Origin of the sequence: Streptococcus saliviloxodontae (assembly GCF_016908655.1) — a bacterium.
GTDB classification, from domain to species: Bacteria; Bacillota; Bacilli; order Lactobacillales; family Streptococcaceae; genus Streptococcus; species Streptococcus saliviloxodontae.
Genome location: NZ_JAFBEI010000020.1, coordinates 1 through 44,835, shown reverse-complemented (window position 1 = coordinate 44,835; position 44,835 = coordinate 1). Strand labels below are relative to the sequence as shown.

The 44,835-nt window shown below is 40.9% G+C and carries 38 protein-coding genes and 1 tRNA gene; 18 read left to right on the top strand and 21 right to left on the bottom strand.

Going from position 1 to position 44,835, the window contains the following annotated elements:
* Positions 1 to 329: 329 nt before the first annotated feature.
* Both JOC31_RS05645 and JOC31_RS05640 read left to right on the top strand, forming a co-directional pair.
* On the top strand, positions 330 to 1,199 hold the full coding sequence (locus tag JOC31_RS05645; protein ID WP_205017188.1) for an ABC transporter ATP-binding protein: 870 nt from the start codon (positions 330 to 332) through the stop codon (positions 1,197 to 1,199).
* A gap of 2 nt (positions 1,200 to 1,201) precedes the next feature.
* A complete protein-coding gene (locus tag JOC31_RS05640; protein ID WP_205017187.1) occupies positions 1,202 to 1,975 on the top strand; it encodes a hypothetical protein in 774 nt (257 codons plus the stop codon).
* A 76-nt stretch (positions 1,976 to 2,051) separates the two neighbouring features.
* Here the strand turns inward: JOC31_RS05640 and JOC31_RS05635 are convergent, their stop codons facing one another.
* Both JOC31_RS05635 and JOC31_RS05630 read right to left on the bottom strand, forming a co-directional pair.
* The gene (locus tag JOC31_RS05635) at positions 2,052 to 3,314 is read right to left on the bottom strand and encodes a sensor histidine kinase (RefSeq protein ID WP_205017186.1); all 1,263 of its coding nucleotides are present in this window, start codon (positions 3,312 to 3,314) and stop codon (positions 2,052 to 2,054) included.
* 64 nt (positions 3,315 to 3,378) lie between these two features.
* The gene (locus JOC31_RS05630; RefSeq protein ID WP_205017185.1) at positions 3,379 to 4,113 is read right to left on the bottom strand and encodes a response regulator transcription factor; all 735 of its coding nucleotides are present in this window, start codon (positions 4,111 to 4,113) and stop codon (positions 3,379 to 3,381) included.
* Between the two features lie 49 nt (positions 4,114 to 4,162).
* On the opposite strand from JOC31_RS05630, the gene JOC31_RS05625 reads away from it, so the two are divergent.
* From JOC31_RS05625 to dusB, 7 genes are all read left to right on the top strand, one after another.
* Complete coding sequence (locus tag JOC31_RS05625; RefSeq protein WP_205017184.1) at positions 4,163 to 4,516, top strand: hypothetical protein; 354 nt, start codon at positions 4,163 to 4,165, stop codon at positions 4,514 to 4,516.
* Between the two features lie 213 nt (positions 4,517 to 4,729).
* Positions 4,730 to 5,560 carry a hypothetical protein gene (locus JOC31_RS05620; protein ID WP_205017183.1) on the top strand — a complete coding sequence of 277 codons (831 nt, stop codon included), beginning with the start codon at positions 4,730 to 4,732 and terminating at the stop codon, positions 5,558 to 5,560.
* Between the two features lie 15 nt (positions 5,561 to 5,575).
* Positions 5,576 to 6,832: a toxic anion resistance protein gene (locus JOC31_RS05615; protein WP_205017182.1), complete on the top strand. Its 1,257-nt coding sequence runs from the start codon at positions 5,576 to 5,578 to the stop codon at positions 6,830 to 6,832.
* A gap of 120 nt (positions 6,833 to 6,952) precedes the next feature.
* Entirely contained in the window at positions 6,953 to 8,185 is a 1,233-nt protein-coding gene (locus JOC31_RS05610) for a peptidoglycan bridge formation glycyltransferase FemA/FemB family protein (RefSeq protein ID WP_205017181.1), read from the top strand.
* Between the two features lie 194 nt (positions 8,186 to 8,379).
* Complete coding sequence (locus tag JOC31_RS05605; RefSeq protein WP_205017180.1) at positions 8,380 to 9,609, top strand: peptidoglycan bridge formation glycyltransferase FemA/FemB family protein; 1,230 nt, start codon at positions 8,380 to 8,382, stop codon at positions 9,607 to 9,609.
* A gap of 69 nt (positions 9,610 to 9,678) precedes the next feature.
* On the top strand, positions 9,679 to 10,545 hold the full coding sequence (hslO, locus tag JOC31_RS05600) for an Hsp33 family molecular chaperone HslO (RefSeq protein WP_205017179.1): 867 nt from the start codon (positions 9,679 to 9,681) through the stop codon (positions 10,543 to 10,545).
* Positions 10,538 to 11,515 (top strand): tRNA dihydrouridine synthase DusB, encoded by a 978-nt coding sequence (gene dusB, locus JOC31_RS05595; protein ID WP_205017178.1) that lies wholly within the window; start codon positions 10,538 to 10,540, stop codon positions 11,513 to 11,515. The genes hslO and dusB overlap by 8 nt, the downstream gene beginning before the upstream one ends.
* A gap of 95 nt (positions 11,516 to 11,610) precedes the next feature.
* On the opposite strand, the gene JOC31_RS05590 is transcribed toward dusB, so the two are convergent.
* Positions 11,611 to 12,177, bottom strand: coding sequence for a TetR/AcrR family transcriptional regulator (locus tag JOC31_RS05590; protein WP_205017177.1), 567 nt, complete (start codon positions 12,175 to 12,177; stop codon positions 11,611 to 11,613).
* Between the two features lie 169 nt (positions 12,178 to 12,346).
* Between JOC31_RS05590 and JOC31_RS05585 the strand changes: the two genes are divergently transcribed.
* Positions 12,347 to 13,297 carry a TDT family transporter gene (locus JOC31_RS05585; protein ID WP_205017176.1) on the top strand — a complete coding sequence of 317 codons (951 nt, stop codon included), beginning with the start codon at positions 12,347 to 12,349 and terminating at the stop codon, positions 13,295 to 13,297.
* Between the two features lie 74 nt (positions 13,298 to 13,371).
* On the opposite strand, the gene JOC31_RS05580 is transcribed toward JOC31_RS05585, so the two are convergent.
* A complete protein-coding gene (locus JOC31_RS05580) occupies positions 13,372 to 15,816 on the bottom strand; it encodes an ATP-dependent Clp protease ATP-binding subunit (RefSeq protein WP_205017175.1) in 2,445 nt (814 codons plus the stop codon).
* A gap of 3 nt (positions 15,817 to 15,819) precedes the next feature.
* Positions 15,820 to 16,275, bottom strand: coding sequence for a CtsR family transcriptional regulator (locus JOC31_RS05575; RefSeq protein WP_205017174.1), 456 nt, complete (start codon positions 16,273 to 16,275; stop codon positions 15,820 to 15,822).
* A 176-nt stretch (positions 16,276 to 16,451) separates the two neighbouring features.
* On the opposite strand from JOC31_RS05575, the gene JOC31_RS05570 reads away from it, so the two are divergent.
* Together JOC31_RS05570 and JOC31_RS05565 are read left to right on the top strand one after the other, a co-directional pair.
* Positions 16,452 to 16,919 carry a COG2426 family protein gene (locus JOC31_RS05570; RefSeq protein ID WP_205017173.1) on the top strand — a complete coding sequence of 156 codons (468 nt, stop codon included), beginning with the start codon at positions 16,452 to 16,454 and terminating at the stop codon, positions 16,917 to 16,919.
* A 246-nt stretch (positions 16,920 to 17,165) separates the two neighbouring features.
* Positions 17,166 to 21,116 (top strand): pullulanase, encoded by a 3,951-nt coding sequence (locus JOC31_RS05565; RefSeq protein WP_205017172.1) that lies wholly within the window; start codon positions 17,166 to 17,168, stop codon positions 21,114 to 21,116.
* Between the two features lie 375 nt (positions 21,117 to 21,491).
* Here JOC31_RS05565 and tsf read toward each other — a convergent pair whose 3' ends face one another.
* The 4 genes from tsf to ahpC all read right to left on the bottom strand — a co-directional run bounded on the left by tsf (position 21,492) and on the right by ahpC (position 25,860).
* Positions 21,492 to 22,532, bottom strand: a complete 1,041-nt coding sequence (gene tsf / locus JOC31_RS05560) for a translation elongation factor Ts (RefSeq protein WP_205017171.1) — start codon at positions 22,530 to 22,532, stop codon at positions 21,492 to 21,494.
* A 112-nt stretch (positions 22,533 to 22,644) separates the two neighbouring features.
* A complete protein-coding gene (rpsB, locus tag JOC31_RS05555) occupies positions 22,645 to 23,412 on the bottom strand; it encodes a 30S ribosomal protein S2 (RefSeq protein WP_205017170.1) in 768 nt (255 codons plus the stop codon).
* Positions 23,413 to 23,739: 327 nt separating this feature from the next.
* Complete coding sequence (gene ahpF, locus JOC31_RS05550) at positions 23,740 to 25,272, bottom strand: alkyl hydroperoxide reductase subunit F (RefSeq protein ID WP_205017169.1); 1,533 nt, start codon at positions 25,270 to 25,272, stop codon at positions 23,740 to 23,742.
* A 27-nt stretch (positions 25,273 to 25,299) separates the two neighbouring features.
* Positions 25,300 to 25,860, bottom strand: a complete 561-nt coding sequence (gene ahpC, locus JOC31_RS05545) for an alkyl hydroperoxide reductase subunit C (RefSeq protein WP_205017168.1) — start codon at positions 25,858 to 25,860, stop codon at positions 25,300 to 25,302.
* Positions 25,861 to 26,073: 213 nt separating this feature from the next.
* Between ahpC and JOC31_RS05540 the strand changes: the two genes are divergently transcribed.
* A tRNA-Cys gene (locus tag JOC31_RS05540) sits at positions 26,074 to 26,144 on the top strand.
* Between the two features lie 107 nt (positions 26,145 to 26,251).
* On the opposite strand, the gene JOC31_RS05535 is transcribed toward JOC31_RS05540, so the two are convergent.
* From JOC31_RS05535 to JOC31_RS05480, 12 genes are all read right to left on the bottom strand, one after another.
* Positions 26,252 to 28,111 carry a proline--tRNA ligase gene (locus tag JOC31_RS05535; RefSeq protein ID WP_205017167.1) on the bottom strand — a complete coding sequence of 620 codons (1,860 nt, stop codon included), beginning with the start codon at positions 28,109 to 28,111 and terminating at the stop codon, positions 26,252 to 26,254.
* Positions 28,112 to 28,157: 46 nt separating this feature from the next.
* A complete protein-coding gene (gene rseP, locus JOC31_RS05530) occupies positions 28,158 to 29,423 on the bottom strand; it encodes an RIP metalloprotease RseP (RefSeq protein WP_205017166.1) in 1,266 nt (421 codons plus the stop codon).
* A gap of 9 nt (positions 29,424 to 29,432) precedes the next feature.
* Positions 29,433 to 30,227 carry a phosphatidate cytidylyltransferase gene (locus JOC31_RS05525; protein ID WP_205017190.1) on the bottom strand — a complete coding sequence of 265 codons (795 nt, stop codon included), beginning with the start codon at positions 30,225 to 30,227 and terminating at the stop codon, positions 29,433 to 29,435.
* An 11-nt stretch (positions 30,228 to 30,238) separates the two neighbouring features.
* Positions 30,239 to 30,994: an isoprenyl transferase gene (locus tag JOC31_RS05520; protein WP_205017165.1), complete on the bottom strand. Its 756-nt coding sequence runs from the start codon at positions 30,992 to 30,994 to the stop codon at positions 30,239 to 30,241.
* A gap of 246 nt (positions 30,995 to 31,240) precedes the next feature.
* Positions 31,241 to 31,609, bottom strand: coding sequence for a preprotein translocase subunit YajC (gene yajC, locus JOC31_RS05515; protein ID WP_205017189.1), 369 nt, complete (start codon positions 31,607 to 31,609; stop codon positions 31,241 to 31,243).
* Positions 31,610 to 31,743: 134 nt separating this feature from the next.
* Positions 31,744 to 32,088, bottom strand: coding sequence for a DUF6568 family protein (locus JOC31_RS05510; RefSeq protein ID WP_205017164.1), 345 nt, complete (start codon positions 32,086 to 32,088; stop codon positions 31,744 to 31,746).
* Between the two features lie 75 nt (positions 32,089 to 32,163).
* A complete protein-coding gene (gene aguB / locus JOC31_RS05505) occupies positions 32,164 to 33,039 on the bottom strand; it encodes an N-carbamoylputrescine amidase (protein ID WP_205017163.1) in 876 nt (291 codons plus the stop codon).
* A gap of 8 nt (positions 33,040 to 33,047) precedes the next feature.
* The gene (gene aguA, locus JOC31_RS05500; RefSeq protein ID WP_205017162.1) at positions 33,048 to 34,133 is read right to left on the bottom strand and encodes an agmatine deiminase; all 1,086 of its coding nucleotides are present in this window, start codon (positions 34,131 to 34,133) and stop codon (positions 33,048 to 33,050) included.
* The gene (nspC, locus tag JOC31_RS05495) at positions 34,130 to 35,257 is read right to left on the bottom strand and encodes a carboxynorspermidine decarboxylase (protein ID WP_205017161.1); all 1,128 of its coding nucleotides are present in this window, start codon (positions 35,255 to 35,257) and stop codon (positions 34,130 to 34,132) included. Before nspC ends, aguA begins: the two co-directional genes overlap by 4 nt.
* Positions 35,257 to 36,516, bottom strand: coding sequence for a saccharopine dehydrogenase family protein (locus JOC31_RS05490; RefSeq protein ID WP_205017160.1), 1,260 nt, complete (start codon positions 36,514 to 36,516; stop codon positions 35,257 to 35,259). Before JOC31_RS05490 ends, nspC begins: the two co-directional genes overlap by 1 nt.
* Positions 36,513 to 37,373 carry a polyamine aminopropyltransferase gene (speE, locus tag JOC31_RS05485; RefSeq protein WP_205017159.1) on the bottom strand — a complete coding sequence of 287 codons (861 nt, stop codon included), beginning with the start codon at positions 37,371 to 37,373 and terminating at the stop codon, positions 36,513 to 36,515. Before speE ends, JOC31_RS05490 begins: the two co-directional genes overlap by 4 nt.
* Positions 37,373 to 38,830, bottom strand: coding sequence for an aminotransferase class I/II-fold pyridoxal phosphate-dependent enzyme (locus tag JOC31_RS05480; RefSeq protein ID WP_205017158.1), 1,458 nt, complete (start codon positions 38,828 to 38,830; stop codon positions 37,373 to 37,375). Before JOC31_RS05480 ends, speE begins: the two co-directional genes overlap by 1 nt.
* A gap of 560 nt (positions 38,831 to 39,390) precedes the next feature.
* Here JOC31_RS05480 and JOC31_RS05475 point away from each other — a divergent pair.
* The 5 genes from JOC31_RS05475 (at position 39,391) to JOC31_RS05455 (ending at position 44,702) form a co-directional block, all read left to right on the top strand.
* The gene (locus JOC31_RS05475) at positions 39,391 to 39,819 is read left to right on the top strand and encodes a MarR family winged helix-turn-helix transcriptional regulator (protein WP_205017157.1); all 429 of its coding nucleotides are present in this window, start codon (positions 39,391 to 39,393) and stop codon (positions 39,817 to 39,819) included.
* Positions 39,809 to 41,164, top strand: a complete 1,356-nt coding sequence (locus JOC31_RS05470) for an MFS transporter (protein ID WP_205017156.1) — start codon at positions 39,809 to 39,811, stop codon at positions 41,162 to 41,164. The genes JOC31_RS05475 and JOC31_RS05470 overlap by 11 nt, the downstream gene beginning before the upstream one ends.
* 201 nt (positions 41,165 to 41,365) lie before the next feature.
* Positions 41,366 to 42,262, top strand: a complete 897-nt coding sequence (locus tag JOC31_RS05465) for a DNA glycosylase family protein (RefSeq protein ID WP_205017155.1) — start codon at positions 41,366 to 41,368, stop codon at positions 42,260 to 42,262.
* Positions 42,263 to 42,379: 117 nt separating this feature from the next.
* Positions 42,380 to 43,468, top strand: coding sequence for a YncE family protein (locus JOC31_RS05460; RefSeq protein WP_205017154.1), 1,089 nt, complete (start codon positions 42,380 to 42,382; stop codon positions 43,466 to 43,468).
* An 88-nt stretch (positions 43,469 to 43,556) separates the two neighbouring features.
* The gene (locus JOC31_RS05455) at positions 43,557 to 44,702 is read left to right on the top strand and encodes a low temperature requirement protein A (protein WP_205017153.1); all 1,146 of its coding nucleotides are present in this window, start codon (positions 43,557 to 43,559) and stop codon (positions 44,700 to 44,702) included.
* Positions 44,703 to 44,835: the final 133 nt, after the last annotated feature.

Here is a 44,835-nt window from a genome sequence, read left to right as displayed (position 1 = left end):
TAACAACGACCTCCACTACTATTATACCGGAGGTCGTTTATCTAGTTTATGAAATTAATTTCTGAAAACGATATTTTCTTCATGCGTTTGTCGTGGCTGTCTTGACTGGCGTTCTCTTTACCCTTATCTCTATGACGGCACCTATGCTCAATGGCTTTCGCTATACTTTTCCAAATACGTATCCAAAATTCATCACAACACTAGGCTTTTTCCCTTGCCTATTCATTAGCCTAGCTTTATCAATCCTCTACCTTGGTCTAGCTTACAACAGCGCTAGACGTCACTTTAACAAAATCGAATACTAATCCAAAAATAGAAAAGAGAAACACATGCTTAAAATCGAAAATCTTTCAAAACAATTTGCAGGAAATGACTTCTATTCCCTCAAGGATGTTAACCTTGAGATTCAAAAAGGTGAAATCGTTGGACTCATCGGAAAAAACGGTGCCGGAAAGTCAACCCTCATGAAACTCATGGCAAAATCTCTCAAGCCAACCAACGGAACTATTACTTATAAAGGCGTTGACATTCACACAGCCGACAATCTCCTTGCAGACTTCGGTATCATGATTGATCCTGTCTTTTATCCTGAGATGTCTGTTATGGACAATCTTAAATTCTACCTCAAATTGCATGGCAAAACAGAGCTTTTCGCTAATATCGAGCCAACTTTGAAATTGCTAGAACTCTGGAATGCCCGTAATCGTAAGCCTAAAGGCTTCTCATTTGGGATGAAACAGCGTACAGCACTAGCTATCGCTATGGTAGCAGAACCTGATTTCCTTATCTTGGATGAACCTTTCGTAGGACTCGACCCTATCGGCGTTCAAAAACTCATCGACATTCTCAAAAAGTGGTCAAGTGAACGCCAAATCTCAATGCTTATCTCAAGCCACCAACTGGGTGAGCTCGAAGCACTTTGCCAACGTTATGTCTATATCGAAGCTGGACAGCTAGCTGACGAATTTGACAATCAAGGGGCACCAAGTGTCCTCGTCACACTGAAATCAACAGCCAACATCAACATCTTAGACCAATACTTGAGCGATGACATTCAACTTCAAGACTTGACGCTTGAAATCTCTACTGATAGTAGCAACAACCTCAATCCTCTCTTTGCCACTCTTGGTCAACATCATATGATCGAAACGCTAGCTATCAAAGAAAACCACCTCAAAGACATCTTCACAGGAGAGTAATCATGACCTTATTTAGACCTATTTTTGAAACCGTCTGGAAACGGCTCGAGACGAAAGTTTTTCTCAGTATCGCTGTTTTGTTTCCCCTCATTTTTTTAGCTTCAACCTTTTTGCCAGAGGAGTCCAACTTTATGAAACCAGGTGTGGAAGGTGACTATTTATTCAGTTACGTTGACATGTTTCAAGCTATACTAAACACTACCACAAACCTTATCTTGCCTATGCTTACCCTCTTTTACATTGCCTTTAACGTTTTTCGTAGCGAGGCTGACAGTCATATCCTATGTCTCTACAAAGACCTCAAACGTCGCGATATCTTCCTCGCTAAGCTAGCTAGTCTTGTTGTCCTTGCCTTGGTTTTCTTGGGACTCTATACCTTGACCATAACCTTGGTCTACTATGGTCGAATTATCCACATGCCCTACGCTTCACCTGCTTTCTTTTCGACCGACTCTGGCAACAATGCAGCTTTTATCATGGAAATCTGGACCTTCCTCCTCAATAACCTGATTGGTATCCTCTTAGCAGCTTGTCTGTCACTTTATAGTGGTAAGGGAGCAACTCTGTCAGCAGCCTTTGCTTACAGCCTTCTCTCCATGCTTTTTCCTATCTTTGGAGGATTGGTAGCCAAACTAACTCCCACTGGCTACTTCAATTATGATACCTATCACCACAATCTCCTCCAAAGTATGGCTGGTGCCGGCTTTATTAGCTTGGTCTACATTCTTCCTCTAGCCTACTTCACTTACAAACGATTCAAAAACATGGAATACTAAAAAGCGAGGCTAGGACAAAAGTCCTATGCCTCTCACTTTTTTATTAGATTTTACCAACCCACTCTCGTTTTCGTCTCTAACATCTCAGCTCTTGCCTAAAAACATGTTGATGACTGCTGGTCGTCAGATGGACAGTCGGATACTTGGCTAGAATATCTCTGACATTTGCCAGACCAATACCGCGTTCGTCTCCTTTACTAGACTTACCATAGTCAAAAATCGTCTTGGTGTTGATCTTGGCTTCTTGGGTCGTATTTTCGATAATTAGAATTTTTTGTTGATTCTCTTCAAAATACGCAAATGATAAGCTAGGATGCTCTGCTTTTTCCGCTGCTTCGATAGCATTATCCAAAAAGATGGACAAAATCGTGACTACATCCAACAAGTCCATGTTAGGAGCTAGTATTGGCTCTGCCACCTCTACTGTCAAATCCAAACCCTTAGCATTAGCCTCCATAAGTTTGGCAGAACAAATGGATTTCATGGCAGGATTATTCAAATTGGTCAGGTTGGCAATATCGTATTTGCTATCATAAAATTGACGGTCTGATTGAGCTACAACATCTTGATAAATACCCTTTGCCATAGCCAAATCATCACGCTGAAAAGCTTCATTGAAACTCGTCAAGACATTGGTGTAATCGTGACGAAATGATCGCAATTCCTTGTAAAGGGATTCAACATGACTAACATAAGAGGATAAGGAAGACAGTTGCTGATCTTTACTGCGTTCCAACTCTTGGTTCAAATACTCCTTAGATTTATAATTAAAGTAAATCAAACTACCTACAAAAAGATAAACAGAGGTCAGGAATAAATCTAAAGACAGCTCAGAATTTCCTATGCCAAAGATTAGCTTAAAACTATCCTCCTTACCACTAGCTACAAAAAGAGGGTTTAAAACCAAGGTATATAAAAGTAGCGATCCATTGATGGCTATCCTAGCTCGCTTACCAAATGAATAGCGAAAGATAGCTGATACATTCTTAAATTCTAAACGGAAAATAGTCTTCACTAAATAGCCCACCAAAAGAAAGAAGAGAGTAAAAGCAACGTAGAATAAGGTCAACTCCCAAGTCATTTCTCCCTTCACCAAAATCCAATACTTCGCCTCATAAACATTGGTCAGACGCTGGTACAAATCTAAAAGAACAAAAGGGCTAAAACTGTAAAAGATATACTGAGCCTTTGTCCAGTTGGGCTTGAGGAAAAAAATCACCAAAGGCAATAGAAAAAAAGGAAAAAGATAGGTTACTAGCCAAGGTAACCCTACACTCAAAGCCGTGCACAAAAATACAAATAAGGTAGACTGTTTCCAAGTTACTCTAATTTGACTCATCTGACGAAAGGTTAGTAAAAGTACCAAATTATCGACAAAAAGAGAATTGATAGATGTAGGATTGTCATTTCATTATCCTCTCAATCAGCCCCTTCAACTTCATCCGAGACACGAAACAAGATTCATCATTTTCAAAATGTACCAAGTACTCCTTACGGTCAATACTGGTCACATTTTCTGGATTAACAACATAAGCTCGGTGGCTCTGATAAAGCCTATCATCTGATTTGGCAATCTCAGAAACCTTTCCATAAAATTCCATACTGCCTGTCTTAGTAGTCAAAATAACCTTATGCACTATTGATGACGTTTCAAAATAAAGAATATCTGCAAAAGGAACTTGGACATGCGAATGTTCATTTTTGTAAACGAAAGCATCTTGACTGACTGTCTGTTTCATCTGACTATTTGCGTAATCCAAAACAGACATGATAGCATCACGATAGTCCTCCTCTGACAGACCCTTATCAATAAAATCCAAGGCTGATACTCGATATTTGTAAGTCAAAGGCATAAACTCTGAATGCGTTGTGACAAAAACAATAAGGGCATTAGGGTCACGCAAGCGTATTTCTCTGGCAATCTCCATTCCTTTTTTCTCTTCTTCCTTGATTTCAATATCCAAAAAGAAGAGCTGATGATTACCTGTTTCCTTAATAGCATCTAGTAGTTGTTGTGGCTTTCCAAAAAGAGATACACTTTTATAAGTTATCCCCTTGGCCTTAGCCGTTTCCTTGATAACTGTCTCAATACGCGTCTGCTGCACAAAGTCATCTTCTAAAACAAAAATACTTAACATACCAATCGTTCTTTCTTATTCTAAAAATCAATCATACACAGGAGATCCTATGATTTACTTAATACAACCACCAGCTTATCCTAAGCATATCTATCACCTGTTAAAAGAAAATATGGAGGATTTGACCATACATCAAGAACTACAACTTATTCATCAGCCACCCTTCATATCGCAGGAAAACCTTAACACTTATTTTATCATAAATGATATTGAGAGAAAAGATTGGCTAGCCCTAGCAACTGCTCGGCTAATGCGACAAAATGACCCTAAAAGTCATATTGTTCTCCTCACCAATGAGTTTGATTACACACGATTCTTTCGTAGTCATGCTGCTTTCCTTGCCATTATTGATTTGAATCATCCGACCGAAGAACTAAAAAAACTCCTGACTTTTCTATCTTGAGGATAAAAGAGATAAGAAGAAGTAATGTTCTTTCCGTTAAATATTGTCTTTTCCAGATATTTTAAGGTAAAATGATAACTAATACTCAAAGAAAATCAAAATCAGACTAGGCAACAAGACGCAGACAGTACTGGAGTACGGCAAGGCGAAGTTAACGACGTATTATTTGGTTTTCAAAGAGTCTAAGATTAAGTAGAAAGTATAGGTCGCTCTATGGGTCGAAAACCTTATCGTAAACATTCTAGTCTTGGTAGCATTACTGGTATCGCTGTTTTGGTACTGGTCGCCATAGCCCTTTTTATTCAATACATTTTACCTTTACTTCTCCTCGGTGGGGCAGGTTACGGGATTTACAAACTAGCAACACGCAAATCTAGTCTCCAAAAGGTCAATACCACTGCTCGCCTACAAGAGCTTAAGGAAAGTATTGGGAGATGTGATCGACAGCTAAAGCTACTGGCTAACTACTTAGATGAGAAAGATTATACCCAGTATGCTGTCTTAGCCAATCAGGTTCTTCCGCAACTAGATAGCATTGATAAAGAAGCCAAAGATCTCAAAAATGATATGGATTTTACCATCTATAAGCGGATTATCAAAAAAACACAAGATGAAACCAACGACATCACCGCTCAGTTACATAAGCTCCATGTCACACCAAACAGCTTACCAAAGGACAGGAAAGAAAAAGACATCTACCAGCTAGCTCCAGAGATTTTAGAAACCTACCAGAATATCCAGACGGATCACCAGTTGATTTTAGAAAAGCTGAAAGAGGCAGAAAACAAAGCCGAACTAGAAGCTATTCATGACATCAATATGAAGCGTTTCGATGATATTTTACAAGGGTATTTACAGATCAAACAGTCTCCGAAAGACTACTACAATGCTGATGAGAGGTTGGCGCAAGCCAAGGCAGCCCTTGAAAAATTTGACGAGGACCTAGATGAGACGCTACGTCAACTCAATGAGAGTCAGCTCAGCGATTTTGACATCAGCCTACGGATGATGGAACAACGAAATGCTAAAAACAATGATATTTAGAAAAGAGGAGAACACATGACAGACACTTTTAACTTTGACATCGATCAAATCGCCAATAACGCTATCACGACAAAAGACAAGACAACTGAAATCATCGAAACCTCAGCTACAACAACAGGTCAAATGGCTTTTTTGGAAAAGCTGACGCCTGAGCAAAAAGAGGCTATCCAAGCCAAAGCGCCAGCTATCGTTGATAGCTTTGTCAGCGATCAAAATGCTCTCTTGGACTTCGGGACAGCAGCTGTTGAAAATGTCAACCAAACCGTCAATCACATCCTGACAGAGCAAAAGAAACTCGAAATTCCCCAAGTGGATGAGCTCCTACTCAATGCCAACCGTGAACTCAATGGCTTTGTTGCCAAATACAAGGATGCTAAACCAGCTGATCTTGAGAAAAAGGAAAATTTCTTCTCAAAATTCTTCAAGCAGAGCAAAAATACCCTGCAAGAATTCTATTTTGATTCCAAGACTGTCGAAGAAAAATTGGACGGTATGGCTGTGACGGTTATCAAGCAAGAGGACACCCTTGCTCGTAACATCGTCTCTGCTGAAAAATTGATTGAAGACAACACCAAGTCTATCGAAAATCTCGTGGGTGTTATCGCCTTTATCGAAGCAACTCAAGCAGAATCAGCCCAGCGTGCTGGAAACTTACAAAAAGAACTCTCAAGTCTTGATAGCTCAACACCAGATTATCAGGTCAAATCAAACGAGCTCGCTCGCATGACCGAGGTTGTCAACACCCTAGAACAACAACACACCGAGTATGTCAGCCGTCTCTATGTGGCTTGGGCGACAACACCTCAAATGCGCAATCTGGTCAAAGTTTCCTCAGATATGCGTCAAAAATTAGGCATGCTTCGCCGCAACACCATTCCAACCATGAAACTCTCTATCGCTCAACTAGGGATGCTCCAACAATCTATCAAGTCTGGTGCCACTGCGGATGCCATTGTCAATGCTAATAACGCCGCCCTTCAAATGCTGGCTGAAACTAGTAAGGAAGCCATCCCTGCCCTTGAACGTGCTGCTCAAAGCCCAACGGTTACCGTCGAGTCTGTCACTGCCTTAGCAGAAAGCCTTGTCGCACAAAATAACGGCATCATCGAAGCCATCGATAAAGGACGTCAACAAAGAGCTCAACTAGAAACAGCCATCATCAAGTCAGCTGAAACCATCAACGACTCTGTCAAATTGCGTGATGAAAAAATCGTCCAAGCTCTCCTCAACGAAGGACGCGATGCGCAAGCTGAGGTGGAGACAACACCTTAATAACACTTAAAACCAACCGTCATCAACTTTAGATTGTAGGATGTCTTCTTAGATACGGTTCCTCACCTTGCTAAATCAGCAAGAAACAAGATTTATAAAAAAGAATAATAAGATTAGGATATGAAATTAAATACACTCACACGCGAAACTTATGAACAAGCTTTAGCCGAAATGACACAGTTTTCCTTCATGCAGATGATCGAGGTATCAGACCTTCTTGAGAAACAAGGAAATCGTACTCATCTTATCGGATTGGAAGATAAAGGAGAGCTACAAGTCATTGCTAGCCTCTTCTCAAAACCTATGTTTGGTGGGCAACGCATGGAACTAAACCTAGGGCCTGTTTGTCGAAACACTGATTACCTAGGAGATTTCTATAGCCTTCTCAAGGATTACGCTAAAAAACAAAATGTTCTAGAATTGATCGTAAAGCCCTATACTAATTTTCAAAGCTTTGATAAAAATGGAGAGCCACTATATCAAAGTGCTGATCAAGCAATCGAGGAACTCGTTTCTCTGGGCTTCCATCATGATGGACTGACGGTCGGTTACCCTAATGGCGAATCCAGTTGGCACTTTATCAAGGATTTAAGTCAACTTGACGAACATCAATTGCTTAAATCATTCAATAAAAATGGGCAACGACTGATCCAAAAGGCCATTAAATCCGGTGTCAAAATCCGAAAACTTGAGCGAGATGAACTAATAATTTTCAAAAATATCCAGGATAGTACTGCTCAAAGACAGGACTTTGTATCAAAGCCTCTTAGTTACTATGAAAATCTCTACGACAGCTTTGGTAATAAGGTTGAATTTTTGACAGCTTTCATCTCTTTCCAAGACTATCGACAAAAATTAAGCACAGAAATTGTAGAACTCAAAAAACAATTAGATAAACTAGCTAGTGATCTTCAACAAAACTCCACACCAAAACTAGAAAACAGATACAAAGCTCAACTTTCCTTAGTTGAGAAAAAGCAAAGAGAGCTTAATCAAATTGATCCGTATGTCTCTAAATATGGTGACCAAGATGTTCCCATAGCTTCCAATCTCATTATTTACAATCCTACAGAGACTACCTATCTCTTTGGTGGATTTTATTGTGAGTATGACTTTCTAGCAGCTCCTGCCCTTCTACAAGATATAGCGATGAGAGAAAGTATCAAGCGTGGTATTCCTGTCTATAACTTCCTCGGTATCCAAGGCAAGTTTGACGGTTCTGACGGCGTTCTGAGATTCAAACAAAATTTCAATGGGTATATCGTACGAAAAATGGGAACTTTTCGTTACTATCCAAAACCATTAACCTTTAGAGCTATCAAACTCTTGAAAAAATTATTATCTAGACAATAGCCAACTTAGAATGGTGGCCTCCTCTACCTCTAAGGAGGCTTTTTTCTATTTACCAAAATAACCCCCTCAAACATAACAACGTCTTCCACTCATCGTCTTACCCATAAATATGATTAAACTTTTTTGATTTTTTGTCATTCTTTTACGAATAGATATAATGACAAGATAAAAAACTAGATAAGTAGGACTGGCTAATGAAATTACAAGAATTAACACGTCAAACGTACCAAGAAGAATTAAAAAAGTTAACTCAATTTTCCTTTATGCAGACAAAGGAAATGAGTGATTTCCTTGATAAACAAGGCTATCAAACCTATCACATTGGACTTTGCGTTAATGGGAAATTTCCAGTAATCGCTAGCCTCTACTCACGCCAAATGTTTGGTGGCTTGCGTATGGAACTCTATGCAGGACCTATCTATAAAGACCCTAGGTACCTCAATACCTTTTACAAACAACTGCAGCAGTTTGCCAAAGAAAACAACGTTTTAGAACTTCTCGTAAGACCCTATGACCATTTTCAAACCTTTGATAAAAACGGACTACCAACCTCAACCCCTAAACACGGTCATATCAAAAAACTCATCAATCTCGGATTTTCTCACGATGGCTTATCAGTAGGCTATGGCAACGATGAAGCAACTTGGCATTTTCTAAAAGATTTAAGCCAATTAAACGAACAAGATCTCTTTAAGTCATACAATAAAAATGGACAACGGTTAGTGAAAAAAGCACGTCAAGCAGGGGTTAAGATAAAAAAACTTGAACGTCATGAACTCACTATCTTTAAAGAAATACAAGATAGTACTGCCAAACGTCAAAACTACGATGCTAAGTCATTACGTTATTATGAAAATCTCTACGATACTTTTGGTGATCAGATTGACTTCTTGACGGCTACGATTTGTTTCAAAGATTACTTAGCCCAACTCATCGACGAACAAAAAGAGCTTCAAAGTCAATATCAACATCTTGAAGAACTCTGCTATCACAAATCTAGTCCTAAGTTGTTAAACAAACGCCAACAACTTCTAAAAGCATTAGAGAAAAAAACAGTGGAACAAGAAAAAATTGCTTCCTACATTGAACAATTTGGTGACGAGGAAGTCGCTCTAGCCTCAAATATCGTTCTATACAGTACTGCTGAAATCACTTACCTCTGCGGAGGCTTCTATACTGAGTATGACTTTCTAGCAGCTCCCTCTTTATTGCAAGATGTCACGATGAGAGAAGGTCTCAAACGTGGTATTCCTATCTATAATTTCCTCGGTATCCAAGGCAAGTTTGACGGTTCTGACGGTGTCCTACGCTTCAAGCAAAACTTTAATGGTTATATCGTTCGCAAAATGGGAACTTTCCGCTACTACCCAAAACCAATCACTTTCAAAACCATTCAATATATCAAAAAAGTCCTTGTTCGTTAACGATCGGAAGCTACAAGATTAGTCTCTTCTTCATACAAAATCAAGGCTTTGTGTTATAATAGAAACACTATGGATAAACTTATTAAATCAATTTCGCGTTCTGGTTCTTTCCGTGCTTACGTCCTCGATAGTACAGAGACAGTCAGAACTGCTCAAGAAAAACATAATACCTTATCGTCATCAACAGTTGCCCTTGGTCGCACCTTGATTGCCAATCAGATTCTTGCTGCCAACCAAAAAGGTGATAGTAAGATTACGGTCAAAGTCATTGGCGATAGCTCATTTGGGCATATCATCTCCGTAGCTGATACCAAAGGACATGTCAAAGGCTACATCCAAAACACTGGCGTTGACATCAAAAAAACAGCCACCGGTGAGGTTCTAGTCGGTCCTTTCATGGGGAACGGTCACTTCGTCACTATCATCGACTACGGTACTGGCAATCCTTATACCTCAACAACACCTTTGATTTCTGGTGAAATCGGTGAAGACTTCGCCTACTACCTCACAGAGTCTGAGCAAACACCGTCTGCAGTAGGGTTAAATGTCTTACTAGATGAAAACGACAAAGTCAAAGTTGCTGGCGGCTTCATGCTCCAAGTCTTACCTGGAGCAAGCGAGGAAGAAATCGCTCGCTACGAAAAACGCATTCAAGAAATGCCAGCCATTTCAACCCTTCTAGAATCTGATGATCATATCGATGCCCTTTTATCAGCCATCTATGGGGATGAAGACTACAAGGTACTCTCAGAAGAAGAAATCGGATTTGTTTGCGACTGCTCTCGTGAACGTTTCGAAGCTGCTTTGATAACACTCGGAAAAGCTGAGCTGACTGCCATGAAAGAAGAAGACAAAGGAGCTGAAATCATCTGCCAATTCTGTCAGACGAAGTATGAATTTTCAGAAGAAGATTTGGAGGACCTCATCAATGACTAAACTCAACTCTTCTTTCATGATTGGAAATGTGGAAATTCCACACCGTACAGTTCTTGCTCCTATGGCAGGCGTCACTAACTCTGCCTTTCGTACCATCGCTAAAGAATTCGGCGCTGGTCTCGTTGTTATGGAAATGATTTCCGAGAAAGGTCTCCTCTACAATAACGAAAAGACCCTCCACATGCTCCATATCGATGAGAATGAACATCCCATGTCCATCCAACTCTTTGGTGGCGATGCTGAAGGTCTCAAACGTGCAGCTGACTTTATTCAAACCAATACCAAGGCTGATATCGTAGACATTAATATGGGTTGCCCTGTTAATAAAGTCGTCAAAAATGAAGCTGGGGCAAAATGGCTCAGAGATCCTGACAAAATTTACCATATTGTCAAGGAAGTAACTTCTGTCCTAGATATTCCTTTAACAGTTAAGATGCGTACAGGCTGGTCTGACAGCTCTCTCGCTGTCGAAAATGCCCTAGCTGCTGAGTCTGCTGGTGTTTCTGCTCTTGCTATGCACGGACGTACCCGTGAGCAAATGTACACAGGAACTTGCGACCACGAGACACTTGCTCGCGTGTCAAAAGCTATTACAAAAATTCCTTTCATCGGTAACGGAGATATCAAAACTGTTCAAGATGCTAAGTTTATGATTGAAGAGCTAGGTGTAGATGCTGTCATGATCGGACGCGCAGCCCTCAACAATCCCCATCTCTTCACTCAAATCAATCACTTCTTTGAAACAGGTGAGGAATTACCTGACCTTCCATTCGTTGAAAAACTGGATATCGCAGAAGAGCACCTTCGTCGCCTCGTTAACCTCAAAGGTGAAACTATCGCTGTTCGAGAATTCCGTGGATTGGCTCCTTACTACCTCCGTGGAACTGCTGGCGCTGCCAAAGTTCGCTCTGCTGTTGCCAAGGCAGAGACCTTTGCAGAAGTCCAAGAACACTTTAACACCTTACGATAATAAAAGTTCAAGTCCTGAGTATCGGAAAATATCCTAAATACCGTTTAACAGATAAAAGCGATGAAACACCTTAGTTTCATCGCTTTTATCTTAATTTATAAATACTTATCCTTCAACTCTTCAACTGTCTTTGTTAAAACAGAAATGTCCTGAGTGACTTTCAAAAGTAAGATAGACCCTTGAATCATAGCAATCACATTACGAGCTTCTTGAAGGGATTTTTCATCAGACCATTCGGGATGACGTTCTGATAGTAGTTTTGCTATTCCTTCCATCCACTGATCGATGAACTGTTTTAACAACTGTCGAAACTCTTCATCCTGAGCTGAGAGCTCTACGATAAGATTTCCCAGAGGACAACCAAAGTGAACATTACCCTCATCAGCAGCATGAGATTGATAAACCCAGTCTAGCATAGCAATTAATTTTTCTGAAGCTGACAATTCACTCTCAAAAATATCTGTAAATAGCTCTCGTTTCCAACGATCTATCAAAAACTGCGTCACTTCCAACCCAATCTGCTTTTTCGATGAAAAGTAGTGATAAAGCTGTCCTTTACCAACATTGGCTGCTGCCATAATATCACTAATTGATGTCGCTACATAGCCTTGATGATACATCAATTCTTGTGTTTGACGAATAATTTCTTCTCTAACGGTCATTACTTTCACTCCCCCTCTAAAAGGTCTGTCTCCATTATATCAATTTCTAAGAACAAATCCACTCTTTCTAAAACTTTCTCGCCCTTTATAATCAACAGTTGGTTAAGTTGTCATAACCTCTATCTATAACTAGCAATAACAATTCCTTAATGTACAAGTGCTTTTAATCATGGTATTATCATATCAATCACACTATGAGGTCTTATCCATGCTCTATCATATCAAACTATTAACAAAGAGGCTTCCTCTGGCAAGTTCTGGACTTATCTTAGGAATCATCGCCTTAGCAAACTTACTCAATCAATTGCAGTCTAGACTTGGCTATCCTGTTCTAGGTATTGCTATCTGTCTTCTAGTCTGGTTTTTATTACATTTAGCTAGCAATTACAAGCAAGTTCGAAACGAACTGAGCCAAACCATCCCCTTATCCAGCTTTGGAACCCTCTCTATGTCCATACTTCTTCTATCAGGACAAGATGTTATGCCTCTTCTTTTTCGACAAATGCTATGGTGGTTAGGCTTAGCCTTACACCTCGCTATCATCCTCATTTTTTCCAAAAAAATCAGTCAAAAATGGGACTTTAATCTGGTCTATCCTAGCTGGTTCATTGTTTATGTCGGTATTGCTGCCGCTAGCATTACAGCCCCAGCTGTCAGCTTTATAGCTGTTGGTCGCATAGCCTTCATTTTTGCTTTGATTAGCTACCTCATTTTGCTACCAGTGCTTCTTTATCGCATCTTTAGATTTGGAAAAATAGCAGAGCCTCTAAGAGCAAATATAGCCATTTTAGCGGCGCCATCTTCACTCTTATTACTGGCTTGCCTTGCTTTACAATTATCAACCAATTGGGTCATCTGTCTTCTAACACTATCTCAGACACTTTATCTAATAACCTTTTTCTTACTCAGACCACTAAAACGGTCTCGCTTCACGCCCACTTGGTCCGCCTTGACCTTTCCTTCTGTCTCAACAGCCCTAGCTCTGAAACTCAGTCTGCATAAACTAGGGATTACCTCCTTGGTAATTCATGGACTTCTCTACGTCGAAATAACTCTAGCTATCCTTATCATCTGCTACATCACCATAAAAATAAGTCAAAACATTCTAACCAGTCAATGAGCATCTAAAAAGTCATTTTAACGAATGGCTGTCATATCCAATAAACTAAAACAGTTGGGACAAGCCCAACTGTTTTAGTTTATTGTGAACTGTAGTTTACCTTGTTTAATACCGATCTTAAGCTCTGATCCTGCTGATAAATCGCCTGATAAGATCAACTCAGATAGTTTGTCTTCAACTTCTGTTTGTAGCGTGCGACGCAATGGTCGTGCTCCCATCTCAATGTCATAGCCGTCTTTAGCCAAGTGCTTGAGAGCTGTTGGTTGGAATTTTAGAGTAATTCCTTTTTCAGCTAAAATAGCAATCAAGGGTTTCACCATGATTTTAACGATCTCTAGCATATTTTCTTCTGTTAAGCTATGGAAAACAACCTTCTCATCAATACGGTTAATAAACTCTGGACGATAAGATTTCTTCAATTCTTCCATGATACGACTTTCCATGGCTGAATGATTGTGAGACAAGGCTTGAGCACCAAATCCAACTGTCTTATCATCTCGAAGGGCAGTTGCACCAAGGTTTGACGTCATGATAATAATGGTATTTGAAAAATCAACCTTACGTCCACGACTATCAGTCAAGACACCATCATCCAAAACCTGAAGTAAGAGATTAAAGATATCTGGATGAGCTTTTTCAACCTCATCAAAAAGAAGAACTGAGTAAGGTTTTTGACGAACTTTTTCTGTCAACTCGCCACCTTCATCGTAACCCACGTAACCCGGAGGAGCTCCATTTAAACGACTAGCCGCAAATTTTTCCATGTATTCAGACATGTCAAAGCGGATAAGAGCTGATTCATCATCAAAGAGGAGCTCTGCCAAGGCCTTAGCTAGCTCTGTCTTACCGACACCTGTTGGTCCCAAGAACATGAAAGAACCGATTGGGCGTTTACCTGTACGAATTCCTGACTGGTTACGACGAATAGCACGGCTAATAGCCGAAACAGCCAAGTCTTGACCAACCACGCGCTTGTGTAATTCTTTCTCGAGGGTCAGGTACTTCTTATTATCAGATTGTGTCATCTTTTCAACGGGAATACCCGATAAACGACTCAAGGTCGCAAGAATGTGGTCTTCTGTAACCTGGATAGGTTTAACTTGCTTAGCAGATGTTGCTTTCTTGAGTAAGCGGGATGCGGCCTTCATATCACCATCCATGATAGCTTTATCGACTGGGGTCAACACTTCCTCTTTTTCTTTTTTTACCATTATTTGGACCGTAGCACTGGCTTCATCCAATAGATCAATCGCTGAATCAGGAAGGTTCTTGCTAGTCAAGTAGCGATGAGCTGACTTAACGGCTGTCATTACAGCAGCATCACTGATTGTCACATGATGATAATCTTCAAAACTAGATCGAAGCCCCAACAAAATCTTATAAGCATCCTCTAAGCTTGGTTCTTCAATTGTAATTTTAGCAAAGCGACGCGATAAGGCAGCATCTTTTTCAATATGCTTTTGGTATTCTTCTTGTGTTGTTGCCCCAACCATATGAAGCGTTCCACGTGCAAGAGCTGGTTTGAGGATATTAGCGGCATCAAGCGTGCTATCAATCCCTGAACCAGATCCCATGATGGTGTGCAATTCGTCGATAAAGAGGATAATACGTCCGTCTTCCTCAATATCTGCGATAATCTGGTTCATACGTTCTTCAAAATCTCCACGAAAACGTGTTCCAGCAACAACACTCATCATGTCAAGCTCCAACACACGCATATCTTGCAATTCGTATGGAATCTCTCCATTTACGATACGTTGTGCTAAGCCCAACGCCAAGGCTGTTTTACCAACTCCTGCATCTCCAACCAGAACTGGATTATTCTTGGTTTTACGGCTCAATACCTGAACCATACGAGTGATTTCTTTGTCACGCCCAATAACAGGATCAAGCTTTCCTTGACTCGCCAAAGCTGTCAAATCACGTGTAAAGTCAGACAAATCTCCTGCAGTGCTAGGTGGTTTCATCATATCAGAGAAATTACCACCCGATGATTTTGCTTTCTTAGGACGCTTCAACTCGTGGATAGCTTTCATATCCTCTTTGCTAAAACCAGCATGACGCTCCACAGATTTACGCAAATCAATCAAACGCACTGCATTTCCGTCGTCTTTCGTTTTAAAACCAGCAGCCTCTAACAAACGAACTGGCATACCATTTGGAGTCAATAACATAGCCAACAAGACATGCTCTGTACCCACTTCTTCACTGCGACTAACGCGTGCGATACTCTCAGCAAAGGTTAACAAAGTCTCCAATCCACGAGATTGAGGCAAAAATCGTACCTGAACACGATTCGTATCGTAAGTCTTTTCTGTAGCTAAAATAGCTGCCGCCATATACTCCTCATGACGAATCTTATCTTCATACTCTCTAAAAACAAGACCTGCAATCGTTTCATCGCTATCAACCAAAGCCAAGAGAACATGCCAAGACTCTAAATAAATACACGAAAAAGCTTGTGCATGATACTGAGCAAGACGAAAGACATCTTGCATCTTACTTGAATAAACTGTCATTTACTATCCTTTTCTATCTAAACGCTGCAATAATCGACATAGGATTCTTGCTCTGATATAAGGTCCTTCTTCTCCTAAAACCTCATCTGTTGCTGTCACCAGCATAAGGTTTCCTTCACGCTCTGTAATAACCTTATCTTCAAATAATTGCTGAATAATATCAGTGAATACCTGCTCACTGATACACTCCCCAACAGAGCCCAGTAGATTCCTTAATAATTGATGCTGATCCGAAAAGTGGACTTTGACAATACGAATATAGCCTCCGCCACCACGCTTACTTTCAACAAGATAGCCTCGACTCTCTGTGAAACGCGTTTTGATAACATAATTAATTTGACTAGGAACAACTTGAAAGGCATCCGCTAAGTGAGAACGTTTAATTTCTGCACTACCTGACTGGTTGAGCAACTGCTTAATATACTCTTCAATATTATCCGATGTATTTCGCGATGCCATAATCTCTCCTTGCTAGTTCTTGACTATAACTGACTATTATTATATCAAAAAGAGAAAGCATTTTAAAGAGAAGACCCCCTACTTAATCAATTCGCAATAACAGCATAAAAGTTGAGTTCAATCACAATATAATATAAAATAGAAGGGTCTATCAACGACAGAAAGGTTTCTATTTTATGAATTATATCATTACCTTCCTCATCGGAATGGTTCCACTAGTCGAGCTACGTGGTGCTGTTCCATATGCTATCGCAACGGGGATTCCCATGTGGCAAGCTATTGTCATTGGGGTTATTGCTAATATGCTGCCAGTTCCAATTATCTTTTTCTTTGCTCGTCGTGTCCTTGAATGGGGGGCTGATAAACCAGTTATCGGCAGTTTCTTCAGTTGGTGCTTGAAAAAAGGACACCGAGGAGGCGAAAAGCTCAAAAAAGCAGCTGGAGATAAAGGACTTTTTTGGGCCCTACTCATTTTCGTAGGGATTCCTCTTCCTGGAACAGGGGCTTGGACAGGAACTCTAGCTGCCTCTATCCTGGATTGGAATTTCAAAAATAGCGTCATTGCAGTCATGCTAGGAGTTATTTTAGCAGGTATCATCATGGGAACATTGACAGTTCTAGGATTAGGTGCCTTTTTCGCCTAAACACTAGAATTGCTCTCATTACTCTGTAGCACCCGCTACCAATAAAAATGCCTTTAAAAACTTAAGGAAAACAATCGTAGAGAGACACCAAGCTCATACGATTGTTTTTTTAGGTAGGTTGGCTTCGGAGCAATGAATATACTAGTCACTGCCATAAGCATTGCATAAAGAAAACGCTTGCATAAATATTTTTTAAAGGTTATACTATCTCTGTAAGGTAGCATTTTTTGAAAAGGAGATTTTAGGATGACATACAAAAAGTCTAACAAATTAGTCCAATCAGACAAAAAAGTCCACTACGCTATTCGAACACTGAAAGTTGGCGTTACCTCCGTAGCCATCTCTTCCTCTGTTCTTTTTTTATCACCTTTTCTGCAATCGGTTGCAAACGCTGAAGAAACAACTGTTGATAACACTAATAACGAAAGCTTAGTTGTCGCCACTACTACCGAACTAAGTACATCTATCGAACCTGGTGATACCCTCGATCAAACAAGTCTAGTAACTGAATCTACTGAGACTCCAATTGAAATATCAACCCCAACAGATACCCTATCTCTGGGCTCTTCGGAAATAGAAACTTCAGCAACCTCAGTCACCGACAGCTCAGAATCAGATGGACAAGATAATACTGAACCAGTTACTGAACCTCAAAAGGAGCTCAATAGCCAAGGGCAAGAAGATCCAATCAAAGAAAACAATCTACGTCTACATTTTGAAGAGCTACCTACTGATGATATCTCAACACTAGGACTCTGGACATGGAAAGATGTTGCAGAGCCTTCTCAAAATTGGCCAACAGGCGCAACATCATTCAGTACTGCCAAAAAGGATTCCTATGGTTACTACCTAGATGTACCTTTAAATGAAAGTAAACACGATCAGATTGGATTTCTAATCAATAATACTAAAGGAGATAACCTATCGCAAGACCGTTCTGTCGATATCCTCAGCCCTAAAATGACTGAAGCATGGATTGATAAGTCCTACGGCGTCCACTCTTATGAACCCTTAGCTGAAGGAACTCTTCGGATTAATTACTATCGTACCGACGGACAGTACGATAAAAAATCTCTATGGACTTGGGGAGACGTTACTCAACCTAGTTCGGGAACATTTCCAGATGGAACTGATTTTGTCACAAAAGGACAGTACGGTTACTATATCGATGTACCATTAACAAAAGACGCAAAAAGTATCGGATTTCTTCTCCTAGATGAAAATAAAACTGGAGATGATGCTAAAATTCGACAAGAAAACTATAACTTTACTGACCTCACACACCATAGTCAACTATTCTTAAAAGATGATGACCCTAATATTTATACTAATCCGTACTACATTAACACAATTCGTATGCTTGGAGCGCAGCACATTAGTCAAAAAGCTATCCAAGCACGTTTTACTAACCTAGATGGTGCGGATAAAGACTACATTATTACTAATACTAAAATAGCAGATGCTCAAGGACAGGCTATTATCCCAACTGATTTGGATATTGACAATAACACTAAGACTGTAACCTACTATGGTGATTTTAGACCAGAAACGAGCCCCTACCAAATCACTTATAATGGTGAAACCTTTGAAACAACTATGAATTGGCAACTTAAAGACGAACTCTATCACTATGATGGTCCTTTAGGAGCTACTCTAAGCTCCAATGGCAATACTGTTGACCTAACTCTTTGGTCACCTAGCGCTGAACAAGTCAATGTCATCATTTACGACAAATATCAACAAGATACTGTCGTGGGAAAAATTCCAATGAGTAAAGGACAGTCCGGCACTTGGCAAACCCGACTCACCCCAAAATCTGGATTGTCTATAACTGACTACCGAGGCTATTTTTACCACTACGAAATTATTAGAAATAATCAAAGCTATTTGGTTCTAGACCCTTACGCCAAATCATTAGCAGCATGGAATAGTGATACTGCAAATCAAGATGCTAGTCATAAGGTGGCTAAGGCAGCTTTTGTATCACCAGAAGAGTATGGTCCAAAGGGACTCACATTTGCTAATATTCCTGGATTCACATCTCGTGAAAAGGCTATTATCTACGAAGCACATGTTCGTGACTTCACCTCAGATCCTGCCATAGCTAATGATCTAGACAACCCTTTCGGAACCTTCTCGGCCTTTGCCGAAAAACTCGATTACCTCAAAGACTTAGGAGTTACTCATATCCAACTGCTACCTACCATGAGCTACTATAATGGCAACGAGTACATTGCTAAAGAACGGCTATCGACCTATACCTCTAGCAATAGCAACTATAACTGGGGTTATGACCCCCAAAGTTACTTCGCTCTATCTGGTATGTATTCAAGTGACCCTAGTGACCCTAGTAAGCGTATTGAAGAGTTCAAACAATTAGTTAATGAGATTCACAAACGAGGTATGGGGGTTATTTTAGATGTCGTTTACAATCACACTGCCCTACTTGACATTTTTGAAGATATAGAACCAAACTACTATCACTTTATGGATGCCGACGGCAGCCCACGTACCAGTTTTGGTGGGGGACGATTAGGAACTACCCACTACATGTCACGCCGTGTTCTTGTCGACTCTATTAACTACCTAGTGGATACTTATAAGGTTGATGGTTTTCGTTTTGACATGATGGGAGACCATGATGCCACTTCTATTGAGATGGCCTACGAGTCCGCTAAACAACGTAATCCTAACATTATTATGCTAGGTGAGGGATGGATAACCTATGCTGGTGATGAAAATCTTCCTCAGCAACCTGCCGATCAAACATGGATGGCTAAAACAAATACTGTCGCTGTATTCTCTGATGACATCAGAAATAGCCTAAAATCAGGTTATCCAAGCGAAGGAACTCCTGCCTTCATTACAGGAGGTGCTAAAAATAGCAGTTTAATTTTCAACGATATTAAAGCACAACCAAATAATTTTACTGCAGACGATCCAGGAGATGTTATCCAATATATTGCTGCTCACGACAATCTAACACTCTTTGATGTTATTGCCCAATCTATCAAAAAGGACCCTAGTGTAGCCCAGAACACGACTGAAATCCAGAAACGTCTAAGACTAGGGAACCTTCTGATACTAACTGCTCAAGGCACTCCGTTTCTTCATTCTGGTCAAGAATATGGGCGTACAAAACAATTTCTTGATCCTGCTTATGAAACCATCGTCAGTGATGATAAAGTCCCTAACAAATCACACCTTTTGGTAGATCAAGATGGCAAACCATTTAAATATCCTTACTTTATCCATGACTCTTATGACTCTAGTGATAGTATCAACCGTTTTGATTGGACAAAAGCAACTGATCGTTCTGCCTATCCAGAACACACTAAATCCCATGACTTCACTAAAGGTCTTATCGCTTTACGCCGTTCGACAGATGCCTTTAGCCTTGAAACACTCGCAGATGTTACCAAAAATGTCTCACTCCTCACACCAGAAAATACAACCGATCTCATCATCGCTTATCAAACGATCGCTAGCAATGGCGATAGTTACGCAGTATTTGTAAATGCGGATACCAAGGAACGTTTCTTCAACTTCGACGAGAAACATCGCCAGTTAGCTAAAGCTCAAATCTTAGTAGATAGCAATTATGCAGGAACCAGTCCAATCTTACAACCACAGGGGGTCACACTAACAGAAGAGGGAGTTAGTCTAGCACCATTAACAGCCACTATTCTTAGACTAACAAAAACGGTTACACTTATTCCACAGGATGCTCCTCTACAGGAAGAAAAACCACAAGCCATCATCAGTTTCAAACGCTACTTAGAGAAAGAACAACTGCTCCCTGAAACAAAATGGCAGTACGATGAAACTCTCCCTAAAGGCGAGGAACACTTACTACAAATTGGTAAATCAGGGCTATTAACTCTAACTTACGAGGATCACTACATCAATAACCAATTAGTCGAGCATAAGCTAATATCCAGTGAAATGATTGAATCCAGCCCTCATATCTGGTTGGTTGGAACAAAGGTAGAGGAAGCTAGTGAAACACTGCATCACCAGAGCAACTCCGAATCAGCTAGTGATGACATAATTTCTATTAACAACCTCTACAATACTGAAAAACATGAAGAACTACCACATACAGGAGACCAAAAACAAAATCTGTGGAGTTTAGCAGGATTCAACCTCCTCGCTTCATTAAGCTTCCTTCGTAAGCGACGTACAAAAAAAGATTAACTACTAGAAGGTTGGGCCTTGTCCAACCTTTTTATATCGGATTTATGTTGTTTCTTCGTGTAGAGTCTAAAAACTATATAAAAATCCGAAGTTCTCAGATGGCTAAAACATAGCTACATAAACGACTGATAGCATTTTTCTCATGTTTAATCTCCCTTGCCACACTCTTTATTTGGGGATAAGTCTTCTCAGGTATCCTATCTGTTAGGACACTTATTCACATCTTAAAGAGATTATCCACAAGTTTTATCCACATCTCCAAGAAAATGAGGATAACGTTACACGATAAAATCTCTATACAAGATACTTATCCACATTCTAGAACTGCAAAGGCAAGAAAAAAGACCACTAACGTGATCTTTTTTCTTTTAACTCTTAGTTGTTAAGGGCTGCTGCCATTGTAGCTGCAACTTCTGATTCGAAGTCGTTAGCTGCTTTTTCGATACCTTCACCAACTTCAAAACGTGCAAATTCAATTGCTTTAGCGTTTACTGAGTCAAGGTAAGCTTCAACTGTTTTGCTGTCATCCATGATATAAACTTGAGCAAGAAGTGTGTAAGCTTGGTCAACTTTAGTGTTGTCAAGCAAGAAGCGGTCCATTTTTCCTGGGATGATTTTATCCCAGATTTTTTCTGGTTTACCTTCTGCTGCAAGCTCAGCTTTGATGTCTTCTTCTGCTTGTGCAATAACATCTGCTGACAATTGTGCTTTAGAACCAAATTTAAGGAATGGAAGAGCTGGTTTATTAACCATAGCACGTGATTCGTTATCTTGTTCAATAGCGTGATTCAATTGAGCCAATTCATCTTTAATAAATTGTTCATCAAGTTCAGTGTATGAAAGTACTGTTGGTTTCATCGCTGCGATGTGCATTGAAACTTGTTTTGCAAGGGCATCATCGCCACCTTCGATAACTGAGATAACACCGATACGTCCACCGTTATGTTGGTAAGCTCCAAAGTGTTGTTCATCAGTTTTTTCAACAAGCGCGAAACGACGGAATGAGATTTTTTCACCGATAGTAGCTGTAGCGTTAACATAAGCTTCCTCAAGAGTTTCACCTGAAGAAAGTGTTACTTTAAGAGCTTCTTCGTTGTTAGCTGGTTTTTGCTCAGCGATTGCCTTAGCAGTTTCGTTGACCAATTCAACGAATTGAGCGTTTTTAGCAACGAAGTCAGTTTCAGCATTTACTTCAACAACAGCTGCAACGTTACCATCAACATAAACACCTGTCAAACCTTCAGCGGCAACACGGTCAGCTTTTTTAGCTGCTTTAGCCATACCTTTTTCACGAAGCAATTCGATTGCTTTTTCGATATCACCTTCAGTTTCTACCAAGGCTTTTTTAGCGTCCATAACGCCGGCACCTGATTTTTCACGCAATTCTTTAACGAGTTTTGCAGTAATTTCTGCCATTTTATTTCTCCTTTATGCTACAGGAAAACCTGTTTCTTGTGCTTCTAAAATAAAAATGAGACCGAGCAGAACAACTGCCCTGCCTCATTCTATGAGATTGGTAAGGTCAATCTTATTCGTTTGATCCTTCTACAACTTCAACGATTTCTTCGATTGAATCTGCTTGTGCTTCTGATGCAAAATCAACATCTGCATCTTCACCTTGGCGACCTTCGATAACAGCGTCAGCCAATTTAGCAGTGATCAATTTAACAGCGCGGATAGCGTCATCGTTAGCTGGGATGATAACATCGATATCATCTGGATCTGCGTTTGTGTCAACCATCGCTACAACTGGAATACCAAGTTTTTTAGCTTCTTTAACAGCGATTTGTTCTTTATGTGGGTCAACAATGTACATTACGTCTGGAATACGTGGCATATCTTCGATACCGCCCAAGAATTTTTCAAGACGAGCACGTTGTTTGTTAAGAAGAGCAACTTCTTTCTTAGGAAGAACTTCAAAAGTTCCTTCTTCTTCCATACGTTTAATTTCTTTCAAACGAGCGATACGTTTTTGGATTGTACCCCAGTTTGTAAGAGTTCCACCCAACCAACGATGGTTGATGTAGTATTGACCTGCACGTTCTGCTTCTTCTTTAACAGCGTCAGCAGCTTGTTTTTTAGTACCTACGAAAAGGATAACTGCATCGTTAGCTGCTGCATCACGAACGAAATCGTAAGCTTGGTCAGCCAATTTTACAGTTTGTTGCAAGTCAATAACGTGGATACCGTTACGCTCTGTGAAGATGTATTTAGCCATCTTAGGGTTCCAGCGACGAGTTTGGTGACCAAAGTGAACACCAGCCTCAAGAAGTTGTTTCATTGAAATTACTGCCATGAGTAGTTTCTCCTTTTAAAATGTTTTTTACCTCTCTCAGACTTCAGCTTGCCCACCGACCTTTACGGCAACAGGCAGACAATTCATCTAAAATGAGTATTTGTCGCTAACACGACTCTACTATTTTATCAGAAAAAAATAGTAAAATCAAGCTTTTTAAAGCCTTTCCTAGTAAAAGAGATGTGAGCTACTAGATTAATTAAAGCTAGCAGAGTATCTCGGAAATGAGATGCTAAAAAGGAGCTAAAGACGTTTGTCCCAGCTTCCTTTAAATGATTATTCGAAACAAAATAGCGTAAGTAGTTTCAAAAATAATCCAACAATTGCTTAATTTCTAATAAGATAATCAAATGCACCAATAGCTGCAGTTGCACCAGAACCCATGGAAATAATAATTTGCTTATAAGCAGCATCTGTACAATCTCCTGCTGCAAAAATACCAGGAACTGAAGTCATACCATGCTTATCAACTTGAATCTCACCACGTTCATTCAAAGCAATACCGCTCTCTTTTAACCAAGCCGTATTTGGCACCAAACCAATCTGAACAAAAACACCCTCTAAATCAAGATAGTGCGTCTCACCTGTTTGACGATCAGTGTAATGAAGTCCTTCAACATGGTCTCCTCCAATAATATCCTCAGTAGCAACATTTGAGAGAAGAGTCACATTAGCTGTAGATAGGGCACGTTCTTGTAAGACCTTATCAGCTTTGAACTCTGGTAAAAATTCTAAAACGTAAACCTGTTTCGCAATACCAGCCAAATCAAGAGCTGCCTCTAATCCAGAGTTCCCCCCACCAATAACAGCGACATCCTTACCTTCAAAAAGAGGACCGTCACAGTGAGGGCAATAAGTTACCCCTTTATTACGGAAGGTCTCTTCGCCAGGGACGTTAATATTACGCCATTTAGCTCCTAATGCTAAAATAACTGTCTTCGCTTTTAGAACTGCACCATTGGCTAGGCTAACTTCGATAGTCTCTTTTTTCTCTATAGCTGTCGCCAACTGTGCTTTAATAATATCAACATTATAAGACTTGGTATGTGACTCAACTTGAGCCATTAGCTGTGGACCTTCTGTGTAGAGCGTCCCAATCATATTTTCAATACCGACAGTCTCCATTACCTGACCGCCAAAAGTTTCAGCCAGAAGTCCTGTTTTCAAACCTTTTCGGGCAGCGTAAATAGCTGCGCTATTGCCTGCAGGGCCTCCACCTACAATCAAAACATCGTAGAGACCTTTATCAGCGAAGGCATCTTCTGACAAAGGGCCTTCAATTTTTTCAAGTAATTGCTCAATGCTGGCGCGTCCTGAAGAGAATTCTTCACCATTCAAAAAGACTGCGGGAACTGACATAATGCCTTTAGAAGTGACCTCAGCCTGGAACATTCCTCCCTCGATCATGGTATGTGAAATCTGGTCATTTAAGACCGACATGATATTCAGAGCTTGAACAACATCAGGACAGTTATGACAGGTTAAACTCACATAAGTTTCAAAATGTAGAGGTTTATCAATTTTCTTAATACGGTCAATCACTTCTTGGTCAACCTTCGGTGCTCGCCCAGATACTTGTAGCAAGGCTAAGATAAAGGATGTAAACTCATGTCCCAACGGCAAGCCTGAAAATTCTATGCCGTAATCCTTATCTTTTTGGCTAATCAGAAAGCTAGGTTGTCTTTTAAGAGAAGTTTCTGAAACGCTGATACGATCTGACATTGCAGCTATTTCATCAAGAAATGCTTTCACTTTTTGAGAGTCTTCTCCCTCACCTAGATCTGCTTTCAAAACAATATCAGACTCAAGAAGCGTTAGGTACTGCTCCAATTGTTGCTTGATGTCTTCATTTAATACCATAGCAACCCTCCTTACTTATAACTAGCTTTAAATTTTACCAACAAGGTCCAAGCTAGGTGTCAATGTTTCAGCTCCTTCTTTCCATTTAGCTGGACAAACTTCACCTGGATGTTGACGAACATATTGTGCTGCACGGACTTTATCAATCAGAGTACTTGCATCACGTCCAATACCATCTGCGTTAATCTCCACAGCTTGAATAATACCATCAGGATCAATGATAAAAGTACCTCGCTGTGCAAGACCGTCTTCTCCAAGTACCTCAAAAGCTTGTGAGATAGCATGTGAAGGATCACCAATCATGGTGTAGGTAATTGTTCCAACAACATCTGAGTCATCGTGCCATGCTTTATGAACAAAGTGTGTGTCTGTCGAAACCGAATAAACTTCGACTCCCAACGATTTCAAAGTAGCGTATTGCTCTTGCAAATCACCTAATTCCGTTGGGCAGACAAATGAAAAGTCAGCAGGGTAAAAACAAAAAATTGCCCATTTTCCTTTGACATCTTGGTCTGTTACAGTGATAAACTCACCATTATGATAGGCTTGAGCTGTAAATGCAGCTATTTCTTTTCCAACTAGAGACATGATTTTGTCCTCCTTCTATCTAATTACCCTCATTATAATGAATAGATAGACATTTTTCAATTAATGCGCTTACTTTTCCGAACTTACTAACTTAGCTCTCATTTCTGTAGAACTAACGAGATGATTCTTACTTCTTGTAACTGCTTTTATCAAAATCACTAAAAGATACCTCTTGACGAACACACTATTTTACGATAGAATAATATTTGTTATGGCGGTATAGCCAAGTGGTAAGGCACGGCTCTGCAAAAGCTTGATCGTCGGTTCAAATCCGTCTACCGCCTTGATAAGACACCCTGCACTCCTTGGAGTGCTTTTTTATATTCAGTGTACTAAAAGACCAGCTGGAATCCCAGCTGGTCTTTTGTTAGACTTTGAAATCTACCAATTATTAGTTTGTTTCTTTTGTCAAGATATCAAGTGTTTCAATGAGGTTTTCTGCGTTGACCTCGATCGTATCACCTGTTGCTTTGATTTTCACTTCGACGATACCATCAGCTGCTTTCTTACCAACTGTCACACGGATTGGAAGTCCGATAAGGTCACTGTCTGAGAATTTTGAACCAACACGTTCATTACGATCATCAGTCAAGACATCATAGCCTTTAGCGACAAGGCTAGCTTCGATTTGCTCAGTAAGAGCTTGTGAAACGTCATCTTTGACATTGACTGTAATCAGGTGAACATCGTAAGGTGCCAATTCTTTAGGGAAATTGATCCCCCATGCGTAACGGAAGTCACCTTTTGGTGTCTTGTTAACAAAGATACGAGCATGTTGCTCAATAACAGCAGACAAGATACGGCTGACACCGATACCATAACATCCCATGACCATAGGAACTGAGCGACCATTTTCATCTAAAATGTTAGCTCCCATACTGTCTGAATAGCGTGTCCCTAGTTTAAAGATGTGTCCAATCTCGATACCGCGAGCAAACTTGAGGACACCTTGACCGTCTGGTGACACTTCACCCTCTTTAACTTCACGAATATCCACATATTCTGCTTTGAAGTCACGTTCTGGGTTAACGCCTGTCAAATGGAAGCCATCTTCGTTGGCACCGACAACAGCGTTAGCGACATCAGCCACCTTACGGTCAGCAATAATGCGAACATTTTCTGGAAGATTAACTGGACCTAGTGAGCCAAAGTTAGCTCCAAAGACTGTAAGAGCGTCTTCTTCTGTTGCAGGCTCAAGGAAGTCAGCTGCCAAGAAGTTTTTGAGTTTAACGTCGTTGACTTGGTCATTTCCGACAAGAAGTGCTACAACGGGCTCATTGTCAGCAATAAATAGCAAGGTTTTGATGGTTTGACTTTCGTCAACCTTCAAGAAAGCTGCCACATCGTCGATTGATTTACAATCAGGTGTTTCAACTTTAGTAATTTCTTCTTGGGCAACTACTTTTGTCGATGGTTTGTACTCGTTAGTTGCCATCTCAAGGTTGGCTGCATAGCTTGACTCACTTGAGTAGGCAATGGTATCTTCACCTGATACCAACCATGAGGTCAATTCTTTCTTAATTTCTTCCAAGGTTTCAGCTGGAATTTCATCCACTGAAGCAATTGATTTATCAAGAACCAACCAACGGTCAAGGTCTGTACGGTCTGGTGTGATTGCCATAAACTCTTGAGAGTCTTTTCCTCCCATAGCTCCACCGTCACCGATAATGCCTTTGAAATCAAGACCAGCACGCGTAAAGATAGCCTCGTAAGCCTTACGATAATCTTCGTAAGTCACGTCCAAATCGTCGTAATCCGTGTGGAAACTGTAAGCATCTTTCATGATGAACTCACGTGTACGAAGAAGTCCATTACGAGGACGTTTTTCATCACGGTATTTTGATTGGATTTGGTAAAGGCTGAGCGGTAATTGTTTGTATGATTTGACCGCATCACGCACCAACATAGTAAAGGTTTCCTCGTGAGTTGGGCCCAAGATAAAGTCAGACTTATCACGGTTTTTGAGCTTGTAAAGGTCTTCGCCGTATGTTTCGTAACGACCAGATTCACGCCAGAGGTCAGCTGTCAAAAGAGCCGGTGCTAGCATTTCAACGGCACCAATTTTGTCAAACTCTTGACGCATGATTTCTTTGAATTTTTCAATAGTACGGTTAGCAAGTGGCAAGTAAGCATAGATACCTGCTGAAACTTGGCGAACATAACCGGCACGCATCATAAGGGCATGGCTGATAACCTGAGCATCACTTGGCATTTCGCGAAGTGTTGGAATTAACATTTTAGATTGTTTCATAATGATAGAAAGAGTGGCTTAGACTCTTTTTCCTTTCTAGTTTTCTTTAGAAAAAGGCACGCATGATATCGTTCCAAGTGACCGCAATCATTAAGACTACCATCACGAGAACACCTGCCATTGTAATATAAGTTTCTGTTTCTTGCTTAAGTGGTTTGCGACGAATCGCTTCGATGATATTAATCACAATCTTACCACCATCCAAGGCTGGAATCGGAATGAGGTTAAAAATCCCTAGATTGATAGATAGCATCGCCATTAACCTGAGCACTGTTGGCAAACCTTGTGCCGCTGCTTGACTTGACATTTGGTACATGGCAACAGGACCACCTAGCTTATCAAGAGAGAAGCTTGCAATCAGATTTTTCAACGCTGTTAAGATAAGTAAGGCACCACTCCAAGAGTATTGGAGACCTCCTTGAATTTTATCCCAAAAACCTGTTTTCAAACCAGTTTCTACACCAATCACAAAACGTCCTTGTGATTTTTTCGGTGATACTTGGACCGTCTTGGTCTCATTGTTCTTGAATGATTTGATTGTCACATCGATGGTTTCGTTTGTCGTCAGATTCTTGGTTGCTTTATCGACTGCCGTGACAATATCTTCCCAGTTGGTCACTTTTACCCCTGAGACAGCCAACAGACGATCACCAGAGACAACACCGGCTTGTTGCATCGCTCCACCATCTGTAACACGAATGGTATTACTATCTGGATTAGGGGCCCCACCTTGCACAAACATCAAAGTGATAAAAACGACAACCCCTAGAATAAAGTTGTTCAACGGTCCTGCAAAGTTTGTGATTAGTCTTCCCCAAACCGAAGCATTCTGATATTGAACATCTAAGGGAGCTATACGGACCTCTGTACCGTCTTCTTCGACAATTGTTGCATCGTGGTCAACAGAATAAGTCTTGGTCTCATCAAGGACAAGACCAGTAATGGTCAACTTGTCTTCCAAATCATAGGCTGTCACATTCATAGGAAGGCTAGTCGCATCTACTTGTTTCTGAGACAGATTGATACGAGTCACTAGACCTTCTTTATTCAAAGTCAAGCTAGCAGGACTTCCTGTCTTGATTTCAGTCTCGTCATCTCCCCAACCAGCCATTCGAACATAGCCACCCAGAGGAAGTAATCGAATGGTATAAGCTGTACCGTCAGCACCGATATGAGCAAAAATCTTGGGTCCCATACCAATGGCAAACTCACGCACTAAAATACCTGATTTTTTGGCAAAATAGAAATGCCCAAATTCATGGACAACTACTAAAATCCCAAAAATAATAATAAAAGTCAAAATACCTAACATATAGACTCCTTAGAACAAACCAAAGAAGTGCATAATTGGAAAGACAAAGATCATGGAGTCGAAGCGATCCAAGATACCACCGTGTCCTGGAATGATTTTTCCTGAGTCTTTCACTCCAAAATGACGTTTAATAGCACTCTCTACCAAGTCACCAAACTGAGCAAAAACACTAAATAAAATAACAAGGAGAAGCATCACTAGAAAATGGTGAGGAGCATAGACAGACTTGTCGATGAGCATAAAGACAAAGGCAACAACTACTGCACAGAGGATTCCTCCTAAGCTTCCTTCAATGGTTTTATTTGGTGATACCGCAGGCAAAAGTTTACGACGTCCAAACTGACGTCCAATTAGGTAAGCACCCGTATCTGTCGCCCATACTACAAAGAGTGCTAGCAAAACTTTATCCAAGCCATCAATACGAGCATTGACCAAATTTTGGAAACCAAAGCCAACATAAAAGCTAGCTAAAACAGGATAAGCTGCATCTTCAATGGAATAACTATCACTGGAAATCACAGTTCCTGCAAATAAAAGAAAAGTCAACAGCCCAAAGCTAGTCAAACTGCCGTCAATAGGTAAAAAGGTAAAGTAATTTTGAACCGGTATAACTAGAACAAAAGCACTTAACATGGCTAAAACGCCTTCAAAAGAAAAGAATTCTAACCCTTTCATACGTAGCATTTCAGATACTGCAACCATGGCCAAAAAACCAACCAAGAGTTGGAAAGGTAGCCCTCCAATCAATAAGAAGGGGATAAAAATTGCTAAGGCAATCGCTCCCCAAATAACACGTTCTCTCATCATAACCCTTTCTAAACACCACCAAAACGACGATGACGCTGATTAAACTCTGCGATTGCTTCTTTCAAAGCCAATTCATCAAAATCAGGCCACATTTTATCAGTGAAGTACAATTCGCTATAAGCAATCTGCCAAGGCAAGAAATTGCTGGTACGTAGTTCACCACTTGTGCGAATAACAAGGTCTGGATCACGATAGAGGTAAGGAAGATGATTAGTCATCAAATGATTCGAAATCAAGTCTTCAGTAATATCTCCTGGATTGATCTTAGCATCAAGAACATCCTGTGCTATAGCCTTCATGGCTTCAGTAATCTCTGCTCGCCCACCATAGTTCAGAGCAAAGTTCAGCACCAAACCTGAATTGTGCTTTGTCGTTTCGAGCGCTCGCGTCATAGCATCGATGGTATCCTTTGGCAGACGAGAACTATCTCCAATCATCTGCACACGCACATTGTTTTTATGCAATTCTGGAACATACTTATCAAAAAACTCAACAGGTAGATTCATGATAAAAGCAACCTCATCTTCTGGACGAGACCAATTTTCCGTCGAAAAAGCATAGACGGTTAATACCTTGACACCAAGGTTAGAAGCTTCAATCGTCACTCGCTGAAGAGCATCCATCCCGGCTTTATGCCCCATCACACGAGGCTGCATGCGTTTTTTAGCCCAACGACCATTTCCATCCATAATAATTCCAATATGCTTTGGAACTTGATCCAAGTGAACTTCTTTTTGTTTTTGTGATTTAAAAAATGTAAACATAGCTATCCTTTTAAAAAGCGTACTACTGCTATTTTACCACAAATTGTTGCTTTTGGTTGATAATTTAATGCGCATATCTCAAACAAGCCCATCAAAAAGAATGTGTGATAGTAAAAACAGGAATTTGATTTTGCCAGCAAGTTATCATTTAAAACTGATAGAGTTTTTCCAACTCCGTCTTGTCATCGTTAACTGAAAAAATAAAAGAGGCTAGGACTTTTGTCCCAACCCTCTTTAAAAGTTTTCTTAGCCTTCTGTTTGTTCGTCAGTAACAACTTCAGAAGACTCCTCAATAATTTTTTCTGTCACATCGCTAGTTTCAGAAGCTACATCACTAACTACTTCTGTTTGAACTGTTGCTTTGGCAACCACACGTTTAAGTGCTGACAATTCAAATGTCAAAAAGACACCATCAACATCCAAAGTCATTTTTTTGTTATCCACATCGACTTCATCAATCAATCCATACAAGCCACCGATTGTCACAATTTCATCACCCTTTGCAAGTGAGTTTAATTGATTTTGACGTTCATTAGCTTTTTTTTTTTGATTGCGTTGTGTGAAAAACATCATTCCAGCAACAAAGATAATAAGAATGAGCATTGTTGGCATTATTTCTTCCTCCAAAAAATTAAGTTACCATCTACTATAGCAGAAAGCCTATTATATCGCAAGGTTAGACCATTGCTTGATAGGAAAATCAGTCTCGAGACGTAAAAAACTCCGAGGGCTAACCTTAGAGTTTCATCTTAGCTGATAAAATCTGTAATGTCTTCTTCTGGTAGGGATGAATCACAGACAACTTTAGCTGAGCCATTTTCAGCAACAAAGAGACCTGGTACAGTCGCAATGCCATAACGGCTACGGAATGCTTGAATATCTTCGATTTGACTAGCATCTTCACTGTTAATATAGGCAATCTTTGCGCCTGTAGCCTGAGCAACATTTGCTAATTTTGGTGCAAAACGTTGACAATACGGACAAGATGGGCGTCCAATAAAAAGAATGAATTTGCTTTCTGATGCAATACGCTCACGCGCTTCAGCTACTGTAATGGCTGTAAAGTGACTCACAGCTTGTTCAAATGATGACATAAAAAATCCTCGCTTTGCTTTTGATAGCCCTATCATATCGAAAAGAGCTTAAAAATACAATTTTCTACTACGATATCATCGACTGAGTTCTTGATACATCTCCGGTCGACGATCTCTAAACAGTCCCCAATCCAAACGTTCACGGGCACCCTTGTCCAAATCATAGGTAGTCAACAAAATTTCCTGCTGGTCTCGTCCTGCCAAGGCCTGTATCTCGCCGGTTTCATCCGTCATAAACGAAGAGCCATAAAAACGTAAACTAGAACTTTGGTTACCATTTTCAAGACAAGGCATCACTTCTTCCAATCCGATGCGATTAGCTGCAATGACAGGAATAATATTAGCAGCCGCATGCCCTTGCATGGTTCGCTGCCAATGCCCACAACTATCCGTATCTAAAATCGGTTCAGAGCCAATGGCCGTCGGATAAAGAATCACTTCTGCCCCTTTTAGGGCTAGACTGCGTGCTGTCTCAGGAAACCATTGATCCCAACAAATACCGATACCGATCTTACCATAGCGTGTTTCCCACACTTTAAATCCTGTATTTCCCGGTGTAAAATAAAACTTTTCCTGATAGTAATGATCGTCAGGAATATGGGTCTTACGATAAACTCCTAGAATCTCACCATCTGCATCAATAACGGCTACTGAATTGTAAAGTACATTGCCATCCTTTTCATAAAAACTAATAGGGAGTACAACCTGTAATTCAGCAGCTATTGGTTTAAAATGTTGAATCGCGAAATTGTCCTCTACCGACTGGGCATATTGATAATAATCGTATTGGCGTTCCTGACAAAAGTAAGGTCTTTCAAACAGCTCGGGCAAAAGGATAAGCTGAGCCCCTCTCAAAGCCCCTTCTCTGACCAAACGTTCTGCGGTTTGTAAATTGGTTTCCACATCCTGAGCACACTGCATTTGGATAGCGGCTACTGTAACATTTCTCATCTGTTCTCCTATCTCGGAATCTGCTGGGTAATGCAGTGAATATTACCCCCACCTAATAAAATATCTCTGGCTGAAATACCAATTACTTCACGCTCAGGATAGAGTTCACTCAATAGCTCCACTGCCAAGCTGTCATGAGGATCATCAAATTGAGGAACAACCACCGCTCCATTTGAAAGGTAATAGTTAACATAACTAGCTGCCAATCGCTCACCAGCATAACGTTCTTCCTCACCATCCTCATAGACATAACCAGGCAGATCCTCCTCCTCAACACACTGTATCTTTTGAGGAACCAAGAGCTTGTGTACCTTAAAAGGACGTCCCTTAGCATCTCTTTCTTTCTCCAGATAGGCAAGGTTAGCGGATGACATGACGTATTGCGGGTCGTTAGGGTTATCTGTCCAAGCTAAGACAAGCTCTCCTGGTCTGACAAAAGCTGCAACATTGTCCACATGCTCGTTGGTTTCATCTTGGTAAATGCCGTAGGGCAACCAAATAACCTTGTCCGCACCTAGGTAATCTAAAAGCCTTTGTTCAATTTCTTCCTTGCTAAACTGAGGATTGCGGCCTGCACTGAGTAAACAAGACTCAGTCACTAAAAGAGTCCCCTCGCCATCACTATGAATGGCTCCACCCTCTAATACAAACGGATGAGCATCATAGACCGGTAAATCCAAAACTTCTGCAAAACGACTCGCCACACGATCGTCATCTGCATAATCGGCATAAAGACCATCTACCTGACCACCCCAAGCATTAAAGGACCAATCAACTGCTAAACGGTTACCTTGATCATTAACTAAAACAGTTGGTCCTGTATCTCGAGCCCAAGCATCGTTAGTTGGAATCGCTAGATAAGTGACCAAATCTCCTAAGGCAGCTTTCGCTTCCCCGTGGTGTTCGTGAGTGACGAGTAGGTAGACTCTTTCACTTTTTGCAATCGCTGAAATAACCTCCACAAAGGCTTTTTGTCCTGCCTTGGCACCAAAGGGCCAGGAACCTGGTCTGGTTGGCCATACCATCAAACAGGCTTCGTGAGACTCCCATTCTGCAGGCATACGAAACCCCAATTCTTTTGGCGTTTTTATCATGATAGTCTCCCTTTGAAATCCTCGTAACCAAAAGCCTTGATTAGATGACAATCCCCAGCCTCGTCCATAAGATAAAGACTAGGAAGCCCGATTCCATTGAAAGTATTATTCTTAACAAAGGAATAGATTGCCATATCCTCAAAATAGAGCCTGTCTCCGATAAGCACTGGCTGCTCAAAAGAGTAATCCCCAATAACATCTCCTGTTAGACAAGTATTCGACGATAAACGGTAAGTAAAGGCTTTTTCCCCTGCATCAAATCCCTGACGAAGAGGAGGACGATAAGGCATCTCAAGCACATCAGGCATATGACAAGTTGCTGAAGTATCAAGCACTAGGGTTTCAATCCCATTTTCCACAATATCGAGAACTTGGGTTGCTAGATAGCCTGCGTTTAAGGCGACGGCTTCACCAGGTTCGATATAGACCTCAACCTGATAGGTTGCTTTGATACGTTTGATTTCAGAGATAAGTAGGTCAAGGTCATAATCCTCACGGGTAATATGATGCCCCCCTCCCATATTTAGCCACTTCATCTGGTGTAAATACTGACCAAACGAAGTTTCTACCGCTTTCAAGGTAGTCACAAGGTCATCAGCATTTTGCTCACAAAGGGTGTGAAAGTGCAAACCATCGATAAGATCCAAGAGATTTGGATTAAATTGTTCAGCAGTCACCCCAAAGCGTGAACCGTAGGCACAAGGATCATAGAGGGCGTGTTCTCCTTGAGTGGAGCACTCAGGATTGATACGCAGACCGATACTGACTCCTGCTGCCCTGCTTTTGTCGACATGATGGCGTAGCTGACGTTCCGAATTAAAAACGATATGGTCACAGGTTGCTAAAACAGCATCAATCTCACTGTCTTTGAAAGCTGGTGCAAACACGTGAACTTCTCCATCAAACTCCTCACGTCCCAATCTTGCCTCATAAAGACCACTTGCTGTAGTGCCTGACAAGTACTGACTAATCAAAGGGTAAGTCTTGTAAAGAGAATAGGCTTTTTGAGCTAGAAGCACCTTGCAACCAGCCGCTTTTTGAACACCTGCTAAGATCTCTAAATTTTGTCGCAGTTTGCCTTGGTCAATGACATAGGCAGGTGTTGGAATTTCTTCTAATCTCATTAGTTCACCACTTGTGGATTTTCAACCACAACCCAAGGTAAACCGTATTGATTTAGAGCATCCATAAATGGATCTGGATCCAATTCCTCTAAGTTGAAGACACCTGCTTTTTTCCATGTGCCATCCATGACCAACTTGGTTCCAATCATAGCTGGGACCCCTGTCGTGTAAGAAATAGCTTGTGAACCTACTTCTGCATAGCAGTCTTGGTGATCACAAACATTATAGATGTAGATTGTCTTTTCAACACCATCTTTCACACCTGTAAAGATACAGCCGATGTTGGTCTTACCAACGGTACGAGGCCCCAAAGAAGCTGGATCTGGTAAAAGAGCTTTTAAGAACTGAATCGGAACAATTTCTTGACCATTAAATGCGATAGTATCTGTCCGCAAGAGACCGACATTTTCCAAACACTTCATATGAGTCAGATACGATTGCCCAAAGGTCATGAAGAAACGAATACGTTTCACACCTGGAATGTGCTTTGCTAAAGACTCAATTTCTTCGTGGTGAAGCAGGTACATATCCTTTTGACCGACTTCTGGGAAATCGTACTCGCGCTTGATAGACATCGCTTCTACTTCTACCCACTTGCCATCTTCCCAATAAGAACCTGGAGCAGACACTTCACGTAGATTGATTTCAGGGTTAAAGTTAGTAGCAAAAGGATAACCATGATCACCACCATTACAGTCTAAAATATCAATGTAGTGGATCTCGTCAAAATAGTGTTTGAGAGCGTAAGCTGAAAAGACACTGGTTACACCTGGATCAAAACCAGAACCTAGAAGGGCAGTCAGACCTGCTTCCTTAAATTTTTCCTGATAAGCCCATTGCCAGGAGTAATCAAAGTAAGCTGTAAAACCCAACTCCTGACAACGTTTTTCATAAATTGAACGCCATTCAGGGTCTTCGGTATCCTCAGCCTCATAGTTAGCGGTGTCGATATAATCAACTCCTGTTGCCAAACAAGCATCCATGATGGTCAAATCTTGATAAGGCAAAGCCACATTGAGCACTGCTTTTGGTTTGTAGCTCTCAATCAAGGCAATGACTTCCTCAACCTTGTCTGCATCAAGGGTAGCTGTTTCAATCTTAGTCGCTGTTTTTCCGTCTAACTTTGCTTTCAAGTCATCACATTTTGACTTGGTACGACTAGCAATCATTACCTCTTTAAAAGTCCCGCTATCTTGACAAATTTTTGAAATAGCAACTTGGGCAACGCCCCCACATCCAATAACTAATAAACGACTCATTTTTTGTCTTCCTCCTCTTCTAAAATCACTTCGACATACTTAGGTAGCATAAAGGCTCCCACATGTAAATTAGCAGTGTAATACTCCGTTACTAATTGGCGCTCCTTCCAGCGTTCTGGATTAAAATCGGCAATCGGATGGTATTTTTTTGACGCAAAGCCAAACAATCGATAACCAGAAGCTCCTGTTGGAATATGCGCCTGATAGACACGACTAATCGGAAAAGACTGATAAGCCTTGCGGTGCATACTGCGACAGGCTGACTCATCCTCATCAAAGAAAGGACTGCCGTGCTGATAAACCATGATGCCATCCTCTTTGAGCGCTCGATAGGCATTTCCATAAAACTCTTTAGTAAAGAGCCCTTCTGTATGCCCAAATGGATCTGTTGCATCATTGATAATGAGGTCATATTCCTCTTCAATACTGCGTAAAAAACGCAGACCGTCCTGATTGTAAATCGTCACACGTTCATCATCCAAACCAGCTAGATACTCTGGGAAATAGTGACGACAAACATCAACCAAAACCTCATCAGGCTCTACGATATCAATCTGTTCAACTTCTGGATATTGAATCAAAGTGTGGGCGACACCCCCATCTCCCCCTCCTAAAATCAAGACACGTTTAGGATTAGGGTGGACTGCCATGGGAACATGTACAACCATCTCGTTGTAAACAAAGTCATCAGCATCTGAAAATAAAATCTTGCCATTCAAGGTCAAGACTTTCCCAAAACCTTGTGTCTCCAAGACAGCAATATCTTGAAAATCACTTCGTCCTGAGTAGAGCTGACGAGTGGTTCGAATGGATAATTTCACATCTGGTGTATGAACCTCTGAAAACCACATTTCCATTAGCTGTCCTCCTTAATGACATTGATCACACTAACCGTAGGGTCTTCCGTTCCCTGTAAGGAACAGCCCCTCTCTTTCGCAAAAATAATATCGTCAACCAAGGCTTTGGTAATTCGCTCACCTGGTGCCAGCAGAGGGATTCCTGGTGGATAGCACATGACAAACTCACCACAAATACGCCCAACGGTCTCTTGTAGAGGAAGGCTCTCACGCTGAGCATAAAAAGCTTTTTGAGGAGATAAGGCAACCTCAGGTTGAATATACTCACCAGAAAGAAGATCCTTCCCATCACGCGCGTAGAGCCGCTTAATATCAGCTAAAGCACCGACTAGTCGCTCAATATCTTGAAGACGATCCCCGATAGAGATATAGGCCAAGATATTTCCGATGTCTCCAAACTCGATTTGAATATCGTATTCATCACGCAGGAGATCGTAAACCTCAATCCCTGTCAGACCGATACCCTGTGTATAAATCGCTAGCTTAGTCACATCAAAGTCATAGACCTTTTGACCATCAATCAATTCCTTTGAAAAGGCATAGTAGCCCCCGATTGCATTGATTTCACGGCGAGCATACTCTGCCATCTCAATGACCTTCTCAAAGGATTCTTTACCTCTTAGAGCCAGGTTACGACGTGAAATATCTAAACTAGACAACAAAAGATAAGAAGCACTCGTCGATTGAGTCAGATTGATAATTTGTCGCACATACTCAGGATTCATAGCCTCACCAGTAAGAAGTAAAGAACTTTGGGTCAAACTCCCTCCTGACTTGTGCATAGAAACCGCAGCCATATCAGCCCCTGCCTGCATGGCTGACAAGGGTAGCTGATCTGAGAAAGTGAGGTGGGTACCGTGGGCTTCATCGACCAAAACTTTCATCTTGGCAGCATGAGCCATGTCAACAAGAGATTTTAGATCTGAACAAATCCCATAATAAGTGGGATTATTCACCAATATAGCCACTGCATCTGGATGCTCTGCCATTGCTTGGGCGACACGATCATTTTCTAAGCCAAGTGCAATACCAATCGGCTCTTGAACACTCATCTGAACATAGATAGGGACTGCTCCACAAAGAACCAAGGCATTGATAACACTTTTGTGAACGTTTCTTGGCAAAATAATCTTGTCCCCTGCCTTACAAGTGGCCAGAATCATGGTCTGAACTGATGAGGTTGTCCCTCCAATCATTAAAAAGGCATGGGATGCCCCAAAAGCAGCAGCAGCCAACTCTTCAGCCTCCCGTATGATAGAAATCGGATGCCCTAAATTATCCAAAGGCTTCATCGAATTCACATCGATACCGACACATTTTTCACCCAAAAGATCGACAAGTTCAGGATTTCCCCTCCCTCTCTTGTGACCTGGGACATCAAAAGGGACTACCCTTTTTTTTCGCAACTTCTCCAAACCCTCATAAATGGGAGCTCGGTGTTGATCTAAGTTTTTCAAGATACACTCCTTTTCTAATTAGAATGAGCTCATCTCTGAAAACAAAAAGAGCAGGTTTTCACCTGCTCCATAGCCTTTTTATCGACGTTTTTTATATTTTTCTATCTGAGTGTCTGGTGCCAGATGTTTCCTACTCTCAAGTGCAAATACATACGTACTTTATTGACCGTTTCACAAGATGACGTGTGCTTGACCACACTAATAATAACGCATTCAGTAAGTCCCTTGACCACTGAAATCAACTTATAAAATGTAGGCTTTTAACCCTATCAATAATGGGAAAAAGTTGGTCACTTCTCCCGCTTCGGCATTCGACCCACCTGTCCGTTGGCATAAAATTGGGTCTATATTTGCTAGAAACATCTCACGAATTCTTCTAAGCACATTAACTATATCATATTTTCAAACTATTGTAAAGATTTACATATTTTTCTCATTTTGTCACTCGGAAATCTCTTTTTCCAATACCATAGCTGAAAAAATCTTATTGACTTTAGTTGTTTTTAGATTTATACTTATATTCGTTAGCTTCCTAACAAATATAGCAAATAGGTACTTTTATGAGAGAAACAGGACGTTTAATCAAGCGAGCCAACCTTCAACTAGCTAGAGAATTAGACCAATTCGCCAAGGTTTTTGGACTCACTGGAACACAGATGTCTATTTTAGACTTTATTTTTCAAGCAACTGAGGAGACTTACTTACAACGTGATATCGAGCAAGAATTTCATATCCAACGCTCGACAGCCACAGGCATTTTGCAAGGCATGGAAAAAAAGGGGCTCATCAGTCGCCACATTTCCAGCCACGATGCTAGACAGCGCTCTATCCTCCTAACAAGTAAGGGATCCGAAATCGCTCTAAGCTGCCAAGATTTTTTTAGAGAACAAGAACGAAACTTTACACAGCGGTTCTCAGAAGAAGAACGCCGTATTTTTCAAAAAATATTAACTGAAATCACTCAAAAGGAGATTAAAGATGTCATCTGAAACAACTTCCAAAAAAACAATTGGAGCCATTATTGCCACCGCTCTACTAGCTTTCTGCGGAATCTTGTCTGAAACCTCTATGAATGTGACATTTTCACAACTCAGCTCAGTCTTCCACCTGGAGCTAGGAACCCTTCAATGGATAACAACAACCTACCTCTTGGCCGTCGCCGTGACCATTACGACCAGTGCCACACTCAAACAAAACTATAAAGAACGTCACCTTTTCTTCACGTCTGTCGCCTTTTTCATTGCAGGTAGTTTACTGGCTATTTCTAGCAATCATTTCGGTATTATGATTGCAGGGCGTGTCCTTCAAGGGATAGGGACGGGGATTTCGATGCCATTGATGTTTAACATCATTGCTGAGCGTATTCCTCATCAAAAAATGGGATTTTATATGGGAATGGGCGGCCTCATTATGGGCTTGGCACCAGCTTTTGGTCCGACCTATGGCGGCTTTATGATTGCGCACTTGGACTGGCAATGGATTTTTATCGCTATCCTGCCAATCGCACTTCTAGCTTTTTTAATCGGAGCTAGCTTTATTGAAAATAGTCCTCTTTCTCAAGAAAAACGTCCCTTCAATTGGCTTGATTTTATCTTACTTGCCCTCTCTCTTTCAAATATCATTCTAGCGATTTCAAGCTTGGAAGCTGGGCAATTAAACTGGACCTACGTGATTATTTTCGTTCTATCTCTGATAGCCTTTATCTGGCGCAGTTCTAAAGAAGAACAACCTTTCTTGGACATCAAACTCTTGGCTGATCCACTCGTTTTATTTGGTCTATTGCCATTTGCCATCTATCAATTTTCAAACTTATCAACAAACTTTGTCATTCCAAACTTTTTAACCATAGCTTTGGGGGTTGGCTCTTCTCTAGCCGGTTTCTCCCTTCTTCCTGGAACCTTGATTGGTACCTTGACCGAGCCTTTCTTTGGAAAACTCTACGATGACCGCGGTCCCAAACTATCACTCTATGCAGGAAATGCCATCTTCGCATTAGCTTTAATTGGCTTGAGTTTCTTCACATCAAGCCTTAACCTCTTACCAATTATCATCATCTACATCGTCTTTACCATTGGACGAAATATGGCTTTCAACAATACCATGGCTGCCGTCATGAAAGAAGTGCCGCGCGACAAGTCAGCAGACATCACTGCTATCTTCCAGATGGTTCAACAATTCGCAGGTGCTCTTGGAACCGCTCTTTCAGCCATCATCGTTGATAGTGCTGGCAATATCACACAAGGTAGCCAGTACGTCTTCTTCATGCTCCTGGCACTGGTCCTTGCTAACTTCCTCTTCTTTAAAATCATGTTTAGCCATTTTAAAGCTGACTAGTCCTTGGACAGATTAGTAACTCTAATTTGAGATTAGCAAATTGCCATTCCTAGCTATGACCTGAAATAACCTGAGGATAGACTGTATCGCTCTTATCTCCACATAAATCACATGAAAAGAGTTTGAGACTACTTTTGTCCCAAACTCTTTTCACTATTTTCAGACCCCAAAACAAGCTCAACACCAGAAAGGAGCTTCATCATGTACCAATTTGAAGAGATCATTTCTCCCAAATCCCCCTTTAACTTTGACATCATGCTAGAGGTCACCCAAATGTTCTACCCTACACAAGATAGCTTTCGAAAGATTAACGGAAGCCTTGTCTATGGGTATAATCTAGATGACCAACTGGTAATCATCTCACTCAAACCCCTCGAAGAAGAGAACTCCCTCCTACGTCTACGTTTCTTAAGCGAAAAAGAACTCACACAAGAACAGATAAAGCTCTTAAAAACAGCTGTCTATCGTCGCTTTAGTCTGGATATGGACCTAGATATATTTTATAATCTTATGGCAAATGATCCTGTCATGGAGCCTGTCCTGTCTTATTTGAACGGCTATCATCCTGTCTCTTTTTCATCTCTAGAAGAGACTGTCCTATGGGCTCTGATTTCTCAACGAACGCCTATGCCTCTAGCTCGAAAACAAAAGCACTCAGTCATGGAACTGGCTTCTCATCATCTACACATTAAGGATTTAGACTTTATCGGTTTTCCCTCCCTACAGCAACTGGTTGCTATCTCCCATGAAGACTGGATGACGACTATCGGTATAGAGAAAAAAGTGACTTACATCCAAAGTTTTATCCAAGCCATGTGTCAACGCCAAACAGACTTTTTTAGCGATGATTATGATCATCAATATCGTTTTTTAAAAGACTGTTACGGTATCGGGGATTGGACAGCTGAGTTTGCTATTGTGCGTTCTGGGGCCAACTTTAGCAAGGTTCCCTGGTCCGAAAAAGCCAATCGTGATACCTTCACCAAATACTATGGCCCAACTGCCTCTAGAGAGAATTTGGAAGCCCACTACGGCAACTATGCTGGGCTTTGGATTCACTATTTGAGGATTTATGACTATCTGACAAGGATTCACTAAGGTTATCCCTAGTCTTTCCTGTTTTCCATATTTCTAAGTCCCAAGGCCAATTTATTGTGGCATCTGGTAACTGTCATTTATAATAGTATCATAACCACATACTTTAAGGAGATTAACATGACAAAGAAACGTTTACTAGGATCCATCGTGGCACTTGCTGGGATAGCCGTAGGAGGCTATCTATTTGCTACTAGACCTAGCAACATTCCTCAGACACTTGTCAATGGCACCAACACCAATCCTGCCAGTTATACTGAAAAAGACTTTCTGAAACGATTGCAATCAGCCTATCCTCAGGTGGCTTCGCACTTGGATAAGGGCGACGAAAAAGAAACCTATGTTATCCCTGGATTAGAAAAAACACAAGCTATCATCCACTCCGGAAAGAAGGCTGGTCAGGGTGGAATCGCCACTGACATGGACCCTCAGGGGATGGCCATCATCGAAGATAAATACATCCTCATCTCTGCCTACAGTAAAAGCAAAAAATACAACTCTGTCCTTTGGTTATTGGATAAAAAAACAGGCAAATACCTTAAAACCATCGCCCTTGATGATATCGATCACGTCGGAGCCTTGACCTACGATGATGCAAACCATCGTCTCTGGGTCGCAACCGTCGATAAAGAAGGCGATGCTCAGATCGAAGCCCTGAACCTCTCTAGCATTGAAAACTATGACCTCAATAAAAGTAAGACCTTCTTACCCTTTGATGCCTCTACTGATTTGAATGGTGTTCGCTTAACGTCTTACCTAACCTACCACAAGGGAACCCTCTATGTCGGTTATTTCGATCAAAATAGCAATGGAACCTTGGCTGCCTTTCCTATGGATAATCAAGGTTTTCTGCAGGCATCAGATACCAGTAATGGGGCTGTCAACCCTTCTAAAACATGGTTGACCTATAATAAAATTCAAGGCATCAGCTTCTATGAAGATAAGATTTTGCTTTCGCAGTCTTATGGCTCTAAAAATTCCAAACTCCTTATTTTTGATAACAAACTAGACGATCCTAAGTTTGATCTAGACAAGGGAGATGCCATTACGAGCATGACCTTGCCACCTTACCTTGAACAAATTATCGGACACCAAGATAAGGTCTACCTACTCTTTGAATCTGCCTCCCATCTATATCGCCAAAAGAAAGGCATCCTCCACATGGATAGGGTTATCAAAATCAAAATTGAAGACCTCTATCACCATTAGGAGGGGACTTACCAGAACAATAGCCTGCCCCACTTCATAGCAAATATGCTATAATGAACCGTGATTACTTGAAAGGATTGATTTTTACATGACATCTCTCATTCACCACAAGCGAGTTGAGTTCACCGAACTCTTCTATGACTTGGTCTTTGTTTATGCGATTTCTAAGACAACAGGTCTCATCCACCATTTACATGATGGTGTTTTAAGTCCCTTAGCATTTATCACTTTTGTGACCTGCCTCATTGTACTGGTTAACACTTGGATGTTGCAGACAATGTTTACCAACCGCTACGGCAAAAACTCCCTCTTTAATATGCTAACCATGTTTGTAGACATGGGGTTACTCATGCTCTTGTCTAATATGTTTACTCTAAATTGGCAAAGTAACTTTTACTTCTTTGCTTGGGTACTGGGCATACTATCACTGAGCCTTCTCCTACAATATGTCGTACAGTATAGACAGTCAACCAAACCTGAGGACAAGGAGATGATCAAGGGATTCTTTTATATCCTAGGAACACGATCTGGTGGCGTTTTTCTAAGTACTCTTTTACCTTATGATATCGCCATCTGGGTTTATTTTGCTACGATAGCTATCTCATTTGTCATGCCGCTCTTTTTCAGCAAGTCAATGAACCGAGTCCCCATTAATTTTCCTCACTTGGTCGAACGTATCTCTCTTTTGGTCATCATTACTTTCGGAGAAATGATTATGGGAGTGGCTAACTTCTTCACGCCAGAAACTATCAGCATCAATTCAGTCTGCTACCTTATCATGGTCGTTTCTCTTTTCATCTTTTACTTTGGAGAATTCGATCATGCCCTTGACGAGTCTAAGGAAACACTTGGAATGAGGCTTATTTATAGCCACTACTTGATTTTTACAGGCTTACTGATGATGACGGTCTCTATGACTTTCTTATCCGAACACGAAGTTAACCATCTCTTTGCTGTCAGCTTCCTGTATTCAGGTCTATTCCTCTTTTTAATAGCTGTGCTCCTAAACGGCAGCTACAACAAACCAGCTTATCAATGGACAAAAGATTACCTCCTACAGACAGCTACGCTTTTTGCCGTTGGACTGGTCGCAAGCCTTATTTTTGCCTCTTCTAACCACCTCGTTGTTTATATTACCACTGTCGTTATCTTCTTCATTTGGTTGACCTTTATCCGCTTCTATCTCAAGCAACATCGACTATCTAAAGATCCTCACGACATTCATCTTATTTGATTATCACATCCAATCATAACTGATAACAGCATCCCAAAAGTGAACTGCACCCCAAAAGTTAGACACAAAATCTAACGAATGGGGTGTTTTTTGATGAAATTAACGTATGAAGATAAATTAACAATATACGAGC

Bases quoted from the DNA above. Each gene is read 5' to 3' on its own strand.
- JOC31_RS05645 (WP_205017188.1), top strand. From the start codon at position 330: ATGCTTAAAATCGAAAATCTTTCAAAACAATTTGCAGGAAATGACTTC.
- JOC31_RS05640 (WP_205017187.1), top strand. From the start codon at position 1,202: ATGACCTTATTTAGACCTATTTTTGAAACCGTCTGGAAACGGCTCGAG.
- JOC31_RS05635 (WP_205017186.1), bottom strand. From the start codon at position 3,314: ATGAGTCAAATTAGAGTAACTTGGAAACAGTCTACCTTATTTGTATTT.
- JOC31_RS05630 (WP_205017185.1), bottom strand. From the start codon at position 4,113: ATGTTAAGTATTTTTGTTTTAGAAGATGACTTTGTGCAGCAGACGCGT.
- JOC31_RS05625 (WP_205017184.1), top strand. From the start codon at position 4,163: ATGATTTACTTAATACAACCACCAGCTTATCCTAAGCATATCTATCAC.
- JOC31_RS05620 (WP_205017183.1), top strand. From the start codon at position 4,730: ATGGGTCGAAAACCTTATCGTAAACATTCTAGTCTTGGTAGCATTACT.
- JOC31_RS05615 (WP_205017182.1), top strand. From the start codon at position 5,576: ATGACAGACACTTTTAACTTTGACATCGATCAAATCGCCAATAACGCT.
- JOC31_RS05610 (WP_205017181.1), top strand. From the start codon at position 6,953: ATGAAATTAAATACACTCACACGCGAAACTTATGAACAAGCTTTAGCC.
- JOC31_RS05605 (WP_205017180.1), top strand. From the start codon at position 8,380: ATGAAATTACAAGAATTAACACGTCAAACGTACCAAGAAGAATTAAAA.
- hslO (WP_205017179.1), top strand. From the start codon at position 9,679: ATGGATAAACTTATTAAATCAATTTCGCGTTCTGGTTCTTTCCGTGCT.
- dusB (WP_205017178.1), top strand. From the start codon at position 10,538: ATGACTAAACTCAACTCTTCTTTCATGATTGGAAATGTGGAAATTCCA.
- JOC31_RS05590 (WP_205017177.1), bottom strand. From the start codon at position 12,177: ATGACCGTTAGAGAAGAAATTATTCGTCAAACACAAGAATTGATGTAT.
- JOC31_RS05585 (WP_205017176.1), top strand. From the start codon at position 12,347: ATGGTATTATCATATCAATCACACTATGAGGTCTTATCCATGCTCTAT.
- JOC31_RS05580 (WP_205017175.1), bottom strand. From the start codon at position 15,816: ATGACAGTTTATTCAAGTAAGATGCAAGATGTCTTTCGTCTTGCTCAG.
- JOC31_RS05575 (WP_205017174.1), bottom strand. From the start codon at position 16,275: ATGGCATCGCGAAATACATCGGATAATATTGAAGAGTATATTAAGCAG.
- JOC31_RS05570 (WP_205017173.1), top strand. From the start codon at position 16,452: ATGAATTATATCATTACCTTCCTCATCGGAATGGTTCCACTAGTCGAG.
- JOC31_RS05565 (WP_205017172.1), top strand. From the start codon at position 17,166: ATGACATACAAAAAGTCTAACAAATTAGTCCAATCAGACAAAAAAGTC.
- tsf (WP_205017171.1), bottom strand. From the start codon at position 22,532: ATGGCAGAAATTACTGCAAAACTCGTTAAAGAATTGCGTGAAAAATCA.
- rpsB (WP_205017170.1), bottom strand. From the start codon at position 23,412: ATGGCAGTAATTTCAATGAAACAACTTCTTGAGGCTGGTGTTCACTTT.
- ahpF (WP_205017169.1), bottom strand. From the start codon at position 25,272: ATGGTATTAAATGAAGACATCAAGCAACAATTGGAGCAGTACCTAACG.
- ahpC (WP_205017168.1), bottom strand. From the start codon at position 25,860: ATGTCTCTAGTTGGAAAAGAAATAGCTGCATTTACAGCTCAAGCCTAT.
- JOC31_RS05535 (WP_205017167.1), bottom strand. From the start codon at position 28,111: ATGAAACAATCTAAAATGTTAATTCCAACACTTCGCGAAATGCCAAGT.
- rseP (WP_205017166.1), bottom strand. From the start codon at position 29,423: ATGTTAGGTATTTTGACTTTTATTATTATTTTTGGGATTTTAGTAGTT.
- JOC31_RS05525 (WP_205017190.1), bottom strand. From the start codon at position 30,227: ATGAGAGAACGTGTTATTTGGGGAGCGATTGCCTTAGCAATTTTTATC.
- JOC31_RS05520 (WP_205017165.1), bottom strand. From the start codon at position 30,994: ATGTTTACATTTTTTAAATCACAAAAACAAAAAGAAGTTCACTTGGAT.
- JOC31_RS05510 (WP_205017164.1), bottom strand. From the start codon at position 32,088: ATGTCATCATTTGAACAAGCTGTGAGTCACTTTACAGCCATTACAGTA.
- aguB (WP_205017163.1), bottom strand. From the start codon at position 33,039: ATGAGAAATGTTACAGTAGCCGCTATCCAAATGCAGTGTGCTCAGGAT.
- aguA (WP_205017162.1), bottom strand. From the start codon at position 34,133: ATGATAAAAACGCCAAAAGAATTGGGGTTTCGTATGCCTGCAGAATGG.
- nspC (WP_205017161.1), bottom strand. From the start codon at position 35,257: ATGAGATTAGAAGAAATTCCAACACCTGCCTATGTCATTGACCAAGGC.
- JOC31_RS05490 (WP_205017160.1), bottom strand. From the start codon at position 36,516: ATGAGTCGTTTATTAGTTATTGGATGTGGGGGCGTTGCCCAAGTTGCT.
- speE (WP_205017159.1), bottom strand. From the start codon at position 37,373: ATGGAAATGTGGTTTTCAGAGGTTCATACACCAGATGTGAAATTATCC.
- JOC31_RS05475 (WP_205017157.1), top strand. From the start codon at position 39,391: ATGAGAGAAACAGGACGTTTAATCAAGCGAGCCAACCTTCAACTAGCT.
- JOC31_RS05470 (WP_205017156.1), top strand. From the start codon at position 39,809: ATGTCATCTGAAACAACTTCCAAAAAAACAATTGGAGCCATTATTGCC.
- JOC31_RS05465 (WP_205017155.1), top strand. From the start codon at position 41,366: ATGTACCAATTTGAAGAGATCATTTCTCCCAAATCCCCCTTTAACTTT.
- JOC31_RS05460 (WP_205017154.1), top strand. From the start codon at position 42,380: ATGACAAAGAAACGTTTACTAGGATCCATCGTGGCACTTGCTGGGATA.
- JOC31_RS05455 (WP_205017153.1), top strand. From the start codon at position 43,557: ATGACATCTCTCATTCACCACAAGCGAGTTGAGTTCACCGAACTCTTC.